Source organism: Microvirga sesbaniae, from assembly GCF_025460805.1.
In the GTDB taxonomy this organism is placed as follows: domain Bacteria; phylum Pseudomonadota; class Alphaproteobacteria; order Rhizobiales; family Beijerinckiaceae; genus Microvirga; species Microvirga sesbaniae.
In genome coordinates this window covers 55097-111617 of sequence record NZ_JAMXFJ010000013.1, presented here as the reverse complement: position 1 = coordinate 111617, position 56521 = coordinate 55097, and the positions used below count along the sequence as shown (strand labels likewise).

General features: G+C 67.0%; 52 protein-coding genes and 1 tRNA gene (2 of these 53 cut by a window edge). 28 read left to right on the top strand and 25 right to left on the bottom strand.

The window, feature by feature from the left end:
- Positions 1-239: the 5' portion of an LOG family protein gene (locus tag OCW50_RS18280; RefSeq protein ID WP_262298552.1), read on the bottom strand. 340 nt of this gene lie to the left of the window's left edge; only the first 239 of its 579 coding nucleotides appear in the window; its start codon is at positions 237-239; its stop codon lies beyond the left edge, outside the window.
- A gap of 170 nt (positions 240-409) precedes the next feature.
- Between OCW50_RS18280 and OCW50_RS18275 the strand changes: the two genes are divergently transcribed.
- The gene (locus tag OCW50_RS18275) at positions 410-1576 is read left to right on the top strand and encodes an acetyl-CoA acetyltransferase (RefSeq protein WP_262272506.1); all 1167 of its coding nucleotides are present in this window, start codon (positions 410-412) and stop codon (positions 1574-1576) included.
- Positions 1577-1744: 168 nt separating this feature from the next.
- On the opposite strand, the gene OCW50_RS18270 is transcribed toward OCW50_RS18275, so the two are convergent.
- Positions 1745-2011 (bottom strand): BolA family protein, encoded by a 267-nt coding sequence (locus OCW50_RS18270; protein ID WP_262272505.1) that lies wholly within the window; start codon positions 2009-2011, stop codon positions 1745-1747.
- Positions 2012-2100: 89 nt separating this feature from the next.
- On the opposite strand from OCW50_RS18270, the gene OCW50_RS18265 reads away from it, so the two are divergent.
- From OCW50_RS18265 to OCW50_RS18230, 8 genes are all read left to right on the top strand, one after another.
- Entirely contained in the window at positions 2101-2730 is a 630-nt protein-coding gene (locus OCW50_RS18265) for a J domain-containing protein (protein ID WP_262272504.1), read from the top strand.
- 116 nt (positions 2731-2846) lie between these two features.
- On the top strand, positions 2847-3836 hold the full coding sequence (gene cobS / locus OCW50_RS18260; RefSeq protein WP_262272503.1) for a cobaltochelatase subunit CobS: 990 nt from the start codon (positions 2847-2849) through the stop codon (positions 3834-3836).
- Positions 3837-3982: 146 nt separating this feature from the next.
- A complete protein-coding gene (cobT, locus tag OCW50_RS18255; RefSeq protein ID WP_262272502.1) occupies positions 3983-5905 on the top strand; it encodes a cobaltochelatase subunit CobT in 1923 nt (640 codons plus the stop codon).
- Entirely contained in the window at positions 5902-6906 is a 1005-nt protein-coding gene (locus OCW50_RS18250; protein WP_262298551.1) for an esterase-like activity of phytase family protein, read from the top strand. Before cobT ends, OCW50_RS18250 begins: the two co-directional genes overlap by 4 nt.
- Positions 6907-7110: 204 nt before the next feature.
- Positions 7111-8508, top strand: a complete 1398-nt coding sequence (locus OCW50_RS18245) for a circularly permuted type 2 ATP-grasp protein (protein WP_262298591.1) — start codon at positions 7111-7113, stop codon at positions 8506-8508.
- A 15-nt stretch (positions 8509-8523) separates the two neighbouring features.
- Positions 8524-9468 (top strand): alpha-E domain-containing protein, encoded by a 945-nt coding sequence (locus tag OCW50_RS18240; protein ID WP_262298550.1) that lies wholly within the window; start codon positions 8524-8526, stop codon positions 9466-9468.
- Positions 9469-9471: 3 nt separating this feature from the next.
- A complete protein-coding gene (locus OCW50_RS18235; RefSeq protein ID WP_262298549.1) occupies positions 9472-10290 on the top strand; it encodes a transglutaminase family protein in 819 nt (272 codons plus the stop codon).
- 53 nt (positions 10291-10343) lie between these two features.
- Positions 10344-11093 carry a proteasome-type protease gene (locus OCW50_RS18230; RefSeq protein WP_262272498.1) on the top strand — a complete coding sequence of 250 codons (750 nt, stop codon included), beginning with the start codon at positions 10344-10346 and terminating at the stop codon, positions 11091-11093.
- 96 nt (positions 11094-11189) lie between these two features.
- Here the strand turns inward: OCW50_RS18230 and OCW50_RS18225 are convergent, their stop codons facing one another.
- Together OCW50_RS18225 and rpmB are read right to left on the bottom strand one after the other, a co-directional pair.
- Positions 11190-11822: a queuosine precursor transporter gene (locus OCW50_RS18225; RefSeq protein WP_262272497.1), complete on the bottom strand. Its 633-nt coding sequence runs from the start codon at positions 11820-11822 to the stop codon at positions 11190-11192.
- 100 nt (positions 11823-11922) lie between these two features.
- The gene (gene rpmB, locus OCW50_RS18220) at positions 11923-12213 is read right to left on the bottom strand and encodes a 50S ribosomal protein L28 (RefSeq protein ID WP_036354407.1); all 291 of its coding nucleotides are present in this window, start codon (positions 12211-12213) and stop codon (positions 11923-11925) included.
- Positions 12214-12448: 235 nt separating this feature from the next.
- Here rpmB and OCW50_RS18215 point away from each other — a divergent pair, with 235 nt between their 5' ends.
- From OCW50_RS18215 to OCW50_RS18190, 6 genes are all read left to right on the top strand, one after another.
- Positions 12449-13324: a DUF3108 domain-containing protein gene (locus OCW50_RS18215; protein WP_262298548.1), complete on the top strand. Its 876-nt coding sequence runs from the start codon at positions 12449-12451 to the stop codon at positions 13322-13324.
- 252 nt (positions 13325-13576) lie between these two features.
- A complete protein-coding gene (locus tag OCW50_RS18210) occupies positions 13577-16789 on the top strand; it encodes a helicase-related protein (protein WP_262298547.1) in 3213 nt (1070 codons plus the stop codon).
- A 13-nt stretch (positions 16790-16802) separates the two neighbouring features.
- Positions 16803-17105 carry an RNA-binding S4 domain-containing protein gene (locus tag OCW50_RS18205; protein ID WP_262272514.1) on the top strand — a complete coding sequence of 101 codons (303 nt, stop codon included), beginning with the start codon at positions 16803-16805 and terminating at the stop codon, positions 17103-17105.
- Between the two features lie 50 nt (positions 17106-17155).
- Complete coding sequence (gene fdxA / locus OCW50_RS18200; protein ID WP_262298546.1) at positions 17156-17494, top strand: ferredoxin FdxA; 339 nt, start codon at positions 17156-17158, stop codon at positions 17492-17494.
- Between the two features lie 571 nt (positions 17495-18065).
- Positions 18066-18650 carry a CarD family transcriptional regulator gene (locus tag OCW50_RS18195; RefSeq protein ID WP_173948118.1) on the top strand — a complete coding sequence of 195 codons (585 nt, stop codon included), beginning with the start codon at positions 18066-18068 and terminating at the stop codon, positions 18648-18650.
- Between the two features lie 164 nt (positions 18651-18814).
- Entirely contained in the window at positions 18815-19687 is an 873-nt protein-coding gene (locus tag OCW50_RS18190) for an RNA polymerase factor sigma-32 (RefSeq protein ID WP_262272493.1), read from the top strand.
- 249 nt (positions 19688-19936) lie between these two features.
- Here the strand turns inward: OCW50_RS18190 and OCW50_RS18185 are convergent, their stop codons facing one another.
- The 5 genes from OCW50_RS18185 to OCW50_RS18165 form a co-directional block, all read right to left on the bottom strand.
- Positions 19937-21361: a M48 family metalloprotease gene (locus tag OCW50_RS18185; protein WP_262298545.1), complete on the bottom strand. Its 1425-nt coding sequence runs from the start codon at positions 21359-21361 to the stop codon at positions 19937-19939.
- 6 nt (positions 21362-21367) lie between these two features.
- Positions 21368-22186, bottom strand: a complete 819-nt coding sequence (locus OCW50_RS18180) for a thermonuclease family protein (protein WP_262298544.1) — start codon at positions 22184-22186, stop codon at positions 21368-21370.
- Between the two features lie 53 nt (positions 22187-22239).
- A complete protein-coding gene (locus OCW50_RS18175; protein WP_262298543.1) occupies positions 22240-22470 on the bottom strand; it encodes a hypothetical protein in 231 nt (76 codons plus the stop codon).
- Positions 22467-22613 carry a hypothetical protein gene (locus OCW50_RS18170; protein ID WP_262298542.1) on the bottom strand — a complete coding sequence of 49 codons (147 nt, stop codon included), beginning with the start codon at positions 22611-22613 and terminating at the stop codon, positions 22467-22469. The genes OCW50_RS18175 and OCW50_RS18170 overlap by 4 nt, the downstream gene beginning before the upstream one ends.
- A gap of 215 nt (positions 22614-22828) precedes the next feature.
- Positions 22829-23041: a sugar phosphorylase gene (locus tag OCW50_RS18165; RefSeq protein WP_262272227.1), complete on the bottom strand. Its 213-nt coding sequence runs from the start codon at positions 23039-23041 to the stop codon at positions 22829-22831.
- 180 nt (positions 23042-23221) lie between these two features.
- Between OCW50_RS18165 and OCW50_RS18160 the strand changes: the two genes are divergently transcribed.
- Entirely contained in the window at positions 23222-23818 is a 597-nt protein-coding gene (locus OCW50_RS18160; RefSeq protein WP_262298541.1) for a hypothetical protein, read from the top strand.
- Between the two features lie 181 nt (positions 23819-23999).
- Positions 24000-24076: transfer RNA gene (locus OCW50_RS18155), tRNA-Arg, on the top strand.
- Positions 24077-24098: 22 nt separating this feature from the next.
- Here the strand turns inward: OCW50_RS18155 and OCW50_RS18150 are convergent.
- The 4 genes from OCW50_RS18150 to OCW50_RS18135 form a co-directional block, all read right to left on the bottom strand.
- Positions 24099-24938: a DUF1206 domain-containing protein gene (locus OCW50_RS18150; RefSeq protein WP_262298540.1), complete on the bottom strand. Its 840-nt coding sequence runs from the start codon at positions 24936-24938 to the stop codon at positions 24099-24101.
- Positions 24939-24971: 33 nt separating this feature from the next.
- Positions 24972-26078 carry an AI-2E family transporter gene (locus OCW50_RS18145; RefSeq protein WP_262272208.1) on the bottom strand — a complete coding sequence of 369 codons (1107 nt, stop codon included), beginning with the start codon at positions 26076-26078 and terminating at the stop codon, positions 24972-24974.
- A gap of 124 nt (positions 26079-26202) precedes the next feature.
- Positions 26203-26943: a YoaK family protein gene (locus OCW50_RS18140; protein WP_373371470.1), complete on the bottom strand. Its 741-nt coding sequence runs from the start codon at positions 26941-26943 to the stop codon at positions 26203-26205.
- Positions 26944-27075: 132 nt separating this feature from the next.
- Positions 27076-29331 carry a glycoside hydrolase family 3 N-terminal domain-containing protein gene (locus OCW50_RS18135; RefSeq protein ID WP_262298539.1) on the bottom strand — a complete coding sequence of 752 codons (2256 nt, stop codon included), beginning with the start codon at positions 29329-29331 and terminating at the stop codon, positions 27076-27078.
- 134 nt (positions 29332-29465) lie between these two features.
- On the opposite strand from OCW50_RS18135, the gene OCW50_RS18130 reads away from it, so the two are divergent.
- Positions 29466-30980: a response regulator gene (locus OCW50_RS18130; RefSeq protein ID WP_262298538.1), complete on the top strand. Its 1515-nt coding sequence runs from the start codon at positions 29466-29468 to the stop codon at positions 30978-30980.
- A 39-nt stretch (positions 30981-31019) separates the two neighbouring features.
- Here OCW50_RS18130 and OCW50_RS18125 read toward each other — a convergent pair whose 3' ends face one another.
- Together OCW50_RS18125 and OCW50_RS18120 are read right to left on the bottom strand one after the other, a co-directional pair.
- Positions 31020-31721 carry a gamma-glutamyl-gamma-aminobutyrate hydrolase family protein gene (locus OCW50_RS18125; RefSeq protein ID WP_262298537.1) on the bottom strand — a complete coding sequence of 234 codons (702 nt, stop codon included), beginning with the start codon at positions 31719-31721 and terminating at the stop codon, positions 31020-31022.
- Complete coding sequence (locus tag OCW50_RS18120; RefSeq protein ID WP_262298536.1) at positions 31718-32695, bottom strand: amidoligase family protein; 978 nt, start codon at positions 32693-32695, stop codon at positions 31718-31720. The genes OCW50_RS18125 and OCW50_RS18120 overlap by 4 nt, the downstream gene beginning before the upstream one ends.
- 140 nt (positions 32696-32835) lie before the next feature.
- Between OCW50_RS18120 and OCW50_RS18115 the strand changes: the two genes are divergently transcribed.
- Positions 32836-34257, top strand: coding sequence for an MATE family efflux transporter (locus OCW50_RS18115; RefSeq protein ID WP_262298535.1), 1422 nt, complete (start codon positions 32836-32838; stop codon positions 34255-34257).
- Here OCW50_RS18115 and ispH read toward each other — a convergent pair.
- The 9 genes from ispH to crtI form a co-directional block, all read right to left on the bottom strand.
- Positions 34236-35204, bottom strand: coding sequence for a 4-hydroxy-3-methylbut-2-enyl diphosphate reductase (gene ispH, locus OCW50_RS18110; protein ID WP_262298534.1), 969 nt, complete (start codon positions 35202-35204; stop codon positions 34236-34238). The genes OCW50_RS18115 and ispH overlap by 22 nt on opposite strands.
- The gene (locus OCW50_RS18105) at positions 35201-36484 is read right to left on the bottom strand and encodes a hydroxysqualene dehydroxylase (RefSeq protein WP_262298533.1); all 1284 of its coding nucleotides are present in this window, start codon (positions 36482-36484) and stop codon (positions 35201-35203) included. Before OCW50_RS18105 ends, ispH begins: the two co-directional genes overlap by 4 nt.
- Before the next feature lie 13 nt (positions 36485-36497).
- Complete coding sequence (locus OCW50_RS18100) at positions 36498-38156, bottom strand: squalene/phytoene synthase family protein (RefSeq protein ID WP_262298532.1); 1659 nt, start codon at positions 38154-38156, stop codon at positions 36498-36500.
- Entirely contained in the window at positions 38153-39265 is a 1113-nt protein-coding gene (locus OCW50_RS18095; RefSeq protein ID WP_262298531.1) for a glycosyltransferase family 2 protein, read from the bottom strand. Before OCW50_RS18095 ends, OCW50_RS18100 begins: the two co-directional genes overlap by 4 nt.
- A complete protein-coding gene (locus OCW50_RS18090; RefSeq protein WP_262298590.1) occupies positions 39262-40002 on the bottom strand; it encodes a lysophospholipid acyltransferase family protein in 741 nt (246 codons plus the stop codon). The genes OCW50_RS18095 and OCW50_RS18090 overlap by 4 nt, the downstream gene beginning before the upstream one ends.
- A gap of 95 nt (positions 40003-40097) precedes the next feature.
- A complete protein-coding gene (locus OCW50_RS18085; protein WP_262298530.1) occupies positions 40098-41633 on the bottom strand; it encodes a phytoene desaturase family protein in 1536 nt (511 codons plus the stop codon).
- Between the two features lie 81 nt (positions 41634-41714).
- Positions 41715-42764, bottom strand: a complete 1050-nt coding sequence (locus OCW50_RS18080; RefSeq protein WP_262298529.1) for an SAM-dependent methyltransferase — start codon at positions 42762-42764, stop codon at positions 41715-41717.
- A 52-nt stretch (positions 42765-42816) separates the two neighbouring features.
- Entirely contained in the window at positions 42817-43221 is a 405-nt protein-coding gene (locus OCW50_RS18075; RefSeq protein ID WP_262298528.1) for a DUF2141 domain-containing protein, read from the bottom strand.
- 11 nt (positions 43222-43232) lie between these two features.
- The gene (crtI, locus tag OCW50_RS18070) at positions 43233-44783 is read right to left on the bottom strand and encodes a phytoene desaturase family protein (RefSeq protein ID WP_262298527.1); all 1551 of its coding nucleotides are present in this window, start codon (positions 44781-44783) and stop codon (positions 43233-43235) included.
- Positions 44784-45077: 294 nt separating this feature from the next.
- On the opposite strand from crtI, the gene OCW50_RS18065 reads away from it, so the two are divergent.
- The 7 genes from OCW50_RS18065 to OCW50_RS18035 all read left to right on the top strand — a co-directional run bounded on the left by OCW50_RS18065 (position 45078) and on the right by OCW50_RS18035 (position 51524).
- A complete protein-coding gene (locus OCW50_RS18065; protein ID WP_262298526.1) occupies positions 45078-45497 on the top strand; it encodes a septal ring lytic transglycosylase RlpA family protein in 420 nt (139 codons plus the stop codon).
- 58 nt (positions 45498-45555) lie between these two features.
- Positions 45556-45912: a hypothetical protein gene (locus OCW50_RS18060; protein WP_262298525.1), complete on the top strand. Its 357-nt coding sequence runs from the start codon at positions 45556-45558 to the stop codon at positions 45910-45912.
- A 77-nt stretch (positions 45913-45989) separates the two neighbouring features.
- Positions 45990-46295 carry a hypothetical protein gene (locus tag OCW50_RS18055; RefSeq protein ID WP_262298524.1) on the top strand — a complete coding sequence of 102 codons (306 nt, stop codon included), beginning with the start codon at positions 45990-45992 and terminating at the stop codon, positions 46293-46295.
- A gap of 99 nt (positions 46296-46394) precedes the next feature.
- The gene (locus OCW50_RS18050) at positions 46395-46706 is read left to right on the top strand and encodes a polyhydroxyalkanoic acid system family protein (protein ID WP_262298523.1); all 312 of its coding nucleotides are present in this window, start codon (positions 46395-46397) and stop codon (positions 46704-46706) included.
- 208 nt (positions 46707-46914) lie between these two features.
- A complete protein-coding gene (locus OCW50_RS18045; protein ID WP_262298522.1) occupies positions 46915-48117 on the top strand; it encodes a glycosyltransferase in 1203 nt (400 codons plus the stop codon).
- Positions 48118-48123: 6 nt separating this feature from the next.
- Positions 48124-49278: a UDP-galactopyranose mutase gene (glf, locus tag OCW50_RS18040; RefSeq protein ID WP_262298521.1), complete on the top strand. Its 1155-nt coding sequence runs from the start codon at positions 48124-48126 to the stop codon at positions 49276-49278.
- A gap of 74 nt (positions 49279-49352) precedes the next feature.
- Positions 49353-51524, top strand: a complete 2172-nt coding sequence (locus OCW50_RS18035; protein WP_262298520.1) for a family 1 glycosylhydrolase — start codon at positions 49353-49355, stop codon at positions 51522-51524.
- Between the two features lie 115 nt (positions 51525-51639).
- On the opposite strand, the gene OCW50_RS18030 is transcribed toward OCW50_RS18035, so the two are convergent.
- A complete protein-coding gene (locus tag OCW50_RS18030) occupies positions 51640-54390 on the bottom strand; it encodes a glycoside hydrolase family 2 protein (RefSeq protein ID WP_262273434.1) in 2751 nt (916 codons plus the stop codon).
- A gap of 326 nt (positions 54391-54716) precedes the next feature.
- Here OCW50_RS18030 and OCW50_RS18025 point away from each other — a divergent pair, with 326 nt between their 5' ends.
- Together OCW50_RS18025 and OCW50_RS18020 are read left to right on the top strand one after the other, a co-directional pair.
- Positions 54717-55007, top strand: a complete 291-nt coding sequence (locus OCW50_RS18025) for a hypothetical protein (RefSeq protein ID WP_262273435.1) — start codon at positions 54717-54719, stop codon at positions 55005-55007.
- Positions 55008-55234: 227 nt separating this feature from the next.
- Positions 55235-56521: the 5' portion of a DUF3772 domain-containing protein gene (locus tag OCW50_RS18020; protein ID WP_262298519.1), read on the top strand. 1248 nt of this gene lie beyond the right edge of the window; the window shows 1287 of its 2535 coding nt (coding positions 1-1287); its start codon is at positions 55235-55237; the stop codon falls past the right edge of the window.

Sequence of the window (56521 nt, the reverse complement as noted above, 5' to 3'; positions counted from 1 at the left end):
AGATCGCTCAATCCCCGATGGGCGATCTCCTTGTCCACCAGGGACTGCGGCATCACGCCGATCACGTGGCCGCCCCTCGCCAGGACGGCGTCCGCCACGGCCCCCATGAGGCCCACGGAGGCGCCGCCATAGACCAGTTCGATGCCGTTGGCCGCCAGGGTTTCGCCGAGGGACCGGGCGGCCTCGAGATAGACCGGATCCTGGCCGCTGCTCGAGCCGCAGAAGACACACACTCGCATGGGATTGTCCTTCCTGATTCGCGTCGGGATCGATGAACGACAGGTTCGCGCCGAGCTCAAGGCCCGGGGACCCGTTCCGGGCGCAGACCTGCCATCGCATGTCCGACTTGCTGAAAGCTCCGAAGAGGGCCACCTTGTCTCCCAACGAGACAATCCCCGAGGAGACATCCATGACCGCCTGCATCGTCGGCTGGGCCCATACCCCGTTCGGCAAGCTCGACAGCGAGACCGTCGAGAGCCTGATCGTCCGCGTCGCCAACGAGGCGCTCGAACACGCGGGGCTCGGGCCCGAGGACGTGGACGAGGTGGTGCTCGGGCATTTCAACGGCGGCTTCTCGGCCCAGGACTTCACCGCCTCCCTGGTGTTCCAGGCCAGCGACAAATTCCGCTTCAAGCCGGCGACCCGGGTCGAGAATGCCTGCGCGACGGGTTCGGCGGCCGTGCACCAGGCGATCAAGACCATCGAGGCGCGCCGCGCCCGGACCGTGCTGGTGGTCGGCGTGGAGCAGATGACGACGACGCCCGGCCCCGAGATCGGCAACATCCTCCTCAAGGCCTCCTATCTGCCCGAGGACGGCGGCACGCCGGGCGGGTTCGCGGGCGTGTTCGGCAAGATCGCCGGCACCTATTTCCAGCGCCACGGCGACCAGTCCGACGCCCTGGCCATGATCGCGGCCAAGAACCACCGGAACGGCGTCGACAATCCCTACGCGCAGATGCGCAAGGATCTGGGCTTCGACTTCTGCCGGGCCGAGAGCGAGAAGAACCCGTACGTGGCCGGTCCCCTCAAGCGCACCGACTGCTCGCTCGTGTCGGACGGCGCAGCCGCCCTGGTGCTCGCCGATACCGAGACGGCTCTGCGGATGAAGCGCGCGGTGGCTTTCCGGGCCACGGCCCACGCGCAGGATTTCCTGCCGATGTCGAAGCGCGACATCATCGCGTTCGAGGGCTGCGCGGAAGCCTGGCGGCGTGCCCTGTCGCAGGCCGGAATCCAGCTCACTGACCTGTCCTTCGTGGAGACCCACGACTGCTTCACCATCGCGGAGCTGATCGAATACGAGGCCATGGGCCTGACCCCGCGCGGGCAGGGCGCCACGGCCGTCAAGGAAGGCTGGACGAACCGCGACGGCAGGCTGCCGGTGAACCCCTCCGGCGGCCTCAAGGCCAAGGGCCATCCCATCGGGGCGACGGGCGTCTCCATGCATGCCCTCTCGGCCATGCAGCTCTGCGAGGAGGCCGGCGGCATCCAGGTGAAGAACCCGGTGCTCGGCGGCATCTTCAACATGGGCGGCGCCGCGGTGGCGAACTACGTGAGCGTGCTCGAACGGATCAAGTGACGAGGCACAAGGCGCTCGGCCATTCGGCTGGCGCTCCGGCCAGGAATGAAGCCGTTAGGCTGTCATGGCCGGGACAAGCCCGGCCATCCCGATGCGGTGTGGCGCGGCGCTTCACCGACGCGTCATCACCGGCCTTGTGCCGGTGATGACGTCGCAAGTGGCTTTGACTCATTCCCCCGGAGCCTTGGCCTGGATGGCCAGGGCGTGCAGGCCCCGGTCGAAGGCGCCTTTCAAGGTCTCGTTGACGAGCCTGTGACGCTCGACCCGGCTCTTGCCGGAGAAGGCGTCCGACACGATATAAACCTGGAAATGAGTTTCTCCGCCCTCCCGCCAGCCGGCATGGCCATGGTGCTTTTCTGATTCGTCCGTGACGGTCAGTTCGGTCGGCTGCAGGCTGTCCTGCAAAGTCCGTGTGATCCAGTGCTGAAGGGTCATGCTGATTCGTAAACCTTTTTGAACGGGTCTGCGGCGAAAAGCGTTCAGGCCTTGGCTCAAGGCCCCAAGCCACTCATAATCGCTGAATCATGGATCTCAACTCGCCTCTTTTCGACCGCATCCGGATCAAGCCCTCCTGCGAGGAGCCGCAGGAGACCAAGGGGCCCGTGTGCGAGCACCCCTCCTGCAAGGCGGCAGGGGAATACCGCGCCCCCAAGGGGCGCGACCGGGAGGGCCAGTACTGGCGCTTCTGCCTCCAGCACGTGCGCGAGTACAACGCGTCGTACAATTACTTCGCCGGCATGTCCGACTCGGCCGTGGCCGCCTTCCAGAAGGATTCCATCATCGGCCATCGCCCGACCTGGACCATGGGCATGAACGCCTCCGGCCAGGGCGACGAGCAGGGCGCCAAGGCTCAGCCGCGGGACTGGGGCTATTTCGACCCGCTCGGGATCCTCAAGGGCGAGGATTTCACCCAGGCTCGGACCAGCCGGGCCCGGCCCGAGCCGAAGCAGCCGCGCCATACCGGAGCGGTGCGCCGGGCCCTCGACATCCTGGGTCTCGACGAGACCGCCGACGGACCGGCCATCAAGGCCCAGTACAAGGCCCTGGTGAAGCGCTTCCACCCGGACGCCAACGGGGGCGACCGTTCCTTCGAGGAGCGCCTGCGCGACATCATCAAGGCGCACGACGCCCTCAAGACCGCCGGCCTGTGCTGAACCGACATCCGTTCAGGCAAGGCTGCTAGGCGTATTAGGAAATTGCGCCATTCCGTCATGGAGGTTAAGAAGCCCATGACGTTTTCGAGACACCCTTCAAAGACCGAGAGGCCCCTATGACGGCACAAACCGAGACAGCGACCCTTCTGCCTGACATGAAGGTGTCCGTGCGACAGGTCTTCGGCATCGACTCGGATCTGGAAGTTCCCGCATTCTCGCAGGCCGAGGGGCACGTGCCCGACCTCGATCCCGACTACCTGTTCGACCGGGACACGACCCTGGCGATCCTGGCGGGCTTCGCGCGCAACCGCCGCGTCATGATCACGGGCTATCACGGCACCGGCAAGTCGACCCATATCGAGCAGGTGGCCGCCCGCCTCAACTGGCCCTGCGTGCGCGTGAACCTGGACAGCCACGTGTCCCGCATCGATCTCGTCGGCAAGGACGCCATCGTGCTGCAGGAGGGCAAGCAGGTCACGGCCTTCCAGGACGGCATCCTGCCCTGGGCCCTGCAGAACAACGTGGCCCTCGTGTTCGACGAATACGACGCCGGCCGCCCGGACGTGATGTTCGTGATCCAGCGCGTGCTGGAGCAATCGGGCAAGCTCACGCTCCTCGACCAGAAGCGCGTGATCCGGCCTCACCCGGCCTTCCGCCTCTTCGCCACGGCCAACACCGTGGGCCTCGGCGACACCTCGGGCCTCTATCACGGCACCCAGCAGATCAACCAGGGCCAGATGGACCGCTGGTCCATCGTGACGACGCTCAACTACCTGCCGCACGACAAGGAGGTGGACATCGTCCTCTCCAAGGCGAAGCACTACCAGGAGGATGCGTCCGGCCGGGACATCGTCAACAAGATGGTTCGCGTGGCCGACCTCACCCGCTCGGCGTTCATGAACGGCGATCTCTCGACCGTCATGAGCCCGCGCACGGTGATCACCTGGGCGGAGAACGCCGAGATCTTCGGCGATACGGGCTTCGCCTTCCGGGTCACCTTCCTCAACAAGTGCGACGAGCTCGAGCGCGCCCTGGTGGCCGAGTTCTACCAGCGCTCCTTCGGCAAGGAGCTGCCGGAGAGCGCCGTGAACATGGTGCTGAGCTGATCGACGACCCGGCATCCTCACCCTGAGGAGCAGAGCGTCTCGAAGGACGCGGATGCCAGGTCTGGAGATTTCTGGAAGCGCCCTCGCTCTCCGAGGCGGCCTTCGGCCTCCCTGGAGCGAGGGCTTATCGGAAGCGACAGGCAACGATGTCCATTTCGAACCGCAAGCCGGGTGAGAAGAAGGAAGCGCCGGCGGAGCCGCTGAAGCGCTCCATCGCCGGCACCATGAAGGCGATCGCCCGCAAGCCCGATCTCGAGGTCGCCTTCGCGTCCGACCGTCCGGTGCTCATGGGTCAGGACAAGGCCCGACTGCCGGAGCCGCCCCGGCGGCTGACCGCGCAGGACGTGGCGGTTCTGCGCGGCAACGCGGACGCCATGGCGCTGCGTCTCGCCTGCCACGACACCGGCCTTCACCGGAAGCTCGCCCCCGAGGGACAGGCCGCCCGGGCCGTGTTCGACGCGGTCGAGCAGGCGCGCGTGGAATCCATCGGCTCGCGGCGCATGGCCGGCATCTCGTCCAACATCTCGGCCATGCTGGAGGACCGCTACCACCGCGGCGGAAAATACGAGGAGATCACCGATCGGGCCGACGCACCCCTGGAGGATGCCCTCGCTCTCCTGGTGCGCGAGCGCCTGACCGGCGCGAAGCCGCCGGCCTCCGCGGCCAAGATCGTCGATCTCTGGCGCGACTTCATCGAGGACCGCGCCGGGCGCGACCTCGACGGCCTGCTGAAGAACATCGAGAACCAGCGCAGCTTCGCCCGCTCGATCCGTGACCTGCTGTCCTCCCTCGACATGGCCGACGAGGCGGCGCTCGACTCCGAGGACGAGGAGAACGAGGACGAGAGCGAGTCCGACGAGCAGGAGCAGCAGGGCGAGGGCGAATCCGAGCAGGAATCCCAGGGTGACCGCGCCGAGGTGGAAATCAGCGAGGATTCGAGCGACGAGATGGAGGACGGCGCCACGGAGGAGGCCGACGGCCCGTCCGGCGAGCTGCCCGAGGAATCCGAGGAGGCGGACTCGGAGGATGCCGGCGAATCCTGGCGTCCGCCCTCCCGTTCCAACGAGGCGCGCGGGCCCGACTACAAGGCCTATACCCAGAAATTCGACGAGATCATCCACGCGGAAGACCTGTGCGACGCGGACGAGCTGACGCGGCTGCGCGCCTATCTCGACAAGCAGCTCGCCCATCTCCAGGGCGTGGTGGGGCGCCTCGCCAACCGCCTGCAGCGCCGCCTGATGGCGCAGCAGAACCGGGCCTGGGAGTTCGACCTCGAGGAGGGGGCTCTCGACCCGGCGCGCCTGCCGCGCATCGTCATGGACCCGTTCCAGCCCCTGAGCTTCAAGCAGGAGCAGGACACCAACTTCCGCGACACGGTGGTGACGCTTCTCCTCGACAATTCGGGCTCCATGCGCGGGCGCCCGATCACCGTCGCGGCCACCTGCGCGGACATTCTCGCCCGCACCCTGGAGCGCTGCGGCGTGAAGGTCGAGATCCTGGGCTTCACCACCCGGGCCTGGAAGGGCGGGCAGGCGCGCGAGACCTGGCTGCAGAACGGCAAGCCGGCCAATCCCGGCCGCCTGAACGACCTGCGCCACATCATCTACAAGTCGGCGGACGCGCCCTGGCGGCGCGCGCGCAAGAATCTCGGCCTGATGATGCGCGAAGGCCTGTTGAAGGAGAACATCGACGGCGAGGCCCTCGACTGGGCGCACAAGCGCCTGCTCGGGCGGCCCGAGCAGCGGCGCATCCTGATGGTGATTTCGGACGGGGCGCCGGTGGACGACTCGACGCTCTCGGTCAATCCCGGCAACTACCTGGAGCGGCATCTGCGCTTCGTCATCGAGGAGATCGAGACCCGCTCGCCCGTGGAACTCATCGCCATCGGCATCGGCCACGACGTGACGCGCTACTACCGCCGCGCCGTGACCATCGTGGACGCGGAGGAGCTCGGCGGCGTCATGACCGAGAAGCTCGCGGAGCTGTTCGAGGAGAATGCCGGCCCGCCGGCCAGAGGCGCTTCGAGGGGCGCTTCGAGGGGCGCCCCCCGCCGCAGGGCCGTCGCTTGAGGCTCACCCGTCGCGGCTTTCTGACCGGTGCCGCCGCCGCCGCGGCGACGCTCGCCTGCACGGGCGTGGCCGTGGCGCAGCGCCCGCAGGCCTTCCGGGGCGCGACGGCCATCGACGTGGAGGCGCGGCCGATCAGCCGGCTCTCCACCACCGATCCGGACCGCAGCCGCTTCGGCGCTCTGATGTTTCGCTCCGGAATCGATCTGCGCTCCCCGGTTTCGGCCTTCGGGGGCTTCTCCGGCCTGTGGCGCTCGGCGAACGGCCGGGAGATCGTCGCACTGGCCGACAACGCGCAGGTGCTCAAGGCCCGGATCGAGACGTCCGACGGACGATTGTCGGGCCTGTCCGGCCCGGTGCTCTCGCCTCTGATCCTGAGCAACGGCGTTCCCCTCAGACGCTCGCGCTACTACGACACGGAGAGCCTCGCGCTTGCCGGCAACGCCGCCTATGTGGGCGTCGAGCGCAACCATGCGGTGATCCGATTCGACCGGACGGCGACGGGAAGCATCGTCCGCGGCGTGCCCATTCCGGTGCCGAAGGAGCTGCGGGACCTGCCGAGCAACGCCGGCCTCGAAGCCGTCGGCGTCGCACCCCCGGGCTCGCCCCTGAGCGGTGCCCTGGTGGGGATCGCGGAGGGCGGCAGCGGCTTCATCCTCACGGGGCCGCGGCAGGGCGCCTTTCAGATCGCCCTGTCGGACGGCTACAGCGTCACCGATCTCGCGTTCCTGCCCGACGGCGATGCCGTGGTCCTGGAACGCAGTTTCTCGCTCTTCGGCGGTTTCGGCTGCCGCCTTCGCCGCATCGAGGCCGGCGCGGTCAAGCCCGGCGCCCGCCTGGACGGCGAGATCCTCTACGAGAGCGAAGCCTCGCACCAGATCGACAACATGGAGGGGCTCGCGGTTCACCGGGAGGGCGGCGACATCGTCCTCTCGCTGATCTCTGACGACAACTTCAGCGCCCTGCAGAAGACCGTCCTGCTCGAATTCGCGCTTGCGGGTTGAGCCGCCGGGGGGCTGCCTTCCGTAGCGGCAATTGCCCCTTTTCTCATCATTCATTGCCTGCCTCTATCCCTTCGTCTCGCTTGAAGCCCTCCGTTTTCGGCCACTAAGCTTCGTTCATGCGGGCCCGCTGCCAATGGTTGCGCCGGGTGTCCGTCCGAACGGGCTGAAGGAGATCGGGTGGCGGCACGGGTGATCTTCGACGAGATGAGCGGCCATGACGGCCGAAGCCGGGATGCCTACCGCATCCTCCAGGACTGGCTGAAATCGGCGCCGCCGCAACTGCTGGAACACCGCCGCGAGGAGGCGGAGCTCTTCTTCCGCCGGGTCGGCATCACCTTCGCGGTCTACGGCAATGCGGAAGCCGAGGAGCGGCTGATCCCCTTCGACATCATCCCGCGCATCCTATCGGGCCAGGAATGGGCCCGCCTCGCCCGCGGCCTCGAGCAGCGGGTCAAGGCGCTCAACATGTTCCTCAAGGACATTTATGGCGCGCGCGAGATCCTGCGCGCCGGGATCGTCCCGCCGGAACTCGTCTACCTCAACCCCTACTACCGCCCGCAGATGCATGGGTTGACCCTGAACAGCGACATCTACGTGCAGGTGGCGGGAATCGACATCGTCCGGGTCGACGACCAGGACTTCTACGTGCTCGAAGACAACCTGCGCACGCCCTCCGGGGTCTCCTACATGCTGGAGAACCGGGAGGTGATGATGCGCCTCTTCCCTGAACTCGTGGGCATGCAGCGCATCCGGCCGATCGAGAACTACGTCGACGAGCTCCTGGGCACCCTCAAATCCGTCGCGCCGGCGAGCTCCCCCTGGGACCCGACCGTCGTTATCCTCACGCCGGGATCCCTCAACTCCGCCTATTACGAGCACAGCTTCCTGGCCGACCGCATGGGCGTGGAGCTGGTCGAGGGGCGCGACCTCTTCGTGCGCGACGAGATGGTCTACATGCGCACGACCGAGGGGCCCAAGCGGGTCGACGTGATCTACAGCCGCATCGACGACGACTTCCTCGACCCGCTGGTCTTCCGGCCCGATTCCGCCCTCGGGGTGCCGGGCCTGATCGCCGCCTACCGGGCCGGCAACGTGGCCATCGCCAATGCGCCCGGAACGGGCGTGGCCGACGACAAGGCCATGTACTCCTACGTGCCCGACATCGTGCGCTTCTACATGGGCGAGGAGCCGATCCTGAAGAACGTGCCGACCTGGCGCTGCCGCGAGCAGGATTCGCTCTCCTACGTGCTCGACAACCTGCACGAGCTCGTCGTGAAGGAGGTCAACGGATCGGGCGGCTACGGCATGCTGGTGGGCCCGCACGCGACCGCGGAGGCGCGCGAGCATTTCAAGGGCCGGATCCTGTCCAGCCCCGACAACTACATCGCCCAGCCGACCCTCGCCCTGTCGACGAGCCCGATCTTCACCGAAAAGGGGCTGGCGCCCCGGCACGTGGACCTGCGCCCCTTCGTCCTGACCGGGCGCGACGGCGTCAGGCTGGTGCCGGGCGGTCTGACCCGGGTGGCCCTCACGGAGGGCTCGCTCGTGGTCAATTCGAGCCAGGGCGGCGGGACCAAGGATACCTGGGTGTTGAGTGAATGAGCCGGAGCGTTTCTCGTGCTGAGTCGTGATGCCGACAGCCTCTATTGGCTCTCCCGCTACGTGGAGCGGGCCGAGAACACGGCCCGTATCCTCGATGTCGCCTATCGCATGGCGTCGATGCCGATCTCCTATAACGGGGTCGAGACCAACGAGTGGGAATCCGCCCTGATCACCGCCGGCGGCATCGACCAGTTCCGCGCCGTCCACGGGGAGGCGACGCCGGAGAACGTGATCGAGTTCCTGGCCTTCTCCGAGGCCAATCCGTCGAGCATCCAGTGCTGCTTCGACACGGCCCGGCAGAATGCCCGTTCCGTGCGCTCGGCGCTCACCTCCGAGATGTGGGAGGCGATCAATTCCGCCTGGCTCGATCTGCGCCGCTACAAGGCGCGGTCGATCAAGGTGGAGGACCTCCCCCGCTTCCTGAACCTGGTGAAGGAGGCCTCGCTCCGCTACGACGGCTCGGCCATGCGCACCATGCTGCGCAACGACGCCTACTGGTTCTCGCGCCTCGGCCTCTACATCGAGCGGGCCGACAACACCGCGCGGGTGCTCGACGTGAAGTATCACGTGCTCCTGCCGCAGGATGCGGCCGTGGGCGGCGGCATCGACTATTATCAATGGGCCGCCATCCTGCGCTCGGTCTCGGCGCTGGTGAGCTATCAATGGGTCTATCACCAGAACCTGAGGCCCTGGCTCGTGGCCGATCTCCTGATCCTGCGCGAGGAGATGCCGCGGTCGCTCGCCGCCTGCTATGCCGCCCTCTCACGCCATCTGGACGACATCTCCCATCGCTACGGCACGTCCGGGTTGGCGCAGCGCCAGGCGAGGGCCACCCATGCCCGGCTGGCGAACCAGAATATCGAGGATATCTTCCAGCACGGGCTGCACGAGTTCCTGCAGGAGTTTCTCGCCGAGAACAACCGCCTCGGCCACGCCATCACGAACCAGTATCTGTGCTGACCCATGCGCATCCGCATCACCCACGAGACGGTCTATCACTACAGCGAGCCCGCCAAGTCGGCGATCCAGCTCCTGCGACTGACCCCGCGTGGATCGGACAACCAGACGGTCCTGTCCTGGACCATCGACCTGGACGGCGACGGACGGCTGATGCGCCGGGAGGACTGGTACGGCAACATCGTCCACAGCCTGTCGGTCTCGGGCCCCGTGAGCCAGATCACCCTGCATGTGGCCGGCGAGGTCGAGACCACGGACACGGCCGGCCTCGTCCGGGGAGGGGTCGAGCGCTTCCCGGAGCTCTTCTACCTGCGGGAGACGCCGCTGACCCGGCCGGACGCGGCCTTGCGCGACTTCGCCGAACTCACGGCGGGCCGCTTCACCAATCCCCTCGACCAAGCCCACGCGCTCATGAACGCCATCCCCGAGCGCCTGCGCTTCGACACGCAGGCGACGAGCGCCGCGACCGCGGGCGCGGATGCCTTTGCGGCCGGCCACGGGGTCTGCCAGGACTTCACCCATGTCTTCCTGGGCGCCGCCCGCTTCCTGAACATTCCGGCCCGCTACGTATCGGGCTATCTGCACAAGCCCGGGGAGGCCGAGCAGGAGGCGGGGCATGCCTGGGCCGAGGCCTATGTCCCGGATCTCGGCTGGGTGAGTTTCGACCCGGCCAATGCCGTTTCCGCAACGGAACACTACGTCAGATTGGCCATCGGGCTCGATTATCTTGATGCGGCCCCGGTTCGAGGAAGCTATTACGGAATCACCCGTGAAGCGCTCGACGTTCGTCTGAGGATCGAAAGCGCCCGTCAAGCACAGGCGTGAGAATGGCCTCGACAGCTGAGCAACTCGACCAGAAGGCCCCTGGAGGAACCCCCATGACGTATTGTGTCGGCATCCTGGTGCGGGATGGTCTCGTCATGATCGCCGATACGCGCACCAATGCGGGCGTCGACAACATCGCGACCTTCCGCAAGCTGCACCTGTTCGAGACGCCCGGCGAGCGCATCGTCACCCTGGCGACGGCCGGCAACCTCTCGGCGAGCCAGTCGGTCCTGTCCCTGCTGACCGAGGGGCTCGAGAATCCCGAGACCGGCGCGGTCGAGACGCTCCTGACGGTGCCCAGCATGTTCAAGGCCGCCCAGCTCGTCGGCCGTGCCATCCGCCAGGTCTACGAGGTCGACGGGGTCGAGATCGAGAAGCGGCAGATGACCTTCGACGTCACCATGCTGCTCGGCGGGCAGATCGGCTCCGCGCCCATGCGGCTCTATCAGGTCTATTCCGCCGGCAACGCCATCGAGGCGACGATCGACACGCCCTTCCTGCAGATCGGCGAGCCCAAATACGGCAAGCCGATCCTCGACCGCGCGATCTCCCACGGCACCAGCCTGGTGGAGGCGCTCAAGCTCGGACTCATCTCCATGGACTCGACCCTGAAGTCGAATCTCGGCGTTGGGCTGCCGATCGACATCGTGGTGGCCAAGCGCGACGCCCTGAAGACCCAGATCACCTACCGGATCCAGGAGGACGAGCCCTATTTCCGGGACCTGCGCGAGCGCTGGTCGGCCGCCTTGCGCGCGGCCCACCAGGCCATCCCGCATCCGCCCTATGCGGAAGAGGTTCTCTGACGGTGACACGGGGAGCGGGGCCGTCGATCGCTCCGATCGAGCCGAGCCGAACGGAGCGCGAGCCTACGAGGACCCGGATGGCAGGTCCGGCGTCCTTCAGGCCGCCTGATGGTGGTGCTTCGCCTCGGAGCGCATGAGCCGCAGAACCGCTCCATAGGGGGCGATCGCGATCGCCGCGAGCGAGAGCTTCACCAGGTAGTCGGCCACCGCCAGATTGGCCCAGGGCAGGGCGATGCACTGATCCGCGATGCCGACCTGGCCGAGCGCCTCGCTGATGGTGAGGCCGAGGCCGGGCACCACGCCGCAATAGAAGGCGAATGAGAAGAAGATCGCCGTGTCGAGACCCGAGGAGATCACCGAGGACACGAAGGGCGGCATCCACCATGCATGGCCGCGCAGGCGGAAGAAGATCTGGATGTCGAGAAGCTGGGCCACCAGGAAGGCCGCGCCCGACGCGATGGCGATGCGCGGCGAGGCGAGCACGACAGAGAGCAGGACGGCCAGGACGAAGCCGGCATAGACCACCCGGCGGGCGCCCCTGGGGCCGAAGCGCCGGTTCGACAGGTCGGTGACCAGGAACGAGAACGGATAGCTGAAGGCGCCCCAGGTCAGGTAATCGCCCAGGCCCAGATGCTGGAAGGGATACTGGACCAGGATGTTCGACGAGAGGACGACCAGGGTCATCGCCGTCAGGGCGATGAGGAAGTCGCGGCGGTCGAGCTTGGTCATGGCAGGTTCTTCCCGGGACGGCAGCTAAGCCATTGAAGCAACGCAAAACGGGCGGCCTCGAGGCCGCCCGCAGCGCAGATGTGATCGGCGGATCGGGAAATCAGCTCGCGGCGGCGAGCTTCTTCTCGATCTCGCGCTTCACCGCAAGGGCAGTGGTGGAGAGCTCCTCGGCCTTGGCCTTGGCCAGGAAGGCGTCGAGGCCGCCGCGGTGCTCGACCGAGCGGAGCGCATTGGCGGAGACGCGCAGGCGCACGGAGCGCTGCAGGGTGTCAGACTGGAGCGTGACGTTGCAGAGGTTCGGCAGGAACTTCCGCTTCGTCTTGCGGTTCGAGTGGCTCACCAGGTGGCCACTCAGCACGGCCTTGCCGGTCAGTTCGCAACGGCGCGACATGGGTTCAATCCTATTCGTCTATGACGGGTCGCGACCTCGAATTCGCGGGTTTGCCTGATCGCAGATCCCGCGCGGCCGGACACCAGAAGTCCTTGGAAGGTGCGAGCCTATAGGCCAAAAAAGGGGCGGGCGTCAAGAATAGTGCGACGCCGCATCTCGTTTTTTTGAAGCACCAGGGTCATTATCTGTTCCGAATCTCGTGCGATGCAACGGAATAGACTGTCGGAAACGCCTTATGCGCCTCATCGCCTCAGCTCTCGTGACCCTGACCTTGGCCGGATCGGCCTCGCTCGCGCAAGCCCAGAGCCCGCAGGGTCAGACCCTGAAGGTGAGCTATGACATCACCCTGGCCGGCCTTCCCTTGGGCAAGGCCGACCTGTCCTCGTCCTTCAACGGGGCGAGATACGAGATGGAAGGGCGGGCGAAGCTGACGGGGCTCGCCATGATCCTGACCGGCGGCAAGGGCGAGGCCAACGCGTCCGGCACCCTGGCCGGAGACGCGCCGCCCCGCTCGACCAGTTTCGCGGTGATTTCCAAGACCTCCGACAATCAGCGTACCGTACGCATGGGCCTGAAGAGCGGCCGGGTGGCCAAGATCGAGATCGAGCCGCCCCTCGAGCCCAAGCCCGATCGGGTCCCGGTCAAGGCGGCCGACAAGCGGGACGTGGTCGACCCCATGAGCGCGCTGCTGATGCCGGCCATAGCCTCCAAGGGTCTCACCGACCCGGCCAATTGCGACCGGACCCTGCCGGTCTTCGACGGGGCGTCCCGGATGAACGTGGTCCTGTCGTACGCGGAAACGAAGACAGTCGAGATGGCGGGCTATTCCGGCCCCGTCCTCGTCTGCAATGCCCGCTACGTGCCGATTTCCGGCCACCGGAGCGAGCGGCCGGCCACGAAGTTCATGCAGGACAACAAGGACATGTCCGTGTGGCTGGCGCCCGTCGAGGGGCCGCGCCTGCTCTTTCCGCTCAAGATCTCGGTCCGCACCATGATCGGCATGGGCGAGCTGCAGGCCTCCCTGTGGTCGCTGGAGGGCGGCAAAACGTCCGCGCCCGCCCGGAAGGCCGAGACGGGGGACGAGACCGTCAAGGCCGAGGCCGTGCCGTAAGCCGGGACGGATCCAAATCTTCCCCGAGTCTTCCCCGAGTCCTCCCCAAATTCCCCCAAGTCCTGAAAGTCCCATGGACATTCGCGCCGATCCGGGTAGCGAAAGCAGCCATTCGCACCATATAAGGGGTTAACCGCAGCCCGCCGCTTGGGACTGAGGCTGCTTTGTAGAGAAGGCTCCCGGCGCCGGTCTCCGGTCCTAAAGCCTCTCGGCTCTCACTCCGGGACCTTTCCGATTACCCGTCACCAAGGCATGGCCCGTCGTTCCCTTCCCCCGCAGGCGCGCTCGCGCGGCGTGACCGCCGTGCTCGGCCCCACCAATACCGGCAAGACCCACCTGGCCATCGAGCGCATGCTCGGTCACGACAGCGGCATGATCGGCCTGCCCCTGCGTCTGCTCGCGCGCGAGGTCTACAATCGCGTGGTGGAGAAGGCGGGCCACCACAACGTGGCGCTGATCACCGGCGAGGAGAAGATCAAGCCGGACCGGCCGCGCTACTGGATCTCGACCGTCGAGGCCATGCCGCGGGACCTGGATCCGGCTTTCGTGGCCGTGGACGAGATCCAGCTCGCCAGCGATCTCGACCGGGGGCACGTCTTCACCGACCGGCTTCTCAACCAGCGTGGCCGCGAGGAGACGCTTCTCATCGGCTCGGCCACCATGCGGCCGCTCATCGAAGCCCTGATCCCGGGCGTCCACGTGGTCACGCGGCCGCGCCTGTCGAAGCTGTCCTTCGCGGGCGAGAAGAAGGTCTCGCGCCTGCCCCGCCGCTCGGCCATCGTGGCGTTCTCGGCCGAGGAGGTCTACGGCATCGCCGAGCTGATCCGCCGCCAGAGCGGCGGCGCCGCCGTGGTGCTGGGGGCGCTGTCGCCCCGGACGCGCAACGCCCAGGTCGAGCTCTACCAGAACGGGGACGTGGACTACCTGATCGCCACCGACGCCATCGGCATGGGCCTCAACCTCGACGTGGATCATGTGGCGTTCGCGTCCGACAAGAAGTTCGACGGGTTCCAGTTCCGCAAGCTCAACAATCCGGAACTCGCCCAGATCGCCGGCCGCGCCGGCCGCTACATGCGCGACGGCACCTTCGGGTCCACGGGCCGCTGCCCCCCCTTCGACGCGGAAACCGTCGAGGCGCTCGAAAACCATACCTTCGATCCGGTGCGCATCCTGCAATGGCGCAACCCGGACCTGGATTTCTCGTCCCTGGCCCGCCTGCGCGATTCGCTCGGGGTGCAGCCGCGGGAGCACGGCCTCGTGCGGGCGCCCACGGGCGAGGACGCGACAGCCCTCGAGGTCCTGTCGCGGGAGGACGACATCAAGGGCATGACGCGCTCCCAATATGCCGTGGAGCGTCTCTGGCAGATCTGCCAGGTGCCGGATTACCGGAAGGTTTCTCCGCAGACCCATGCGGATCTCGTCGGCCAGCTCTATCGTTTCCTCATGAAGGATGGAGCCATCCCGGCCGACTGGTTTGCCCGCCATCTGTCCGCCATGGACCGGACCGATGGGGATATCGACACCCTCTCCAACCGCATCGCCCAGGTCAGGACCTGGTCCTTCGTCGCTAACCGTCCCGACTGGTTGAAGGATCCAGAGCATTGGCAGGATGTTGCGCGTCAGGTAGAGGACAAGCTATCGGATGCGCTCCATGAACGCCTCGCCCAACGATTCATCGACCGGCGGACGAGCGTTCTCATGCGGCGCTTGAGAGAGAAAACGATGCTCGAAGCGGAAATCACGACCACCGGCGACGTCAATGTCGAGGGTCAGCACATCGGTCACCTGCACGGCTTCCATTTCGTGCCCGATCCCCAGGCTGACACGACGGAGGCCAAGACCCTGCGCAACGCCGCCAGCAAGGCGCTGGCCGGCGAGATCGAGGCGCGGGCGGACCGGTTCGCCGAGACGCCGGACGCCATGCTCGTGCTGTCGAACGACGGCACCATCCGGTGGATGGGCGACCCGGTGGCCAAGCTGGAGGCCGGCGACAAGCTGTTCGAGCCCAGGGTGCGCATCCTCTCGGACGAGCACCTCACGGGGCCGGCCCGGGACAAGGTCGACATTCGCCTGCGCGCCTGGCTGAAGGCCTATGTGGTGCGCCTGCTCGGACCCCTGCTGCAGCTCGAGGACAGCACCGAGCTCACGGGCCTGGCCCGCGGCATCGGGTTCCAGATCGGCGAGGCTCTGGGCGTGCTCGAGCGCGCGAAGGTTCTCAACGACGTGCGCAGCCTCGACCAGGACGCCCGCGGGGCCCTGCGCAAGGCGGGCGTCCGGTTCGGCGCCTATCATCTCTACCTGCCGGCCCTTCTGAAGCCTGCGCCCCGGGTCCTGGCGACCCAGCTCTGGGCCCTGCAGAACGGAGGCCTCGAGCAGAAGGGCATCGACGAGATCGCCCATCTCGCTCAGTCCGGCCGCACCTCGATCCCGGTCGATCCCGAGATCGCCCACGGCCTCTACCGGGCCGCCGGCTTCCGCGTCCTGGGCGGCCGCGCCGTCCGCGTCGACATCCTGGAGCGTCTGGCCGACCTGATCCGTCCGGCCATCGCCTACCGGCCCGGAATCACCCCGGGCGAGCCGCCGGCCGGCGCCGCCGATGGGGAAAGCTTCGTTCCGACCGTGTCCATGACGTCCCTCGTGGGCTGCGCGGGCGAGGATTTCGCCACGATCCTCAAGTCCCTCGGCTACGTGATGGAGCGCCGTCCCGGCCCGGCCATCACGGTGCCGCTGGTCGAGGCCCCGAAGGCCGTCGAGCCGCCGGCGGCCGCCGCGAGCGAGACGGCCGCTCCGGCCGAAGAGGCGCCCGAAGCAGCCGTCGGCACGGAGGAGATCGGCGCCGTCGCCGTGGCGGAGCCCGACGCGAGCGTCTCGGCGCAGGACGCCTCGGCGCAGGACTTGGCGACGAGCGCCGCCGAGGCCGTGGCCTCGCCCGAGGGCCAGGCTCTGGCGCCCGCCGAGGCCGTGTCCGCCGAGAGCCCTGCCGAAGCCCCTTCGGACCTCCCGTCGGCTGTCCCCTCGGAAGTCCCCTCGGAGGTCCCCTCGGACCTCCCGGCTGAAACCCCCGCCGAACCCGAGACGATCGAGGTCTGGCGTCAGGGCCGGCGCCACCACGAGGGCGGCCACGCCCGTCACGGCCGAGAGGCCCGCGGTGGACGGCACGAACGCGGCGACCGTCAGGATCGCGGCGACCGGCGTCCGCGCCATGGCGACGCCCCGGGCGACCAGGCCGGCGAGCGCCGTCCCCGTCCCGACCGCCGCGAGGCGCAGGGGGAGGGCGGCCGGCCGCAGAACCGTCCGCCGCGCGGCCCGGGCCGCGGGGAGGAGCGCCGGGGGCCCCGTCCCGACAAGCGACCCGAGAACCGCCGCGACGGCGGTCACGAGCGGCGCGAGAAGCAGCCGGACCCGAACTCGCCCTTCGCCAAGCTGATGGCCCTCAAGGCCCAGCTCGAGGACAGCAAGAAGTGAGGGCGTGACGCGCATGCGTGAGGACCGGCAGCGGCTCGACAAGTGGCTGTGGTTCGCGCGCTTCGCGAAAACCCGGACGCTCGCCGCCAAGCTGGTGACGAGCGGCTTCGTCCGGCTCAACGGCCAGCGCACCGATAACGCCGCCAAGGCGGTGGCCGTCGGCGACGTGGTGACCGTCGCGCTGCCCCGGACCGCCGTGGTGGTCCGGGTCGAGAGCCTGGGCGAGCGCCGGGGTCCTGCAACGGAAGCAAGGCAGCTCTACATAGAACTCAACCAGGCCAACGCGGCGCTTGTCAGCGACCCCGACAACCGCTAGAGCGGCGGCGCGTTGTTCTCATCTGCCGAAAGACCTTCGAAGGACCCTTCATGACCTACGTCGTCACTGAAAATTGCATCAAGTGCAAATACATGGACTGCGTCGAGGTCTGCCCGGTCGATTGCTTCTACGAGGGCGAGAACATGCTCGTCATCCATCCCGACGAGTGCATCGACTGCGGCGTCTGCGAGCCGGAATGCCCGGCCGAGGCCATCAAGCCCGATGCGGAGCCCGGCCTCGAGCATTGGCTGAAGCTCAATGCAGACATGGCCAAGAGCTGGCCCAACATCACCATCAAGAAGGATCCGCCCGCCGACGCGAAGGAATTCGACGGGGTAGCGGGCAAGTTCGAGACGTATTTCTCGGCCAATCCGGGCGACGGCGACTAAAGCACCGGACGTGAAGAGTGGACCCACTCTCGGGTCCGATGCTCATTTCTTGAATCGGCACATCGTTCGGGTCGCGGACGCCCCCGGGGCGGCAGGATGGGCTCGAGACCCGACCCTGCTGCGGGACACCGGGAGGGCGCCTGACCGCTCTTTCCCGAGAACGATTCGTTCGGAGTGGAAAACCGGAACCGCTTTGCCGGACGTTGCGTCAGCCCTCCGGCGCGGCCCGAAACGGGCGCTCTTTACGCTATCCGTTGGAATATTTTTGCTTTTTCGGCCGGACTGTGATAGGGTCCGCAAATGCCGTCGCTTGCGCTCAAGCCGTGCACCGTCCCCGCAGACCGGCGGTTCACACAATGAAGCAAAGATTCGCGTCCTTTGACTTAAGGGAGCGTTGCTGCCTTGGTCAAGGGTATGAGCGTTTGTAGCCGCTGGCTTACATCAGGGAGACGAGCGGAATAGTCAAGTTCCGCGACACTCGAATCCTATCCTCGTTCCCCTGGGTCCCTGCCCGGTGGAACCACAGCTTCCTCGCTGCCAAGCGAGGACCATGCAAGGAGGCCTCTCTCGCATGACAACCGCCAAGAAGTCCGCCCCGCGCCTTGGGTTCAAGTCCGGTGAAGCGATCGTCTATCCCGCTCACGGTGTCGGCCGCATCACGGCCATCGAAGAGCAGGAGATCGCTGGTTTCAAACTGGAGCTGTACGTGGTCTCCTTCGACAAGGACAAGATGGTCCTTCGGGTTCCGACCGGTAAAGCCTCCAGTGTCGGCATGCGCAAGCTTGCCGAGCCGGCCCTGGTCCAAAAGGCCCTGGACGTTCTGACGGGTCGTGCCCGCGTGAAGCGCACCATGTGGTCGCGTCGCGCTCAGGAATATGAGGCCAAGATCAATTCCGGCGATCTGATCGCCGTGACCGAGGTCGTGCGCGATCTCTACCGCTCCGAGGCCCAGCCCGAGCAGTCCTACAGCGAGCGCCAGCTCTACGAATCCGCTCTCGACCGCGTCGTGCGCGAAATCGCCGCCGTGAACAAGATCACCGACACGGAAGCCCTCAAGCTGATCGAGCAGAGCCTTGCCAAGTCGCCGCGCCGCGCCAAGGGCGCCGAGGCCGACGGCGAGGGCGAGGGTGACGATCTCCAGGAAGAGGCCGCCTGATCGCGGGTGCTCCCGCCTTTCGAAAAAGCCCGGCCTTTGCCGGGCTTTTTTGTGGCCGGATGCCTTGTTTTTCACCAGCAGGAATCTATTTCGCAAAACTTGGCTGTTGGAAGTGAACTTTTCCTGGCCTCGCTCGTTGTGTCTCTGCCAAGGGAGAGCACACAATGGGAGAAATCTCAGGGGTTCGCCGCCGGTTCGTCCGCGCAGCCATGAATGCACCTTTTCTCGAAAGAGACGAGGAGCATCAACTTGCCGTGCGCTGGAAAGAGGCCGGCGACGAAGCGGCACTTCATCAACTGACGGCTGCCCATATGCGCCTCGTCATCGCGCTGGCAGCCCGTTTCCGCCACTACGGCCTGCCCATGGCCGACCTGGTTCAGGAAGGTCACGTGGGTCTTCTCGAAGCCGCCGCCCGGTTCGAGCCCGAACGCGAGGTCCGCTTCTCGACTTATGCGACCTGGTGGATCCGTGCCTCCGTGCAAGATTACATCCTTCGCAATTGGTCAATCGTTCGCGGCGGAACGAGTTCCGCTCAGAAGGCGCTTTTCTTCAATCTGCGTCGCCTGCGCGCCCGCCTGACCCGCGGCGGCGAAGAGCGCATCTCCTCCGACGTGCACGAAAAGATCGCCGAGGCGATCGGGGTTTCGAAGGCGGACGTCGCCCTCATGGACGCCCGGCTGTCCGCGCCGGACACCTCCCTCAACGCCCCGGTCCTGGACGCGGATCCGGGCAATTCCGCCGAGCGCGTCGAGTTCCTGGTCGACAACAGCCCGCTGCCGGACGAGAGCGTCAGCGACGTCATCGATACCGAGCGCCGGGTACGCTGGCTGCAGCAGGCGCTCGAGGTCCTCAACGAGCGTGAATTGCGGATCCTGCGCGCGCGCCGCCTCGACGACGAGCAGGTGACCCTAGAATTCCTCGGCGACCGGCTCGGAATCTCCAAGGAGCGGGTGCGCCAGATCGAGAACCGCGCTCTGGAGAAGCTCAAGCGCGCCCTGGTGGAGAAGTACCCCCAGGCCTCCGGCGCCTTCGTCTGACGGGTCCGGGTTCGCAGGACATGCACGCGGTGAGCTGGTGACCGGCTCGCCGCTTTCATTTTTACCCAATCGGACGTGGACTCGACCTCACGCCCGATGCTTCAGGCTTTTGGCGTGGAGCATCTTTTCACGCAAAACCGGTTCCCAGTTTTCCGTTCTGACCGATGCTCTCATCCAAGAAGAACGCATCGGATGGATCCCAAAAGTGCAAGTCCACTTTTGGGTCCGATGCTTTAGGACCCGGCAGGCCTATTCCACGACGATCTTGTAGCGCTCGCCGACCTTGAGGGCGTCGTTCCCGGCGAGCCCGTTGAGGAGCAGGAACTTCTCGAGCGCCCGGTCGACCGGCATCCGGGCCGCCAGGGACTGCGCCGTGTCGCCGCGCTGGGCCGTGACGATCTGGATCTTGAGCGGCCTGATCCGGCGGGCCTCGTCCGGCTGCACCTGCCGGACGCTGTTGAGGGTCTGCTGGAAGATCGCCTCCAGGTCTCCCCTGTTGCCCCGGGTCGCCATGATGAGCCGGTAGGTGGTGCTGCCGATCCGGATGGCCGAGAGGCGGAAGGTCCATTCCTTGCCGTTGGACAGGGCGGTGACCACCGGCAGGCCGTTCACCGTTCCGGTGGTCAGGGTGCCGGGTTCGAGGGTGTCGGTCCAGGTGGAGCGCAGCACATCCTCGAGGCTCTGCCCCTCCGGCGTGTCGGCCGCATCGAACAGAAGACGACGCTCGCCGTCGCTCGAGGCGCCGAGCACGGCCTGGGAGGTGTTCTCCAGGGTGAAGCCCTCCGGCGCCTCGAAGGCGACGCCGAGCCTCGAATGGATGAAGCGGCGGCCCTTCACGACCCCGTCGGCCGGGTCGTCCCCATAGGAGAGCCCGTCCAGGGCCGTGAGATAGGCGAGGCGTCCGGTCTCGCCGGTGCCCTGCATCCCCGTGCGCCGGGCCGCCTGGAGCGACCGGGCCACCCGGTCGTCCGTGCGCGGGTGCGAGGCGTTCCGCTCCGCGGTCGAACTGTCGGAACTCGTGCCCGAGCGTCCCAGGGCGGTCAGGAAGCGCGAGGCCCCGTAGGGATCGAACCCGGCCCGGGCCAGCACCTTGACGCCGGTCCGGTCCGCCTCGAGCTCCTGGGCCCGCGAGAAGCTCGCCAGCGTCGAACGGGCCTGGCTCTGCGCCACGGCGGCTTCCTCGGCGTCGTTCAGCACGTTCTCGGCCACGCGCTCGATCAGCTCCGAGCGGGCCTGCAGCTCGCTGCGCTGGGACGCGTGGCGAAGGGTGACATGGGCGATCTCGTGGGACAGAACGGCCGCCACCTCGGACGTGTCGTTGGCGAGCGCAAGAAGCCCGCGGGTCACGTAGAGGCGCCCATTCGGCAGGGCGAAAGCGTTGACCACGGGCGAGTTCAGGATCGTCACCTGGAAGGCCTCGTCGGGCCGGTCGGTGGCCATGACGAGCCGGTTGGTCACATCGGTGAGCATCTGCTGGAGCTGGGGCGCCCGGCCTTCGCCCCCGAAGGCCCTCACGAGCCTGATATGGTCCCGGTCTCTGTCCGGGCCGATCACCCGGGGCGCGTTGGCGGGCAGCGAAACGTCCCCGCCGAAGCCGGTGCACCCTGCAAGCATGGCGCCGAGCATGACGGTGGCGAGACCTCTGAAGCTACCTGTCGGACGTGTGATGCTCATGCTCGTTCATCGTGGCAGGCGACCGCCTTCGAGGCGCTCGATCATATCCGGTATGACAATGGAGAGGGCCGCCCCTTGCCAAGGCTGCAAAATGCCTCGGGCCCGGATTCGCCGACCCTTGAGCGCCTCGGCGCCCATGCCGCGGTCCGACATCTGCCTCCAGGTCTTCCTCGGGATGATGATCGTGAAGTCTTCTGCCCAGTGCCCCCCGAAATTCAAATAGGTGCGTTGCGCGCGCTCCCCGATGCTCCTGACGCGACCCTCGACCAGCACGAAGCTCCCGATTCGGTCCCGCAGGCGCTCGGATTCATTGACGTCCACGGGCTTATAGCGGTCATCGGCCCAAAGACCAAGGCGTCCTTCGCGGGCGGCGGCCTCGAAAGCGAGCAGTTCGGGCTGGCAGAAGGGATCGTCGAGCCCCGCATCCACCATGGCGATGCCGGCCTCGACGAGGGCATGACTCCATTCGGCCGGAGGGGTCTGGCCGGAGGACCGGACGCGGGCGGGAACGCGGCTCCAGCGGTCCGGACCGGCGGCGGCCTGGATGAGGATGGGCTGGTCCGCCCAGGCCCGCAGCCGGGCCAAGGCCGCCACGCGGTGCGGTCCCTCGTCGGGAAGCCGGATGCCGGCGAGCCGGGCCAGGAGACCCGAGGCGAGAACGAGATCACCCTCCGGGGACAGGGTCTGGAGCCGGTCGGGCCGGGCCTCGGCCAGGCAGCCCGGCAACCGTCGTGCCGGCGAAAGGGGCTGCGCCCAGCCGGCCGGGATCGTCAGGACGATCCCGAGGCCTGCGCCCCAGAAAGCTTTCAGGGTCGATCCCGTCATCGGACGGGATCATACCCGTTTGACGCAGAACGGCTACGCTTGAATCGGGCCGCTCAGTGCTTTTCCTGCGCCGGGCTGTGCTTCTGCGGCGCGTGACCGCTCTGCGCGGCATTGTTGTGCTTGTTGTGGTCGCGGCTCTCCTGATGGGTTGCGCCGCCCTGCTTGCCGATCTCGGGCTTGTCGAACTCGGGCTTGCCGCCCGCATCGCCGTGAGCCTTGTCGTCCTTCGGACGACCCGCGATGCGGGTCTCGTTCGGATGGCTGCGATTGCCGGTGCTGCTCATGATGTCTTCTCTTGCTGGCGCTTCTGGGCGCCGTTGCCGTCCTTGCCCTGCTGGTGCTGCGTTCCGCGTCCATTCGAGCCGCCATGGCCTTCCTGGGGGATGCCCTCAGGGTTCGTGCGCGAGCCTGGGATGTTTTTCGTCATGGTGAGATCCTGACTGGTTGTCGTGCCGGGACGGAACGACGGCCGGACCGGGGAGCTCCCACCTTCAGGAGAGAGCCGCAGGCCGGCAGGAACCGTTTTCCCGGGACATCAATGGCGGCGGGGGCGAATTGTTGCGGCCAAGATCAGGGTGTTTTTCCAGGGTCGGACGCGAAGCTCCAAGATCACCAGCGGATCACCAGCGGATCACCAGCGGGTCACCAGCGGATCACCACCACCCTCTGGTGACCGTTGCCGAGCTCGACCGCTTCGGTCCCCTCCGCCTTCCGGTTCTGCGACTTGGCATCCTCGACGATCTCGATCTCCTCGACGTGCGCGGCAAACGCCTCGTCCACCTCGGCCACGCAGAGCAGGGTATCGGGAGGAAGGTTCTCGACCCGTTTCAGGAAGTCTCGAAGCGTCTGCGCCATGATAGGCCTCCGGTTGCCCTCAACAAACCGGTCGGAGCGGAGCGGGTTCCGTCGCGGCTCAAATCGTCCGGGCAGAGGCGTGCATGCTCCCGGACGCGATGCCTCCCCATGGTGCCTCCCCAGGGCGGCGCGATGGGAGTAGAATGGGCAGGCCGGTCGCCCAGCCACAGGAGGTGAGCCATGAACAGGCATCACGCTCTCGCTTGGATCGCGTGCAGCCTCATCCCGACATTCGCCCTCGGCGGCGTCGCGTCCGCCCAGCACCAGGGCATGGCGGGCTCCACGAGCGACGAGGACATCATCAGGAGCGCCATGACGGCGGCGCCGCCGGCCGTCGCCAAGGACGCGACCATCATCGACGTCGCGCCGGACGGGAAGACCCGCGTCGTCCGCAAGGGGACGAACGGCTTCACCTGTCTGGCGGACAATCCGAACTCGCCCGGACCCGATCCTATGTGCGGCGACCAGAATGCCATGGAGTGGGCCCAGGCCTGGTTCGAGAAGAAGGAGCCGCCGAGAAACAAGGTCGGCTTCATGTACATGCTGTCCGGCGGCACCGATGCCAGCAACACCGATCCCTATGCCCAAAAGCCGGAACCCAACAACAACTGGGTCGAGACCGGCCCGCATGTCATGGTCGTCGGAGCCAAGGGCATGATGGAGGGCTATCCCAGATCCCCGAAGCCCGACACCGCGCAGCCCTATGTGATGTGGCCGGACACGCCCTACGAACACCTCATGCTGCCGGTTCAGACCGGAGAGCCCATGACACGGTAGCCGACCCGGCCGCATCTCCGCTCCGGCCGCCGTGCCCGTGACCGGCGACACGGCGGCCTCGAAGCCGGCAGAACGGGGGACCGGGGGGTACGGTGATCATGCCGATGCGTTCTGCGCTGACGAAGAACGGCAACCCTCTGGAATGACCCTGCCGACCGTGCTAAATCCCCTGTCCTCACGCGGTCCCGTAGCTCAGCAGGACAGAGCAGCGGTTTCCTAAACCGAAGGTCGGAAGTTCGAGTCTTCCCGGGATCGCCAGTTTTCCCCGCCTCGCGACGGCTCACCGTCCCACCCGCGCGACCACGGCTTTGGCGTCGTCGAGGTCGGGCGCGTCGATGTGGCGGTAGCGGGCCTGGACGAGGCCGAAGAGGCCGAAGGCGAAGAGGCCCAGCGCCGTGAGCGCCAGGAGCACCCAGCCATAGGGCTGCTGCTGCAGGGCCTGGAGCGCGCCCCCGAGCCCATGGACGTCCGAGGACGAGGCGTGAAGGGCGGCGAGGACGAGGAAGCCCCCGATCACGAGGAAGACCACGCCGCGGGCGGCAAAGCCCATGCGGCCGAGGAGGATGAACCAGTCCCGCTTGTCGGCCGGCAGCGCCAGGCGCTCCGTGACGTCGCCGCGCCAGGCCTTCGCCATGAAGGCCAGGCCCGTTCCGGCGATGGCCAGGCCGACGAGTCCGACGAGCCATTGGCCGAAGGGCTGGCTCATGAGCCAGGCCGTCCAGTCCTGAGCGGCCTGATCCTCGCCGCCGCCCGAGCCGCGGCCGAGGGCGAGTTTCAGGGCCGAGATCGACAGGCCGGCATAGATGACGCCGCTGATCAGATGCGCGCCCCTCACGCCCCAGCCTTTCAGGTCGGAGCCCCGGTGGTCCGCGTCGGTCAGGGCCTCCAGGACGCGCCACGCGCAGAAGCCGAACAGGCCGAGGGCGATCAAGGTCAGCCAGAGCTTGCCGAAAGGCTGCGAGAGCAGGGATTGCAGAGCGCTGCGGCTTCCCCCCGTCTGGCCGCCGGATCCGATGGCCGCCAGAAGGGCCAGGCCTCCGACGAGGCCATAGACCACGCCGCGCGCGCCATACCCGAGACGGGCCAGGGTCTCGACGGGATTGCGACTGATCGTGGGCATGGCGGGCGGCTCCGGTCTGGTACAGATGAACCGTCAAGCCTTCATGGATGTTCCTTGCGGCCGCTCGGAGACGGGCCTGCTCTGCTGGCGCCAGATCGTCAGAAGCGCGGCCATCAGGACCGGGCCGAGGAAAAGGCCGATCAGCCCGAAGGTTTCCAGGCCGCCGAGGATGCCGAGCAGAGTCCAGAGGAAGGGCAGTTCGACCGCTCCGCCGATCAGGGCCGGCTGAACGACATTGTCCCCGACCAGCATGATGAGCGCGCCCCAGCCGACGACGCCGGCGGCCGCAAGCATCGATCCGCCCGAGAGCACCAACGCGATGGCCGCGGCCCCGAAGGCGAACCACGCGCCCAGCGGCAGCATCGCGAAAGCCGCGGTGAGGAGGGCGAACAGGATGGCATTCGGCACGCCGGCCACCAGGAAGCCGATGCCGATCAGGATCCCTTCGCCCACGGCCACCAGGATCGTTCCGTTCACCGTGCCCCGCACGGCCGTCGCCATGGTCTCGGCCAGGCTCTCGCCCGGCCGCCCGAACCAGCGATCGATGGCGTTGAGGACGTGACGGGCGGCCTCGTCACCGTTGCGCAGCAAAATGAACAGGGTGAGAAACGTCAGGAAGGCATGGAGCACATGCGAGGCCAGCGCGCCACCGAGGCTCTTCGACCAGTCGGTCAGGGTCTGGCTGTCGATGCCGGTCAGGAGCTGCTCGGCGGCGTGCGGCTGGCTCAGATGCGCCTGCCACCAGGGTGCCAGGTGCCCGCCGATCACGGGCAGGCGGTTCACCCAATCGGGCACGGGAAGGCCGTTCTGCTGAACGTCCGTGACCCACTGCACGGCGAACTGCCCTTCGCGGCCGATCTCGGTGAGCACAAGGGCGACCGGAACCAGGAGAAGGGCCGCAAGCCCGATCGTCACGAGCAGCGGTGCGGCGATGCGGGAGCCCTCGAGGCGGGCGCGGATCCGCCGGTAGAGCGGCCAGACGCTGATGGCGATGATCACCGCCCAGCCGAGCGTGACGAGATAGGACTGGATCATCCAGAGCGTCAGCCCGAGGAGAAGCGCCGCGCCGACGAAGCGGGTCGTCCGGCGCGTGCGCGCGTCAGGCGGTTTCGGAAGGGTGACGGCGGCTCTCTCTTGCATAGAGGGAATCTAGCGCATCGTGCGGAAAAGGGGATCCGGTGTTCGCTCACGTGGCCCTTGGGGTCACCCCCGAACGACGCGCCGCTTCAAAGATGTGAGCCTCGTCCCGTCGGCCAAGGGCGGGTCAGCGCTTCGCCACGCGTCGGGTCAGGGCGGCCGCATCCTCGGCGAGGGGTGGTCCGGCGAGCAGCAGCAGGAGCAGGGCGAAGGGCAGCGCGAACAGGAACCCGATCCTGCTGAACCCGATGGCCCCGATGATTCCGCCGGCGAAGAAGGATGCGAACAGCAGGACGAGCAGGCGCAGCTTGCCCCGGTCGGCCAGGACCCGGTCCGGATTGTGCGCATTGCGGTTCCAGTAGAACAGCTTGCCGAGCTCGATGCCGATGTCGGTGACGATGCCGGTCACATGGGTGGTGCGCATGCGGGCGCCCGAGATCTTCGTCACCGTGGCGTTCTGGAGGCCCATCATGAAGCAGAGGAGAGACACCGCGACGGCCGCGAAGACCGGTGACGGATGGGTGAGCCAGCCCAGGAGGCCGAACGCCAGGAGAAGAAAAGCCTCCAGCATCAGCGGCACCGCATAGCGGCTGCCCAGGTGCTGGCGCCTGCCCCAGTTGATCAGCATGGCCGAACAGGCCGCCCCGAGGACGAAGGGCAGGAAGGCTCCGAGGCCCAATCCCACGAGGCCGAGCGAGCCCAGGGCGATATTGTCGGCCATCGCGGAGACGATGCCCGACATGTGCGAGGTGTATTGGCCGACTGCCAGAAGGCCTCCGGCGTTGACCGCGCCCGCCACGAAGGTGAGGGCCATGCCCAGGAGCGTATCGGCCCCGCCGGTCCGTTCGGACGCCGCGATGGTCCTCACCGATCGGATCGTGAAGTCGCGATGCTCCGGATGTGTCGATCGGACTTTCATCCGCTGAGCCTACCGCCGGTCCTGTGGCGAATTCAATGATCCAAATGATGGCCGGAGACCGGTCTCCGGCCATTCTCCTGCTTATTGCGCCACGCTCGTCGAAGCCGAGGCGCGACGCTCCATGGGCGGGATGCGAAAGGTCTTGAGGATCTCCGCCTCGCCCGCGGGCTCGGCCAGCGACGAGCCGCCGACGAAGATCTGGATGGCCCCCGCCTCGACCAGATAGGTGCCGTCGTCGAGGTGGAAGCCGAGGGACTCGACGGGCACGCGCAGCGTCACCTGCTTCGTCTCGCCGGCTTTCAGGGCGATCTTCTCGAAGGCCTTCAGCTCGCGCAGGGGCCGGCTGCGGCTCGCCACCGGGTCGCGGGTATAGAGCTGCACGACCTCCTGGCCGTCGCGCGCGCCTGTGTTCGTCACGCTGACGGACACTTCCAGGCTTTGGCCCTCGTCGAGCCGCCGGCTCGCCAGCTTCGCGTCGGAATAGGCGAACTGGGTGTAGCTCAGGCCCCAGCCGAAGGGATAGAGCGGCGTGATCGCCTCGTCGATGTAGTTCAGGGTGAAGCGGTTGTCGGGCAGGGTCGGACGGCTGCTGGGGAGCCGGTTGTAGTAGAAGGGCAGCTGTCCCGTGGCGCGCGGCCAGGTGACCGGCAGCTTGCCGCTCGGGCTCACGTCGCCGAACAGCACGTCGGCCACGGCGGGGCCGGCCTCCGTGCCCGGATACCAGACCATCAGGATCGACGGGATGCGCTCGGCCACCGGGCCCAGCACCTGAGGGCGCCCGCCCATGATCACCAGGGCGACGGGCTTGCCGGTCTTGGCGAGTTCCTCCAGCACCTCGATCTGCCGGCCGTTGAGCTCCAGATGGGCCCGGGAGGCGGCCTCGCCGGACAGTTCCTGCGGTTCGCCGAAGACGGCGATCACCAAGTCCGACTGCCGGGCCGCCTCGAGCGCGTCCGGCAGCCCGTCCGTGCTGCGGCAGAACAGGTCGCAGGCCGGCGCATGGCGCACCGTGATCCCCGTACCCTGGGCGCGGCGGCGGATCCCCTCGAGGATCGAGACGCTGTCCTCCTTGTGGCCGCGGGCGGCATGAGGCCCGAGCTGGTCGTGCGGCGCATCGGCGAGGGGCCCGACGACCGCGACGGAGCGCACGGTCGGCGGCACCGGCAGCACGTTGTCCCGGTTCTGCAGCAGCACGAAGGTTTCGCGCGCGACCTCCCGGGCCATCTGGCGCGATTCCGGCGTCGGAAAGGCCGAATCCACGCGGGTCGGATCGATGTCCGGGCGGTCGAACAGGCCCATGCGGAATTTCGTGCGCAGCACGCGCCGCACGGATTCGTCCACCACGCTCTCCGGCACGCGGCCGGCGCGCACCTCGTCGGGCAGGTGCTTGATGTAGAGCTGGCCCATCATGTCCATGTCGACCCCGGCGAGGATCGCCTTGCGGGCGGCCTCGGCCCCGTCGGCCGCGACGCCGTGGTTGATGAGCTCGCCGATGCCGACCCAATCCGAGGTGACGAATCCGTCGAAGCCCCATTGGGTGCGCAGCACATCCGTCAGCAGCCAGGGATTGGCCGTCGAAGGCTCGCCGTTCAGGGCGTTGAAGGCCACCATGAAGCTCGCCGTGCCGGCGTCCACGGCGGCCCGGAACGGCGGCAGGTAGGTGTCGTACATCTCGGCCCGGGGGATGTAGGTCGTGTCGTAGTCGCGCCCGCCCTGAGGCGCCCCGTAGCCGGCGAAGTGCTTGGCGGCCGCGGCGAGGCCGCCCTTGCGGAAGCCTTCCACGCGGGCCGCCGTCAGGGCGGCGCCCAGGGTGGGATCCTCGCCGAAGCCTTCGACGATCCTGCCCCAGCGGCTGTCGCGCGACAGGTCGGCCATGGGCGCGAAGGTCCAGTTCACGCCCACATAGGCGGCCTCCCTGGCGGCCCATTCGGACGCGAGGCGCGAGATGCGCGGGCTGAAGGCCGCAGCCTCGCCCAGGGGCAGGGGAAACTGGGTTCGGAAGCCGTGCAGGACGTCGAGACCGAAGAGAGGCGGGATCTTGAGACGGCTCTGGCGGGCCAGGGCCTGGGCCCGGGCCACGTCCCGGGCGCTGTTGAAGTTCAGGAGAGCCCCGGCCTTCCCTTCGGAAATGTCCTCCCAGCGCAGCGGCGGGCCGTGGGAAACGAGGTTCAGCTGCCCGATCTTCTCCTCCAGGGTCATCTGCCCGAGAAGCTCGTTCACGCGGCGCTCGATGGCCTGGTCTCCGGTTTCCTGAGCGGCTGCCGTGGCAAGAGACGAAGCCGTCAGGGCCAATGCCAGCGCCAGTTGCGCCAAGCCAGGGACATCAGAAAGCCGCACAATTATCTCCTTTATGGAACAATACCACTTTATCGCGAGGTCTCCCTCGCTTGCCGCCCTGTCGTGCCGCACAAGATTGGTTTTGCAAGTGGCGTCTGGGGGCCGTCAGGTCAAATTTTATTTTAGAAAGCCTCATGCATCTGCTGCCCGTCTCGTTGAAGCTGTCCCTGCTGAGCCTGTCCGGCGCCCTGATCATGTCAGGAGGAGCCTTGGCGGCGGCCGCCTATCTCCGGAACTCGGCTCTCGTTGCCGCGTCGGCGGGATTGTTTCTGCTGCTCGCCGCCGGATCTCCCCTGGTGATCGGCCGGCAGATCAGTCAGGCTCTGCGGGACAGGCAGGATGACGAGTCCGACGAGTTCTCCGTGTTCGAGGACGTCACGGCGGCGGCCTTCGAGCCGCCCGAGGACCCAGCCCTCGCCTTTGCCGAATTCACGGTCTTCGAGGAGCCGCCGGCCTCCGACGAGGACGATGCCCTGCGCCGCATGCAGAAGGCGCAAGCCGTCGATCGGCTGAGGGACGGGATCGCGCACGACCTCAACAACCGGCTCATGGTGATCAGTGCGAACATCGATTCGGCAGCCCGCCAGCTGAAGGACCAGCCGATCCTCCAGCGCAAGCTGCTCTCGGCCCTGGTGGCCTCGGATCAGGCCGCCAAGCTCATCGCCCAATCGACGGCCTTCGCCAAGCCGGGCGAGGGGAAGCGGCAATATGTGAACATTGCCGAACAGGTGAGCGCGGTCGCCGATCTGATGAGCCGTTCCCTGCTGCGCGATACGGTCGAACTGAACGTGTCCCTGGCGGAGGACCTCTGGACCATCGAGGCGGATCCCGACGACATCCAGACGGCCATCGTGTCCCTGAGCGGCCATGTTCGGGATGCCCTGCCTCAAGGGGGCGTCATCACGATCGAGGCCCGGAACGTGCAGGTCGACAGAGGCGCGCTGCCCGATCTGACCCGCGAGGGCGACTTCGTGCAGCTCATCATCCACAGCGCCGGCCCCGATGAGGGACGCCATGCCCCGGAGGCGGATGCGGAACAGGCCTTCGCCCTGCGGGATCTCGATCTCTCATCCTGGCTGTCCCTGCGTCAGAGCCTCCACTTCCTGCAGGAGCTCGGCGGAACCTCGGAAGTGCGCCGGGATGGTCCCGGGACCTCCATCATCCTCTACATTCCGCGGTCCGACGCGACCCTGCTCCCCGTCGGGGCAACGCGCGAGGAGGACGTGCCGGATGAGAGCGTGCAGGGCCACACGGAAGTTCTGGTGGTGGACGACGAACTCGAAGTCGCGCTGGCGCTGCAATCGACCCTGGAGGAATTCGGCTACGTCACCAGCATCGCGACCGATGCGGCCCAGGCCGTGAAGGCCCTGAACACGCGCAGGCCCGCGCTCGTGCTCGCCGATGTGGCCATGCACGGGACGATGAACGGAGTCGGGCTGGCGCGGGAAGTGCGGCAGGTCTTTCCGGACCTGCCCGTGCTGCTGATCACCGGCAGCCCCGGTATCGCGGGCGAGGACAGCGAGTTCCCGCTGCTGCAGAAGCCCGTCGTCAGCCGCGACCTGCATGTGGCGATCCAGCGGCACCTCAATGCGCGCAGCGACAACAAGGTGATTTCCCTGTTCCCGCGCACGTCGCGGCGCGCGCGCTGAACAAGCGCATGGTGCGGCCCTCCGGGTCCGCACGATGCGCTAGCCGGCGAGCGCCGTCGCGGACAGGGGCGCCTCCGCCTCGCGCGCCGCTTCGGTCAGAGCCGCGAACAATCGCTGGTGCGGCTTCTTCCACACCAGAAGCTCCGGATGCCACTGAACGCCGAGCAGGAACGGACCGTTCTCGCTCTCGATGGCCTGCACGATGCCGCTCTCGTCCTGGGCGGCGATGGTCAGCCCCTGTCCGAGCCGGTCGACGGATTGGTGGTGGAGGGCATTCACCTGGCAGGGATTGCAGCTCAGGATCCGGTCCAGCCGGGAACCGCGCGCGATGGTGACCGTCTTGCGCGGCAGGACCGTGCGCATCTTCGGCGCCTGAACATAGACCTCGTAGATGTCCGTATGCAGCGTGCCGCCGAGCGCCACGTTGATCATCTGCGATCCGCGGCAGATGCCGAGGATCGGCAGCCCCGCCGGCAGGGCCGCCTTCAGGAGACCGAGCTCCAGCTTGTCGCGCTCGGGATCGATGCGTACGTCGGGCAGGACCTTGCCGCCATAGATCTCGGCCCCGATATCGTCGCCGCCGCCGATCACGAGGCCCTGCAGCGGCTCCGTCGGCAGCGGATGTCCGGGCACGAGGCGGACGGAGCGCGCGCCGGCGCGGTAGAGCGCCAGCCGGTGCATCAGGTAGCTGCGCCATCCCCCGCGCCGGGACGTGGTGACGCCGATCAGGGGAGTCGTCATGGCCGTACGATCTGCTCCACCACGTTGGCCCAGCTCTTGTCCTCCCCGTCGAACGACAGATACGTGGAGGCGACGGCGTCCAGCATGTCCCGGTCGCCCGCCAGGCGCTCGACGCAGACCCAGCGGTTCCAGTCCGGCGCGATGCTCCAGCCCGGGTCGCTGACCCGTGCATCCGGCAGGCGGTAATGGAAGGTGGGGCGGCCGTTGATCTTCTCGTTCGGCAGGATGGCCCGGACGCGCTGCGCGTCGAAATGATGCAGGAGCGGCAGCAGATCGAGGTCCCGGTTCCGGGTCGCGTTGAAGGCGAGATAGTCGTCGATGAAGGCCGGGATGTCCGGCCAGTAATCCGGCTCGGCGATCCTGCGGACATACTGGGCCGGGAACGGATCGGCAAAGCCGAGGAGATTGCGCGTGGCGTCCGGCGATGCCTCGCGCCGGAGCCAGGGGTTGAGCAGAGCGAAGCTCTTCATGAAGGCCGTGACGGTGGCCGCATCCTGGCGCGGGATCTCCGGGTTGAAATGCAGGCCGAAGGCATAGAAGGGCGCATCCTGCGTGCCCTTGGCGCCAAGCCCGCGCAGGACCGTCAGGATACGGTTGAGCTCCTGAAGCTGGTCGATCGGAAACGGGGCCGTGACCAATTCGCACGGAACGAGGTAGCGGGCCGCGAACCCGAACAGGGCCGCGATCTTGGGCAGGACGCCCTTCTGCGTTCCAGTCTGCTTGCCCGGGTGCAGGATGCGGCTGTCGAGCTCGACCGTGAGGTCGCCGATGGCCGATTCCTTCAGCGCGAAGGCATGGGGATCCTCCTCGATCAGTCGCCCGCCGAGGGCCTCCTGCAGGGCCTGCACGGTCTGCTCCGCGGACGGCCCCACGAACTCGATCTCGACCCCGACCGTGCGCCGTTCGCCCCGCTCGTTGTCCAGGCAGGGCGGGAGGGCGAAATCGATATCGGTTGAGAGCGCCGTCTGCGCCATCGAGAACTCCGGACAACACCAAAGCGTGAGCAAGGGAATGAACGGATGCGCTTCCGCTCGGGTTCCTTGTCCGGCGAGACTTCGCCTTCCGGCGGTGAGGTGTGGCCTTCCGGCCGTGGGCCGGGTACAAGCCCGCTACCATGATTCACCGCACCTCCGTGACCGAGCGCGCCGCCTGGATGGCGGAGCTGCGCGCCACCCTGTCCCTCGGCTGGCCTCTGGTCCTCGCCACCGTGGCGCAGAATGCCCTAATCACGTCCGACGTCATCCTGATGGGCTGGATGGGGTCCGGGGCTCTGGCCGCCGGCGCCCTGGGGACGAACCTCTATTTCGCCTTCCTGATCTTCGGCATCGGCCTCGTCAACGCGACCTCGCCGATGATCGCCGAGGAACTCGGCCGCAAGCGCCATTCCGTGCGCGAGGTACGGCGCACGGTCCGCCAGGGCCTGTGGGCCTGCGTCACCGTCGCGGTCCCGATCTGGATCGTGGCCTGGAACGGAGAGGCGATCCTTGTCGCCATCGGGCAGGAGGCGGGGCTCGCTCGTGATGCAGGTCAGTACATCCGTGCCCTGCAATGGAGCCTTCTGCCGTTTCTGTTCTTCCTGGTGCTTCGCTCCTTCCTGGCAGCGCTGGAGCGCCCCGGCTGGGCTCTGTTCATCGGCCTCCTGGCCATTCCGGTGAATTTCGGCGCCGCCTATGTGCTGATGGTCGGCTCCTTCGGCCTGCCGGCTCTGGGGCTGATCGGCGTCGGCATCGGCACGATCATCTCGAGCACCTTCATGTTCCTCGGGCTCGCCCTCGTGATCGTGCTCCATCCGAAGTTCAGGCGCTATCATGTGTTCGGGCGCTTCTGGCGGGCCGACTGGCCGCGCTACCGCACCCTCTGGCGGATCGGCGTTCCCATCGGCCTGACGCTCATGTTCGAGGTGACGATCTTCAATGCCGCCGCCATGCTCATGGGCCGCATCGGCGCGAGCGAACTGGCCGCTCATGCGGTGGCGCTGCAGATCGCGTCCTTCTGCTTCTCCGTGCCCCTCGGAATCGGTCAGGCCGTGACGGTGCGCGTCGGAAGGGCCTATGGGGCGCGGGACGCGCAGGGCGTCACCCGCGCCGGCTGGACGTCCTTTGCGCTCGGAACCGGCTTCATGGTCCTCACGGCCTCCCTCATGCTGTTCGCGCCCCATCTCCTGCTCGGCGTCTTCCTCGACGTCGGCGATCCGACGAACGCGCTCGTCATCGATCTGGCGCGCACCTTCCTGGTGGTGGCCGCCATCTTCCAGCTGGTGGACGGCGCGCAGGCGGTCGGCGCCGGGATGCTGCGCGGCCTGCAGGATACTCGGGTGCCCATGCTCTATGCGGCGTTCGGCTATTGGGGCGTGGGCCTGCCGCTCGGCACCCTCCTGGCCTTCGGCACTTCGCTGCGCGGCGTCGGCATCTGGATCGGCCTTGCGAGCGGCCTGGCCGTGGTGGCCTGCCTGATGCTGTGGCGCTGGCTGCGCCGCGACCGGTTGGGCTTGGTCGCGGCCACGCCGCGGGACGTTCAGGAAGCGTTCGCGAGCTGATCGACGAGGCGCGAGAGATCGACGGGGGCGAAATGCGCGTCCTCATGGGTCACGCGCACCTCTTCGACGGTCAGCCTGCGCCACTGGGCGAGGCGCGCCAGAGCCTCCTGCACCAGATCCTCGGGCGCGGACGCGCCCGCCGTCAGGCCGATCACGGCCGCGCCGTCGATGAAGGAGAGCGTGAGGTCCTTCGGATCCTGCATGAGGAGCGCCTGACGGCCCTCGCTGACGGCCACCTCGCACAGGCGGTTCGTGTTCGAGGAATTGCGCGCCCCGCAAACGATGATCCGCTCGGCCCGCGTGGCGATCACGCGCACCGCCATCTGGCGGTTCTGGGTGGCGTAGCAGATCGTCTTGACGTCGGGGCCCTGGATCGCCGGGAAGCGCTTCTTCAAGGCCGCGATGATCTCGCGCGTATCGTCCACGGAGAGGGTCGTCTGGGTGATGTAGGCGATGCGCTCCGGGTTCGCGACGGGAATCGTCAGGGCTTCGGCGACGCTCTCGATCACGTGCACCGTGCCGTCGATCTGCCCCGTCGTTCCCTCGATCTCCACATGGCCGCGGTGACCGATGACGATGACCTCGCGTCCGGCCCTGGCATGACGCTGCCCCTCGAGATGGACGCGGCGCACGAGCGGGCAGGTGGCGTCGAGCACCGAGAGCTGGCGTCCCGCCGCCTCTCGCTCCACCGCACGGGACACGCCATGGGCGCTGAAGATCGCCACGGCTCCCTCCGGGATCTCGGCGATGTCTTCGACGAAGATGGCGCCCTTGCGCCTGAGATCCTCCACCACGCGGCCGTTATGCACGATCTCGTGGCGTACGTAGACGGGCCCGCCTGTCCGCTCGAGGGCATCCTCGACGGCCCGGATGGCCCGTTCGACGCCGGCGCAGAAACTGCGGGGCGCCGCGAGCAGCACGGTGAGCGGGGGATGGTCCTGAATCATGCCGCATCCTCCGTCTTCAAGGGGCGGTCGCGCAGAATGGAGGCGCGGGTGCAGCGTGCATTGCGCAGGAGGGCAGCGGCATGCTCTCCGGCCATGACGGCGCTCTCGATGGTGGCGGGAAGGGACCCGAGCCAGTCCCCGGCCAAGGCGAGATTGGCAAGCGGCAGCAGGGGGGGCTGCGGGAGAACCTCGGCGGCCTGGCGGATCGTCGCGCGCTTCTCCTTCACCACCCGGGTGTCGGGCTGGCGGTCGCCTGCCGCGTCGAGTCCGAGACGGCGCAGGGCCGGCACGATCTCGCGCCAGATCCTGGCCGCCACATCGGCGGCATTCCGATCGATCACCGCATCCGCCGCCGAGACGGTGACGCTCACATGGGTCGGGCGGATCAGCGCCCATTGCGCCAGCGTGCCGGTGAAGCCGACGAAGCGCGGAGCGGCCGGACCATTCATACGGTAGTGAACGTTGAGGATCGGCTCGAAGGAGGCGGGCACCGGCAGCCCCGGGAGCAGCCGCGCCACCTCGTAGGGCGGAAGCGCCAGAATGACCTGGTCGTCCGGACCGAGCATCACGGTGCGGTCGGACAGGGCGAGGCCGATGGCGCGCCCGTTGCCGATCAGGAGCCTGTGCAGGCGCTGTCCGGTCAGGACGGATGCGCCTCTCGTCGCGAGCGTGGCGAGAGCGGGCTCGATCAGGTCCGCGCTCAGACCGTTCCGCGCCACCAGCAGGCGTCCTGAGCCGGGCCGGAGGAGCTGTCGCAGGGCGCAGGCGAGCCGTTGCGAGGACGCCTGCGCGGCCGGGGTGTTGAGCACCGCCACCGTCAAGGGCTCGATCAGGCTGTCCATGATCGGCCGGTCGCCGATGATGGAGGCGACCGGGCAATCCTTCGCGGGGAAGAGGAGGCGCAGGATCCGCGCCAGATCCGGCACGGTCAGCCCGGGCGGGCGGCGCGAGGGAAGGAGCCAGGACCAGGGGGAGAGGCCGACACGTTGAAAGGCATCCGTGCGTCCGTCGTAGAGCGGAAGCCCCTTGGGCTCGGGCTCGAGCCACCGGTTGCGGGCGCCGACGGTCTCGAGGAGATCGAGCGTGCGTCCGTTCGCCGTGAAGAGCACATGGGTGCCGTTGTCGTGGATGAAGCCGTCGGCGGGCTGGAGCGTCCTGCATCTCCCGCCGGGTTGCGGGGCAGCCTCGTAGACGATGGCCTCGCCGTCGCGTCCCGTGACGGCAAGCGCCGCGCTCAGGCCCGCGATGCCGGCTCCGACGATGTGGGTGCGCCTTGTCATGCGGGCCTCGTCGTCATGCGGGCCTCATGGCGCGGGTGATGAGATGCAGCCGGTCGGCGGCGCTCAGGCGCAGCCTGCCCTGACGGGTGCCCCAGCCCCGCGCCTGCAGGCGATCGAGGACGCGGCGGTAGTTCTCCATCATCAGGATCGCCGGTTTCAGAGCCCGGCGGTCGAGACGGGCCAGGGCCGCATCCGCATCGGCGAAACCGGCCCGCGCCTCCTCGGCGAGGTTCTCGCAGACGCGGGCGAAACGCGGATCGGCCACGAGCGTGGCCGCCGGGGCGTCCTGCAACCCGAGCTGTGCGAGCCGGGACAGGGGGATGTACACCCGTTCGCAGGCCGCGTCCTCGTCCACGTCGCGCAGGATGTTCACGAGCTGCAGGGTGCGTCCGAGATTGAGCGCGAAGTCGTGCGCCGAGGGCACGCCGAAGATGCGGATCGACAGGGCGCCGACCGAGCCGGCGACGCGCCGGCCGTAGAGGCCCAGTTCATCATCGCCCGTCAGGCGCACCCGGTCGGCGCTGTCCGTCTCCATGCCGTCGAGCAGCGCGTGGCACTCCTCGACGGGCAGCTTGAAAAGGGTCGACGCGCGGGCGAGCTCCCGCCCGATGGGCGTTTCCGGCGCCCGGTGCAGCCGGTCGAGCTCGCGCCGCCATTCGCGCAGGAAGGCGCGCTTCTCGGACGCGGGCGCTGCGCCGTCGGCGATGTCGTCCACGGCGCGGCAGAACGCATAGACCGCGTGGATGGCGCGGCGGCGCTCCGCACCGAGACTCCTCATGCCGAGGCGGAAGGACGAGCCCGAGCGCCGCACCACGGCTGCCGTCACATGACGATCGCTCGATGAGGGAGCCCGAACCGTGCCGCGAAGGCCCTGCAGGAAGGCCATGCCGATGTCGGCTCGGCTCACCTGCACGCGCTCCAGAACCGGATCGGCCTGTCGCAGGCGCCCGCTCAGGCGTCGGGCGAGGGCGATGGTCGCAATGCTCTGCGCCCGCAGGCGCTTGCTCCGCAGGTGCTCCGGCAGCGATTGCGCCTGATCGATCAGCATGTCGACCCGGTCGAGCATGGCGTCGAAGACATCCCGGCGCATTCTCGTGTGCGACGGATCGAAGAAGGCCGTTTCCGAGCCCGCGCCCAGCATCCATCGGATCGGGATGTAGATCCGGCCCAGGTGCTCGCGATCCTTGCGGCAGTCCTGAAGATGATTGAGGATCTGAAGCGCCGTGCACAGGGCGTCGGCCGGCCCGTGGGCAGAACCGCGCTCGCCGTGAACGGCCAGCAGGAAGCGGCCGACCGGATTGGCCGACAGGCGGCAGTAATCGATCAGCTCCGCCCAATCGTGATAGCGCGCCTTGACCACGTCCTGGCGAAAGGCGCGCAGCAGGTCGCGGGCTTGGCTCAGGCCGGCCTTGTGCCGCCTCTCGACGGCATGAAGGCGCGCGGCCTCGGGAACGTCCGCATCGCCGGATACGAGGGCCTGCTCGAGCGCATCGAGACGCGCCAGCTTCTCGGCGGCGCCGAGATCGGGGGCGTCGGCGATGTCGTCGGCCGTTCGCGCGAATTCGTAAAAGGCGAGAACCGCGTCCCGGTGCTCGCGCGAGAGCGCCAGGGAGGCGACCGGAAAGTTCTCGTCGCGCGGCCGCTTCGAGGGTTGGCCCGAGTCCATGCTCATGGCTTCTCCTCCAGGGGATAAAGCCTGCCCTTCCACCCAGCACGGCGAGCCTCTCCGATCCGCAGGAGCACGCTCCACTGGATGGAGAGGCCTGCAAGGGTCGTGACGGGATGCAGGGGAATGGACCAGGGGCTTTCCCGGGTGGCGAAGGTCACGAATGTGCGGGTGAGAAGCGACAGGAGAGCCGCGCCGGCCAGCGGAAGGCTTGGCCAGAAGGGGAGAAGCGCGAAGGGCAGGACATGGCCGCCGAGCAGCAGCACGGTCCAGATCGGCAAGGCGACCGGCGTCGCCATGCCTTCGTGGGCGTTCTTGGCAAACCCGTTCCAGGCCTCGCCGAAGCCGGCATACATGCGGCAGGTGGCGAGGCGCTCGCCGGGCATCAGATCCGTCATGATGCCCTTGCGGCGAAAGAGGCGCGCCAGCTGGATGCCGTCATGGATGCGCGACCGGATCGCTGCGTGACCGCCGCTGGCCCGGTAGGCCACACGCTCCATCAGCATGAGCTGGCCGCAGGCCGCTCCCAGGCCGGGATCCCGCGAGAGGCGCATGAAGCCCATGGGCAGGTAGCCGAGAAGCAGCAGATTGATCGTCGGCACCGTCAGCAGCTCGCCGAGGGTGACCATGATCTGGCGCGGCACGGCGCTGACGAGACCGGCGTCGGTCGCCTGCACGTGGCCCGCCAGCAGAGCCGCCGCATGGGGGCTCAAGCGCACATCCGCGTCGACGAACAGGAGATGCGTGCCGTGTGCCGCCTCGGAGAGATGATGGCAGGCATGAATCTTGCCCGTCCAGCCCTCCTCCAGCGGCGGCGCGGTGAGGAGGCGGACCCGGGAATCACGGGCCATGACGGCGCGCACGATATCGCCCGTCCCGTCTGTCGACCCGTCGTCCATCACCAGGATCTCGACGGGCACCCCCATGCTGCCGAGCGCCGCCTCGAGAGCCGGTCCGATATTCTTCGCCTCGTTGCGGGCCGGAATGAGGATCGACACGAGGACATCGCCCCGCGGCGCGTGGCGGGGCGTCGCCCGGAAGGTGCTCAGGTTCATGAGCGCGAGCACGAACGGGATGGCGGCCAGCGCGAGCAGGAGGAAGCCGAGCACCATCATGAGGCGCGTCCCTCGTGGGACGGGTCGAAGGCGCGTCCGCGCAGGGCCGCCGCCATGCGCCGCCACCCGTCATAGAGCCCGCCGACGCCGGCGCGTCCTTCGAGCACGGCCCGGAAGCGGGCCGGTTCGCGGCTTTGCACATCGGCGCTCAGGCGGTCGAGGGTCGCGGCGAGTTCGCTCTCGAGCCGTGCCAGGCGGGCAGGGCGCGCGAGGTTCACGAGATCCTGCCCGCGCATCGCCGGGCCGAACGCCATGAAGGCCTCCGCGCCGCGTTCCAGCCAGAAGCCGTATTCGATGGCGAGGGGCAGGACCGTGCAGTCGGGCGCACGCTCGACGAGGCGCGCCACGCCGGGCTTGAGGCCGAGCGGGCGCTCGCGCACGTCGCCGAAGCGTCCCTGCGCGGTGATCCAGAGTGCCCGGTCGGACGCCGCAAGAATCTCTCCGCCGGCCTTCAGGAAGTCGGCTGCGCCGCGCGGGCTGTCGAGATCGACCCCGAAGGCGCCGATCCGGCCGAAGATGCCGTATTGCGCGAGCATCGCGGAATCGATGGGCGCGTAGCTCTCGTAGGCGGGAAAGAAGCGGTCGGCCGCCAGGATGTAGACCGCCGCGTCCCACCAGGCCGGGTGATTGGAATAGACGACGACCGGGCCCCGCTGCGGCACATCCGGCAGTCCCCATGAGGCGATCCGCAGGGCATTCATGTGGCGGATGAAGTAGCGCCGGAAGGTCGAGACCATGAAGCGATGAAGCAGGGCGGAGCGGCGCGCGACGGGAGAGGCTCCCGGGCCGTGGGGAAAGGCGCGCGCGGTCTCTGCCTTGCTCGGGTTCTGGCTCAAGACACGTTCCGTAGATTCTCGACCTTGCTGTCTGCGTCGAGGGCGTCGGCGGCGATCCAGCCCGACATCATGACCATCGGCATGCCGGGACCCGGATGAGCGGCGCCGCCCGCGAGGTAGAGGCCCCGCACCTGCCGGCTGCGGTTGCCCGGCTTGAAGGCGCCCATGAACTTGCCGTGGCTCGCCAATCCGTAGATGGCGCCGTTCAGCACCTTGTAGCGGTCGTGGATGTCCTGCGGCGTGAGATGGCGCTCGACGACGATGCGCTCTTCGATGTCGCCCATGCCGGCCGTCCGTTTCAGCTTGTCGAGGATCGTCTGACGGTAGGCGGGGAACATCTGCGACCAATCGTGGTGCGGGCGCAGGTAAGGCGTATGGACGAGCACGTAGAGGGCTTCGCCGCCATCCGGCGCGACGCTCGGATCGGTGGCGGCCGGCGCCGCGAGATAGCAGGTGGGATCAGGTGCCGGCTCGCCGCGCCGGTAGATGAAGTCGAACTCCTCCTCCGGGTCCCGGGAGAACACGAAGTCATGATGGAGGACATGATCGTAGCGCTTGTTCAGACCCAGATAGAGCACCACGCCGGAACAGGCCGGCTCGAAATCCTTGCGCGCGTAGTGCTCGCCGACCTCGCCGCCGACCAGCTCCCGGTAGGTGCGGATGGAATCCATGTTGGAGACGACGGTGTCGTAGGCGACCGTCTCGCCGCTCGCGAGGACGACGCCTTCGACCGCGCCGTTCACGATCCTGAGCGAGGCCACGTCGCAGTCGGTCCTGATCGTGGCGCCCAGTTCCGTGGCGAGTTTCGCCAGGGCCTCCGCCACGGCCCGGGTTCCGCCCATGGGATACCATACGCCGTCGGCCGCCTGCATGTGGGCGATCGCGCAGAGCACCGCGGGCGAGCCGTACGGGGATGAGCCGACATATTGCGTGAAGTGATCGAGCATCTGCGCCAGGCGCTCGTCCTTCACCTTTGACCGGATGGTGCCGGCCACGGAGGAGCCCATGCGCAGGGACAGAACATCCCGCAGGGTCGCGGGGTTCATGTTGGCCCGGATGTTGATGGTGTCGAAGAGATCCTCGACGGGCTTCCAGAAGAAGAACCGGTTCGAGATGTCGTGAAGGTGGGCGGAGATCTCCTGGAAGCGCTTGTACCCGTCGCCGGCGTTCTTGCCGGGCGCGAAGCGGTCCATGGCCTCGGCCATGGCGGCGATGTTCTCCTGGAGGTCGATCTGCGTCCCGTCGTCGAAGAAGCACCGCCATTGCGGGTCGAGACGGACGAGGTCGAGATAGTCGGAAAGGTGACGGCCGGCTTCCGCGAAGATGCGTTCGAGAACGCGCGGCACGGTGAGGATCGTGGGTCCCATGTCGAAGCGGAAGCCGGCCTCGTGCAGAACCGCCGCCTTGCCGCCGATCCAGGCATTCTTGTCGTAGAGGGTGACCCTGTGCCCGCGCGCCGCCGCGACACAGGCTGCCGCCAGCCCGCCCAATCCTCCGCCGATCACGGCAACCGAAGTCCCTTGAGCGCTCACGCATTCCTCCCGCCGGGCACGAGCCCACGCGTCGTGGGTCTGCGTCCAATCGTCATGGTTCTAGGAAGGCCAGGGGCCAGTTCAAGACGGATCACGAAGGTTTGGTCGGCGGGCGCAGATCATGCGAAGTGAGGCCCCGCCCGGTGCGCGGATCACCGGGTCGAACCCGGCCGCGGCCAAGCGTGGCCTCAGGTGGTTCACGGTGCGGATGCCCCCGCCCCAGAGCAGGTTCTTCAGGCGGTTGATCGCGGGGGCCCGGCCATGACCCTCCGATGCCAGAACGGCGACGAGAAGCCACCCGCCGGGCCTCAGGGCGCGAAAGACCCGCTCGATCGCCTGGTGGATGATGGCCTCGGGCAGGAACATCTGAGGCAGAAAGGCGAGGTCGAAGGCCTCTTCGTCCCTCAGATCTTCCACCCGCTCCTGCCGAACGTCGATGCGAGCCGCGAGGCCCGCCTCCTGCACATGGCGCGCCCCGACGGCCGCCGGGTGCGGGGCGGGCTCGAGCGCCGCCGCGGTCAGGTGTGGGAAGTGCCTGCAGAGCGTGATCGAAAGGCCCGCGGCTCCTGCGCCCACGTCGAGTAGGCCCGCGCCGGGTCGCTCGAGACGCGGCACCAGGCCCGGCAGGAACTTCAGTTTGGGCAGAGCCCGCGTGGTCCAGAGCTGGGTCAGGGTCCCCTGAGCTTCGATGATCGCCTCATCGGTGTGGGTCCAGCCGTCCAGCGTCAGGGTGCCCTCGGTCGATCTGCGCCGGAAGCTCTCGGCCTGCAGAAGAGGAGCCCGAAGGGAGGCCTGAAAGGTCGCCACTCCCTCGGGCGTGGTGAACGGCATGAGGGACGGCGCTGCGCGGATGCGGTCGCGCTCCCACACGAGGAAGCCATAGCTGGCGAGAACGTCGATCAGGACTTGCACGAGCCGGGGCGGCAGCGATGCAGCTCGCGCCAACTCGTCGATCGCCATGGGCTTGCCGAGTTGGGCGAGAAGACCGCTTTCGGCACAGGCCGAGAGCGCGCTGGCCGACCAGATCGCATGATCGGCCTCTTCGAGGACCTTCAGTACGTCGCCCGATCGCCGGAACGGCGGAGCGCCCGCGCGATGCCATGTGGGAAGACCGATGGATCCGAAGCCCACGCGATCTCCTCCGTGGGACAGGAGAGCATAGGCGCGCCACAGCATGGCAGCCCTATCGGATCGGGATCACGACCGTCGTCGCGGGTTCCCTGACGACGATCCGGGCCGCCTCGAAGTTCGGAGGGCCGCGGCGGCCCACGTCGTTCGAGAAGCCGTAGGGCTCATTGGGCAGGCCGATGAAGCTGCGGTCGAGCTTGCCGTTGCCGTTCACGTCATGGAAGACCGCGATGGCATAGGTGCCGGGCTTCACGTTCCTGACCCGCAGTTCCACCGTGCCCGACGTGGCCTGGCCGCGATCTTTGTAGGGGCAGGTGGCTTCCTCGAAGCTCGTGTCGCAGATTCCGGCATAGACCATGTTCTGATCCGGCTGAACGCCCTGCGCGCGGATCGTCAGCGTCGCCGCCTGGGCGCAAGAGGCGGAAAGCAGAAGAGCGATCGTCAGTCCAATGCGTCCCATCCGGCGTTCCTCTAGAGAGCCGCTTCCCCAAGCGGCGTGACGGCAGGTTCCGATTCCCGGCGGCCTGCCCGGCGGCGCTCCCGGTCCTCCAGCAGCAGGCGCGTGGTGATACGTGCGCCCTCGTAGATCACCGGCAGGCCGCTGCCGGGATGCGTGCCGCCGCCGACCAGATAGACGTTGCGCCCGAAGCGGTTGTGAGGCCGGAAGTACAGCATCTGCGTGAGATTGTGCGCGAGGTTGAAGGTGGCGCCATCGAACACGGCGAAATCGTCCTGCCAGCCGCGGGGCGTCACCACGCGTTCGAACCGGATGCGGTCCTCGATGTCGTGAAGCCCGAGCAGCTTCAGCCGCTCGAGGGCGAGCCTGCGATAGCGGGGCGCCTCGCGGGTCCAGTCGATCCCGCAGCGCAGGTTCGGCACGGGGACCAGCACGTAGAGGCTCGTGTGGCCCTTGGGCGCCAGGGACGGGTCCGTCGCGCCCGCATGGTGCACGTAGATCGACGGCTCTTCAGGCAGGATGCCGCCGGTGATCTCGCGGATGTTGCGCTCGTATTCCCGGGACAGCAGGATCGTGTGGTGGGCGAGTTCGCCGACATCGCCCTCGATGCCGAGATAGAGCATGAAGGTCGAGCAGGAGATCTTTGCGCGCTTGAGCTTCTTGTTCGTCCAGCGCGGGCGCATGGATTCGGGCACGAGACGCTGCATGGCATGGCCGAAATCCCCGTTCACGACGATCGATCCGGCGGCGAATTTCTCACCGCCGGCCTCGAGGCCGACAGCCTCGCCTCCTTCGTAGAGAATGCGGTCCACCGGCGTGTTCAGGCGGATGTCGACGCCCATCTTGCGCGCCACGCGGGCCATCGCGTCCGAGACAGCGCCGCAGCCGCCCATGGGATGGAACACGCCGTGCTCGTATTCGAGAAAGGAGAGAATCGTGAACAGGCTCGGGCACTGGAATGGCGACATGCCGAGGTATTTCGTCTGGAACGAGAAGGCCAGACGCACGCGCGGGTCGGCGAAGTAGCGCTTGAGGTCACTGTCGACGCTGGAGAACGGCCGCAGCTTCGGCAGGGCCGCCAGCATCGCCGGCGAGAAGAGATCGGCCGGACTTGAGAAGGCCTGTTCCAGCACCGGCCGGAAGGCTTCGAGCTTGTCCCGGTTGTCGTCGAGAAAGCGGCGCACGTTGCGCGCATCGGCGGGGGCCAGACGCGCGATCTCCCGTTCGAGCCGGTCGAGATCGTAGGTGGCGCGGATGGACCCGCCGCCTTCGAAGACAAGATGGTATTGCGGGTCGAGGCGCTTGAGCTCGACGTGATCCTCCAGCCGCTCGCCGCAGGCCTCGAAAATGTCCTTCAGGACGCGCGGATACAGGAAGAAGGTCGGGCCGATGTCGAACTTGTAGCCGCCGGGAGCATGGATCGTCCGGGTGCGGCCACCCACGGCAGGCTCGCGCTCGAACACGGTGACGGGAATGCCCTCCCGGGCCAGCAGCATGGCGGAAGCAAGACCTCCCGGACCGGCCCCGACGACCGCAACAGGCTGCGACGGGGAGGATGTGACCATGAGCGGCTGCCTCGGCTGTGGCTGTGGTGGAGCGACGGAAGTCTGAACTAGACCAGTGCGGCGTCTTGACCAGTAGCCGCCCTCCACGATCACGGAAAGGTGAAGCTTAATCCACTCAGAAAAGTAACGTTATTCAGGCTATAGCATTTTTTCTCATAGCTCTTCAAGGCTAGTTCCGCGAATAGATCTGTAATCCTGAAGGATGAGTGAACGTAGAAAAATTTCTCAGCGCCTTATTCTTGCCTCTTTAAGGCTCAGTTTCACTTCCAACCACAACGGAAGGGGAGACTGTCTTTGAAGAACATCCTCACCCGGGCATCTGCGATGATGCCTCTTCTTCTTGTAGCAGCCTGCAATACGACCGCCTCCAATGACCCGAGCATCACGGGGTCCATCTCACAGGCCAATATCGGGACCGGCAATGCCTTTCAGCGCGGCACCGCCTCCTGGTACGGACCGGGGTTTCACGGCCGCAAAACGGCCAGCGGCGAGCGCTTCAATTCCAACGACATGACGGCCGCCCACCGCTCCCTGCCATTCGGCACGCGACTCAAGGTCGTGAACGAAACCAACGGCCGCTCCGTGGTCGTCCGCGTGAACGATCGCGGTCCGTTTACCCATCGCCGCATCATCGACCTCGCCAAGGGGCCCGCCCTGGCCCTGGGGCTGACCTCCACCGGCACGGGCTACGTCTCCCTGCACAGGCTCGATTAGGCGCTTCTTAATCCCTTGCGGCGATCCTTGGCACGATTCGGGACCAAGGGTTGCTTACATGGAATCGAAATCGTCTCAGGCGACGAACGTCATCCGCTTTCCGGGCGCGCGCTCGACGTCCAATCCACGGCGCGATCAACGCAGTCTCATGGATGCGGTTTATGCCGCGGGCTCCCTGTCGATCGACGCGGGTGATCGCACCACCAAAGCCATGGCGACGCGGCTCACCATCTTCGGCTTCGTCGTGATCGACGAAGTGCAGGCGGATGGGAGTGCGCGCCGCCTGCGTGCCTCCGAGGCGATCCACGCATCCACGGCCCGCCCCTGGCGCGTCTCGAAACCGTCGGGCCGCTACCAGGTGGATGAAGAGTGGCCGGACACGGATCGCGCCTTGTTCGCCGCCCTGCAGGCGTGACCTTCGAGAGGGATCTCGCCTTTTCCGTCTCCTGAACTATTTTCCTGCGCCAGTCTATGGCGCCTCAGGGGATGTCCATGCACCTGGTCCAGATTCTTCTGCCGCTTGCCGACAATGCCGGCCGCCGCTTCGACGGCGGCGCCTATGGGCGGGTTCGCACGGAACTGTCCGAGCGGTTCGGCGGCATCACGAGCTTCACGCGCGCGCCGGCCCACGGCGTCTGGAAGGAGGGCGGCCATACCGCCCACGACGATATCGTGGTGTTCGAAGTCATGGCCCGGGAGCTCGACCATTCCTGGTGGGAGCGGTATCGGGCTGAGCTGGAGCGACGGTTCGAGCAGGAAACCATCGTGATCCGCGCCATCAAGGTCGAGATGCTGTAGCCGGCTCCGCCAGACGGTGGCATCAGGGTTGGGCCGCGCCTCGCGCAGGGAACCCGACCCGCACTGCTTCGCTTGTCGTTGAAAAGCGGAGCACTCCCCATGGCCAAGCCACTGATCGTTTCCATTCCCCACAGCCTCGGCCAGGCCGAAGCCATGCGCCGGCTTCATGGCGGCATGACGGGCCTGAAGTCCCAGTTCGGGGACAAGGTCGCGTCCATCAACGAGACCTGGAACGGCAACCGCATGGATTTTCATGTCGGAGCGATGGGCCAGAACGTCAGCGGCCACCTCGAAGTCATGCAGGATCAGGTGCGCGTCGAAGTGCAGTTGCCGTGGATCCTCGCGATGGTGGCAGAGAAGGCGAAGACCTTCATCCAAAAGCAGGGAACACTGATGCTCGAGAAGAAGTGACGGTGGCTATAGCGATGAATAGCCGTTCAGGAATATGAACGGAGATGGAACTAAACAAGCCTGTCTGCGTTGTGTCATCGATTGCGACCACGACCCTTCGTTGGTGCGCTTCACTTAAGACATCGCTTTATTCACCCCGGGCCGTGTTCTTCCGTCCGATCGCGACAACACACCTGTATTTGAGGATGGCGCTATGCATGAGCGTTTGATGACGCAGTCCTATGCCCTTCGTTCGCCTGTCAAAGTCGGTTCAGAAAAACCTCTCCTCGTCTGTTTCTCTCATCTGCGCTGGGATTTCGTCTGGCAGCGGCCTCAGCATCTCCTCAGCCGGGCGGTCAAGCACTACGATGTCCTGATCATCGAGGAGCCCATGTTCAAGGCCGGCGCGAAGCCTCACATGGATGTGAGCGACCGGCCTCAGGGCGTCACCATCGCGGTGCCGGTTCTTCCCGAGGGTCTGTCGCATGAGGACGTCATCGCCGAGCAGCACGACCTGATCGAAGAACTGATCGGCCGCGAGGCCAAGAGCCCGCGCATGTTCTGGTACTACACGCCGATGGCCATGGCCTTCACCAGCGATCTCGAGTGCGATCTGTGCGTCTACGACAACATGGACGAGCTCTCGCTCTTCCGCGGCGCCTCGCAGGAGCTGCTCGATCTGGAGAACGCCCTCTTTTCCCGCTGCGATCTGGTCTTCACGGGCGGCATGAGCCTCTACGAGGCCAAGCGCCATCGCCATCGCAGCGTTCACGGCTTCCCGTCCTCCATCGACTTCCAGCACTTCTCGCAGGCCCGCTCGATCGACAAGGATCCCGACGACCAGGCGCCGATTCCGCATGTGCGTCTCGGCTTCTTCGGCGTCGTCGACGAGCGCATGGACATCGACCTTCTGGCCGAGGTCGCCGATCTGCGTCCCGATTGGCAGTTCGTGATGATCGGACCCGTGGTGAAGATCGATCCTGCGACCCTCCCGCAGCGGCCGAACATCCATTGGCTCGGTGGAAAGTCCTACAACGAGCTGCCGCATTACCTGTCCGGCTGGGATGTGGGCTTCATGAATTTCGCCCTCAACGAGGCCACGAAGTTCATCAGCCCGACGAAGACGCCGGAATTCCTGGCGGCCGGCGTGCCGGTCGTCTCGACGCCGATCACCGATGTGGTGCGCCCCTACGGCGAGAAAGGGCTCGTCGAGATCGCCAAGGATGCCCAGGAGGTGGTCGCCAAGGTCGAGACCATCCTGGCCCGCCCGAAGGAGGCGTGGCTTGCCAAGGTCGACCGCCATCTGGCGGCCGGATCCTGGGACAAGACGTGGGCGTCCATGCACAAGCTCATGCTGGATGCGACCGGTGACGCGACGGCCGATCGTCCCGCTTCTTCCCTTCCCGTTTATGCCACCACGCCTGCGGAGTGATCTGGAATGTATGATTGGTTGATTGTAGGCGCCGGCTTTGCAGGCAGCGTTCTGGCGGAGCGTCTCGCCACCGAACGCAACGAGCGCGTTCTTCTCATCGATCGCCGTAATCACATCGGCGGCAATGCCTACGACCGGTACGACGACGACGGCCTGCTGATCCATCAGTATGGCCCGCATATCTTCCATACCAATTCCAAGCAGATCTTCGATCATCTCTCCCGCTTCACCGAATGGCGCTTCTATGAGCACCGGGTTCTGGCGGAAGTGGACGGCATGCTCGTTCCGATTCCGATCAATCTCGACACGGTCAACAAGCTCTACGGCCTGAACCTCACCTCCGAGCAGCTGCAGGACTGGTTCGCCGAACGCGCCGAGAAGATCGGCGAGATCAAGACGTCCGAGGACGTGGTGGTGTCCGTCGTGGGACGCGAGCTCTACGAGAAGTTCTTCCGCGGCTATACGCGCAAGCAATGGGGACTCGATCCCTCGGAGCTCGACAAATCGGTGACCTCGCGCGTGCCGACGCGCACGAACCGGGACGACCGTTATTTCACGGACGAATTCCAGTTCATGCCCAAGCACGGTTACACGCGGATGTTCGAAAAGATGGTCAGCCATCCGAACATCCACGTCATGACGCAGACGGATTACGAGGACGTCAAGAACGTCGTCCCCCACCGCCGCGTCATCTATACCGGGCCGATCGACGAATACTTCGACTTCCAGTTCGGCAAGCTGCCCTACCGGTCGCTCCGGTTCGAGCATGTGACCCTCGACCAGACCTGGCATCAGCCCGTCGGCGTCGTGAACTACCCGCAGACCAACGACTACACCCGCGTCACGGAATACAAGTATCTGACCGGCCAGGAGCATGCCAAGACGGCGCTCACCTACGAGTATCCGTCTGCCGAAGGCGATCCCTACTACCCGATCCCGAAGGCCGAAAACCAGGAACTGTTCAAGAAGTACGAGAAGCTTGCCCTGGCCACCCCCGACGTGTGGTTCGTCGGTCGTCTGGCCACCTATCGCTACTACAACATGGACCAGATCGTCGGTCAGGCGCTTGCTACCTTCCGGCGCATCAACGAGTCTCTGCCCGTCGGAGCGGACACGTCCGCTGTCAAAGTCGTACCGGCTTCGGCCGCGATGGTTTCGTAATCGACAAAGAGCATTGAACATTCCGCAATAAGAATAGTTGTGGAAGCACTGTTGTAATAGCTCGGAGTTGCATGATGAACCGATCAATAGAGCTTTGGGGCGGACTGGAATGTACCGTCGCAAGAGTTGGCGACGATTATCGCGACCAAAGCCTGGAGACCGGTCATCATGAGCGAATCGAGGATCTCGACCGCATCGCCGAGCTCGGGATCCGCACCCTGCGTCATCCGGTGCTCTGGGAGAGGATCTCTCCCGAGAGCCCGGACCGCACGGACTTCTCCTGGCACGATGCGCGCCTGGAGCGCCTCCGCACCCTCGGCATCCGCGCCATTGCGGGCCTGTGCCATCACGGCAGCGGCCCCCGCTACACCCACATGCTCGATCCTGCCTGGCCCGAGCTCCTGGCCCGCCATGCGGCCCATGTGGCGGAGCGCTATCCGCATCTGGATCTCTATACCCCCGTCAACGAGCCGCTCACGACGGCCCGGTTCTCGGGTCTCTACGGTCATTGGTATCCGCACGGAACGAGCTATGAGGCTTTCCTCAAGATCCTGGTGAACGAGTGCAAGGCGACCGTCCTGTCCATGCGCGCCATCCGCAAGGTCCGGCCGGACGCGCAGCTCGTCCAGACCGACGACATGGGCAAGACCTTCGCGACGTCCACGCTCGCCTACCAGGCCGAGCATGAGAACCAGCGGCGCTTTCTCGGCTTCGATCTCCTGTGCGGCATGGTCGATCGGGATCATCCCTGGTGGACGATTCTGCTCGATAACGGCGTCCCGCAGGCCGATCTCGAGCTCCTGCTCGAGGCCGATGCGGGGCCCGACATCATCGGCATCAACCATTACCTCACCAGCGAGCGCTATCTCGACGAGCGCATGAACCGCTATCCGGAGCATCATTGGGGCGGCAACGGCCGGCACCGCTACGCGGATGCGGAGGCCGTCCGCATGCCTCTGCCGTCCACCGACCTCGGTCCCGCCGCGCGGCTTCGAGAGGTCTGGGAGCGCTACCGGCGCCCCATGGCGGTCACGGAGGCGCATCACGGCAGCACCCGCGACGACCAGCTGCGCTGGCTCATGGAGGTCTGGAACGGCGCCAACGCGCTGCGCGACGAAGGAGTCGACATCCGGGCCGTCACGGTCTGGTCCCTCTACGGGGCCGTCGACTGGAACAGCCTGCTGACGCGCCGCAACGGCTTCTACGAGCCGGGGCCCTTCGACGTGCGGGCTCCGGAGCCGCGACGCACGGCGCTCGCCCACGCGGCGGAGTCGCTCGCCAAGACCGGCGCCTTCGACCATCCGGTGCTCGACCGCGCCGGCTGGTGGAAGCGCGACATCCGCTTCTACAGGCCGCCGGCGAGACAATCGAGGTCCTGCTGGCTTTCCGACGAACCGCGCCAGCTCCTGATCACCGGCGCCACGGGAACCCTCGGCCGCGCCTATTCGCGCCTGTGCGAGTTCCGGGGGCTCAACCACGTGCTGCTGTCCCGGCGGGACATGGACATCGCCGATGCCCGGAGCGTCGCCAAGGCCCTCGCGTGCCATCGGCCCTGGGCGGTGATCAACACCGCCGGGTACGTGCGGGTCGTGGAAGCCGAGAACGACCGACAGGCATGCTTCCGGGAGAACACGTCGGGCCCGGAGACGCTGGCGAGGGTTTGCGCGGATCTGGGCATCCCCCTGGTCACCTTCTCGTCCGATCTCGTCTTCGACGGAACGCTCGACCGGCCTTACGTCGAAAGCGACGCGGTCAACCCGACGACGGTCTATGGCGAGAGCAAGGCCGAGGCCGAACGCCGGGTCCTGGAGGCGTACGACAAGGCTCTCGTCCTGCGCACGAGCGCATTCTTCGGCCCCTGGGATCGCTACAATTTCATCTGGTCCATCCTGAACACCCTCAGCAAGGGCGGGGACGTGGAAGCCAGCCTGGACGTGGTGTCGCCGACCTATGTGCCCGATCTGGTCAACACGTCCCTCGACCTCCTGATCGATGGCGGCACCGGCATCTGGCATATGGCCAATACCGGCGAGACCTCATGGCGCGATCTCGCCGCCATGGCGGCGGAGCGAGCGGGCTTCGATCCTGAGCGCGTGATCGGGGCCGGCGACGATCCGGCTCTCAACACGGCCCTCTCCACCGAGCGCGGTCTCCTCATGCCGCGGCTGGAGAGCGCCCTCGACCGGTTCTTCGCGGACAGCGAGGTGGAGTGGTCGGACGAAGCCATGAAGGTGGCGGCCGAATAGAGAACGTCTCGGCGCCAGACGCTTTCAGCGCAAGGCAAAAGAAAAGGCGGCCAGGGACACCTGCAGGGACACCCGCAGGCACACCTGGCCGCCTTTCGATTGTGCGGGGCGAGGCTTACGCGGCCGCCTCCGCGGCCCGAACGGCCTCCTCGAGCCGCGCCGCTCTGGACTCCACGGCCAGCTCCACGAGGGCATCCGTCAACATCGTGGCGGTCGGATCCGCCAGCGGTTCATCGCGGAACAGGCGCAGGGTCGAGGCCACCAGACGTCCGCGGCCATAGGAGCGCTCGACGCCGAGCGCCACGGGCTTGTGGATCCAGCCGACCACGAGGCCGGAGAACACGCGCGCCTGGAAGTCGAGCAGGTTGCAGTTCGCGATCACGTAATCGGGCAGCACCCGGTCCATGGTTTCGTCGAGGAGGGGGCCGGAGGGGAACCGGGCGAAATGTCCCGAGCGCCGCAGCCAGCCGAAGGACGAGGCCCAGTCTCCGGACCAGAGGGTGCCGGCGCGCGCCTGCACCCGGACGGCCTGCCAGTGCGGGAAGAACGGATAGAGGGTCATGTCCTCTTCCGGCAGGAGCAGGAGCTTGGCGCCCGCCCGCACATGATCCGCGATCGCCTTGTTGTGCGTGCGGGACACGATCAGGGTCGATTCCTCGAACGCGCGGGCGATGCTGTAGCCCAGCGCCCGGAACCGCTCCCGGATGTCCTCGTCCGGCGACCAGACCAGCTCGCGCGCATGAACGGGCCTCGTGCGCTTGGGATGGATCGCGATGTCGTGGTGGTTATGCGCGACCACGCGACCATCGGCGGTGCGCAGATCGAGGCTGATGCGCCGCAGGGAGGGTTCGTCCATTCCCGGCACGGGGATCTCGATGCGGCCGAGATCGAGCACGGCCGGCGCCTCGAGGCGGGGCAGGGACAGGATCTGGCTCTCGCCGCAGAGGGAGATCTCCAGCGTGCAATCCTCGAGAACCGGTCCGGCCCCGTGGGCGATCGCCAGACCGAGGACGGCCGTCTCGTCGGACCAGTAAGAGGCCCGCTCCCATTTCGGCACGATCACCGTATCCGAGTTGACGATGTGGAAGAGCTCATGGAACACGCGCGGGTTGCGACGCATGTCGAGGAGGCCGTTCGATTCCCAATGGCAGTCGTGCAGTTCGGTGATCACGTAGCCGGCGAGGTTCGGCTTCCGACGCATGGCCTCGATCTCGTATTTGAGCGCGCGGAACTGCTGCCATTGTGCCGCGATGACGAAGCGGCGCAGATCGCCGAAGACCCGGTCCAGGCTCCAGTCCGAGAAGCGGTTCTCGACGCCGTGGGCATACATCACGCCCTCGCCCCAGTCGTGCCCGGTCTCGAACCACCAGGGCTCCTCGCCCTTGGCGTCGCGCAGATCCTTCGGATAAGGCAGGCCCCAGTTGCCGAATTCGGAGCACATCAGCGGCTCGCGGCCGGTGATCACTGCATCGCCGTGGGGCGAGTAGAGCCACGAGGCCCTGTTGGACAGCTCGTCGACGAACTGGTCCCACTGCGCCCGATGGTCGGGATAGGCGGCGTAGAAATGGTAATCCGCAATGTCGGATTCCACGTGGAAGCTCGGTGCGAGCGGCGAGTTGTCGACCACGAGGCGCGTCGGATCGTAGGCCTTCAGCCAAGCGAAGGTGCGCTTGAGCCAGTCGCGGTGATCCGCATCGTTGACGAGATCGACGCCCCAGTTCTCATTGATGATCGTCCAGATCACGATGGACGGATGGTTGCCGTCCCGGTCGACGATGCCCTTCAGGAGCTTTTCCTTGCGTCCCCGCGAGCGGTCCGTGGCCATGCCGCCGTTCGGCAGCTCGGTCCAGATCAGCATCCCCATCCGGTCCGCGACCTCGTAATAGCGCGGGTCGGCCGCCTTGATGTGGCAGCGCAGGCAGTTGAGGCCGAGCTCCTTGGCCTTGCGGAACTGGTCCTCCAGGAATTCCACCGACGGCACGGTGCAGATCGTGTCCGGATAGTAATCCTGGTCGAGCGCGGAACGCAGGTAGAGCGGCTCGCCGTTGAGATAGAACTTGCCGTTGCGCGTCTCGATGGAGCGGAAGCCGAAATGGTCCGCGATCTCGTCCTTCACCGCGCCGTTGCGGATGAGTTCGAGGCGGACGCGGTAGAGATTGGGATGGTCAGGCGACCACGCGCGGACGTCGTCGAGCGTGAACTCGAACGGCATCGAGGTGACGCCCACCTGCGTCTCGTGCATCTCGTCGAGGACCACATCGCCCGACGGGTCCGTGACCGCGATGCGGATCTGGGTGGCGTCCGTGAGCGGGCGCGCGAAGAACACCCCGGAGGTCACCCGTCCGGTGGTCAGATTGGGCACGAGCCGCACCCGGTTCATGTGGTCGGAGATGCGGCGCTCGAGGTAGACGGGCTGCCAGATCCCGGACAGGGGGCCGTACCAGCTCTGCTTGCCGAACGGGATTTCGGCGAAGGGCGAATCCGGGAACTCGGCCGGGTTGTCGGTCGGGCTATCGACCCGGACCTTGATCTCGTTCGCCCCGGGCTTGAGGTGGGAGGTCACGTCGAACGAGAACGGCAGGAACCCGCCCTCGTTATGACCCACGGCCTCGCCGTTGACGAACACCTTGGTATTGTGGAACACAGCGCCGAAGCGGATCCAGACGCTGTCGTGCAGCCACGCTTCGTCGATCTCGACGGTCCGGCGATAGATGCCGATGCCGGCGCGCATGCGCAGGTCCGCAAATTGGGCCTGCCAGGGACTTGGCACCGTGATCTGGCGAACCTCCGCCGGGCCGGACAGACGGTCGTCGGCCACATGCAAAAATTCCCAAGTCCCGTCCAGACTGATGCGATTGTCCTGCATGACATCTCCTTGAATCAGAGATTACCCAATGGTTTCGAAAGCGGCGAGAACATGGCCGAAGGCCGGCGATGCGGGAAGGTGCCCAGCCTGCGACATAGGGTGTCGCCGAAGCCTGTTCGAACCATTGGCCCCTCGTCTCTGACCATTGTTGGTGGCCCGTCTCGAACAACGGAGAAACGCTCCATTGGATCCCGAGTCGGATCGATCCCGAGGCCGGTCCGAATGGACGGGCACAGGCAGGAACCGGCTCTTCCATCTCGCGTTGCCCTGATAATGCCGAGCCTTGCTGCTCGCCCGACAAACCGCATTTCTCAAAGAGGCTCCAGATGGCTCAACAGATTCCCGATGATCGTGCCCGACAGGGGGCGTCCGGCCGCCCGGTCCTGGGCGTTCTGATCGGCTCGCTCCTGCTCCTCGCGGTGGCGGTGTCCGGATACATGATCTGGGCAAGCTCGACGTCTCCGGACGACCCGGGCACCGATGCCGCCCGCGCCAACGTGACGGGCTCCACGACCGGCTCCTCGAACGCCAATCCCACCAACCGGATCACGCCCGCCAACCCGGCCTATCCGGCCCCGGGCGCGCAGCCGTCGGCCAACGAAACCCCCAAGCAGTAAGAATTTTCCCTTAGGGAAGCCGGGAGAGGCTGCGGCCTCTCCCGGCTTTTTTGTTGCGCTTCGCCGACCGGGCGGCGACTTTTCGCCGTAATGATTCGCAAAGAACCACCCCGCCGTGGCAGCGCCAGGCACAAGCGGGCCGGTTCTCGGCGCAAGCAGGGCGCTCTTTGAAAGAGACAGGCACCGGACCGATCCGGTGCTGCCGGGAATGCGATAGGGACGACTGAATGATCAGCATGGGGATGAAGCGGCTCTTCCGGGCTGCCGTGATCGTGGCGGGCGTTGCAGCGGGCGGCGCATCCTATGCGCAGCAGGCGCAGACCTCTCCGACCGCCCCGCCGGCTCAGAGCCCCGCCGCGACCCAGCCTCAGGCCGCCGTGCCGGCGCCTGCTCCCATTTCGGCCGAGACGAAGGCGGCCCGCGCCAGGCTCGACGGGTTCAAGGCCGATCTCGACCAGAAGGAAGCGGCCATCCAGGGCCGGACCATGCCGGATGCGGATCTGCAGAACATCCGCCTGCAGATCGAGCCGATCATCGCCGAGATCCGCACGGTCGTCGACGAACAGGCCCCGAAGCTCGAGGCCAGCAAGCAGCGCCTGAGCCAGCTCGGACCGAAGCCCGAGAAGGGCCAGCCCGAGGAGAGCGCCGACGTGGCCCGCGACCGGGCCGAGCGCGAGGCAGCGGTCGCGGAACTGGACGAGACCCAGCGGCTCGGGCGTGCCCTGCTGGTCCAGGCCGAGCAGCTCAACACCCAGATCGGCGACCTGCGCCGGGCGGGGTTCACCCGGGCCCTGTTCGAGCAGAGCGATGGCCTCCTCAGCCCCAGCCTCTGGATGAACGTGGTGCAGGCCGTTCCGCGGGAGCTTCGGGCACTGGGGATCGTCCTGGGCGATGCCCTCGAGCAGGTGCAGCGCAGCACCTCGATCGGCGTGCTGCTTCTTCTCGGCCTGGCCATCGGCGTGGCGATCGCCCTCTATGCCGGGCGCCGCTCCCTCGCGCCGCGCCTCGTGAGGCGGGATCCCGCCGTTACAGACCCGGCCCGCCGCAGCCGCCTTCTGGCCGCCCTCGGCGTGCTGATCCTGGGGGCGGGTCCGGCGATCGCCGGCAGCTGGATCGTCTGGGTGGCGTTCGATTCGGTCGACATCGTCCCGCCGCGGCTCGAGCAGGTCGGCAGGGCCTTTCTGAGCGGCCTGGCCTTCATCGCCTTCGTGCGCGCCCTGATCGACGCGATCCTGGCGCCGGATCATACCTCCTGGCGGCTGATCCCGGTCCGGGATGCCTCCGCGGCCCGGATCATGAGCTTTGCCGTGACCCTGGCGACCGTCATGGTGGCCGGCAAGGTGATCGAGTCGTTCAACGCGGCCATCGCGGCCGCCCTGCCGGTCACGGTCATGACCCGCGCCGTCTTCGCCCTGGCCGCCGGCCTGGTCTTCGCCGAGCTCCTGCGGCGCTTCGCGGCCCGCGAATCCCAGGACGAGGCATGCCTCGGGCCGTACGTCGCCCAGGAGGTCGAT

Bases quoted from the DNA above. Each gene is read 5' to 3' on its own strand.
- OCW50_RS18245 (WP_262298591.1), top strand. From the start codon at position 7,111: ATGAGCGGCCATGACGGCCGAAGCCGGGATGCCTACCGCATCCTCCAG.
- cobT (WP_262272502.1), top strand. From the start codon at position 3,983: ATGTCCATTTCGAACCGCAAGCCGGGTGAGAAGAAGGAAGCGCCGGCG.
- OCW50_RS18030 (WP_262273434.1), bottom strand. From the start codon at position 54,390: ATGCAGGACAATCGCATCAGTCTGGACGGGACTTGGGAATTTTTGCAT.
- OCW50_RS18120 (WP_262298536.1), bottom strand. From the start codon at position 32,695: ATGGCGCAGACGGCGCTCTCAACCGATATCGATTTCGCCCTCCCGCCC.
- OCW50_RS18235 (WP_262298549.1), top strand. From the start codon at position 9,472: ATGCGCATCCGCATCACCCACGAGACGGTCTATCACTACAGCGAGCCC.
- OCW50_RS18215 (WP_262298548.1), top strand. From the start codon at position 12,449: ATGCGCCTCATCGCCTCAGCTCTCGTGACCCTGACCTTGGCCGGATCG.
- OCW50_RS18185 (WP_262298545.1), bottom strand. From the start codon at position 21,361: ATGAGCATCACACGTCCGACAGGTAGCTTCAGAGGTCTCGCCACCGTC.
- OCW50_RS18095 (WP_262298531.1), bottom strand. From the start codon at position 39,265: ATGATGGTGCTCGGCTTCCTCCTGCTCGCGCTGGCCGCCATCCCGTTC.
- OCW50_RS18115 (WP_262298535.1), top strand. From the start codon at position 32,836: ATGATTCACCGCACCTCCGTGACCGAGCGCGCCGCCTGGATGGCGGAG.
- OCW50_RS18090 (WP_262298590.1), bottom strand. From the start codon at position 40,002: ATGGTCTCGACCTTCCGGCGCTACTTCATCCGCCACATGAATGCCCTG.
- OCW50_RS18045 (WP_262298522.1), top strand. From the start codon at position 46,915: ATGACGCAGTCCTATGCCCTTCGTTCGCCTGTCAAAGTCGGTTCAGAA.
- OCW50_RS18205 (WP_262272514.1), top strand. From the start codon at position 16,803: ATGCGTGAGGACCGGCAGCGGCTCGACAAGTGGCTGTGGTTCGCGCGC.
- OCW50_RS18265 (WP_262272504.1), top strand. From the start codon at position 2,101: ATGGATCTCAACTCGCCTCTTTTCGACCGCATCCGGATCAAGCCCTCC.
- OCW50_RS18180 (WP_262298544.1), bottom strand. From the start codon at position 22,186: ATGACGGGATCGACCCTGAAAGCTTTCTGGGGCGCAGGCCTCGGGATC.
- cobS (WP_262272503.1), top strand. From the start codon at position 2,847: ATGACGGCACAAACCGAGACAGCGACCCTTCTGCCTGACATGAAGGTG.
- OCW50_RS18170 (WP_262298542.1), bottom strand. From the start codon at position 22,613: ATGACGAAAAACATCCCAGGCTCGCGCACGAACCCTGAGGGCATCCCC.
- OCW50_RS18100 (WP_262298532.1), bottom strand. From the start codon at position 38,156: ATGAGCATGGACTCGGGCCAACCCTCGAAGCGGCCGCGCGACGAGAAC.
- OCW50_RS18060 (WP_262298525.1), top strand. From the start codon at position 45,556: ATGGAATCGAAATCGTCTCAGGCGACGAACGTCATCCGCTTTCCGGGC.
- OCW50_RS18050 (WP_262298523.1), top strand. From the start codon at position 46,395: ATGGCCAAGCCACTGATCGTTTCCATTCCCCACAGCCTCGGCCAGGCC.
- OCW50_RS18195 (WP_173948118.1), top strand. From the start codon at position 18,066: ATGACAACCGCCAAGAAGTCCGCCCCGCGCCTTGGGTTCAAGTCCGGT.
- fdxA (WP_262298546.1), top strand. From the start codon at position 17,156: ATGACCTACGTCGTCACTGAAAATTGCATCAAGTGCAAATACATGGAC.
- OCW50_RS18150 (WP_262298540.1), bottom strand. From the start codon at position 24,938: ATGCCCACGATCAGTCGCAATCCCGTCGAGACCCTGGCCCGTCTCGGG.
- OCW50_RS18190 (WP_262272493.1), top strand. From the start codon at position 18,815: ATGGGAGAAATCTCAGGGGTTCGCCGCCGGTTCGTCCGCGCAGCCATG.
- OCW50_RS18025 (WP_262273435.1), top strand. From the start codon at position 54,717: ATGGCTCAACAGATTCCCGATGATCGTGCCCGACAGGGGGCGTCCGGC.
- OCW50_RS18075 (WP_262298528.1), bottom strand. From the start codon at position 43,221: ATGGGACGCATTGGACTGACGATCGCTCTTCTGCTTTCCGCCTCTTGC.
- OCW50_RS18125 (WP_262298537.1), bottom strand. From the start codon at position 31,721: ATGACGACTCCCCTGATCGGCGTCACCACGTCCCGGCGCGGGGGATGG.
- OCW50_RS18275 (WP_262272506.1), top strand. From the start codon at position 410: ATGACCGCCTGCATCGTCGGCTGGGCCCATACCCCGTTCGGCAAGCTC.
- OCW50_RS18055 (WP_262298524.1), top strand. From the start codon at position 45,990: ATGCACCTGGTCCAGATTCTTCTGCCGCTTGCCGACAATGCCGGCCGC.
- OCW50_RS18160 (WP_262298541.1), top strand. From the start codon at position 23,222: ATGAACAGGCATCACGCTCTCGCTTGGATCGCGTGCAGCCTCATCCCG.
- OCW50_RS18165 (WP_262272227.1), bottom strand. From the start codon at position 23,041: ATGGCGCAGACGCTTCGAGACTTCCTGAAACGGGTCGAGAACCTTCCT.
- OCW50_RS18225 (WP_262272497.1), bottom strand. From the start codon at position 11,822: ATGACCAAGCTCGACCGCCGCGACTTCCTCATCGCCCTGACGGCGATG.
- OCW50_RS18210 (WP_262298547.1), top strand. From the start codon at position 13,577: ATGGCCCGTCGTTCCCTTCCCCCGCAGGCGCGCTCGCGCGGCGTGACC.
- OCW50_RS18230 (WP_262272498.1), top strand. From the start codon at position 10,344: ATGACGTATTGTGTCGGCATCCTGGTGCGGGATGGTCTCGTCATGATC.
- OCW50_RS18270 (WP_262272505.1), bottom strand. From the start codon at position 2,011: ATGACCCTTCAGCACTGGATCACACGGACTTTGCAGGACAGCCTGCAG.
- OCW50_RS18145 (WP_262272208.1), bottom strand. From the start codon at position 26,078: ATGCAAGAGAGAGCCGCCGTCACCCTTCCGAAACCGCCTGACGCGCGC.
- OCW50_RS18175 (WP_262298543.1), bottom strand. From the start codon at position 22,470: ATGAGCAGCACCGGCAATCGCAGCCATCCGAACGAGACCCGCATCGCG.
- glf (WP_262298521.1), top strand. From the start codon at position 48,124: ATGTATGATTGGTTGATTGTAGGCGCCGGCTTTGCAGGCAGCGTTCTG.
- OCW50_RS18105 (WP_262298533.1), bottom strand. From the start codon at position 36,484: ATGACAAGGCGCACCCACATCGTCGGAGCCGGCATCGCGGGCCTGAGC.
- OCW50_RS18035 (WP_262298520.1), top strand. From the start codon at position 49,353: ATGAACCGATCAATAGAGCTTTGGGGCGGACTGGAATGTACCGTCGCA.
- rpmB (WP_036354407.1), bottom strand. From the start codon at position 12,213: ATGTCGCGCCGTTGCGAACTGACCGGCAAGGCCGTGCTGAGTGGCCAC.
- OCW50_RS18130 (WP_262298538.1), top strand. From the start codon at position 29,466: ATGCATCTGCTGCCCGTCTCGTTGAAGCTGTCCCTGCTGAGCCTGTCC.
- ispH (WP_262298534.1), bottom strand. From the start codon at position 35,204: ATGATTCAGGACCATCCCCCGCTCACCGTGCTGCTCGCGGCGCCCCGC.
- crtI (WP_262298527.1), bottom strand. From the start codon at position 44,783: ATGGTCACATCCTCCCCGTCGCAGCCTGTTGCGGTCGTCGGGGCCGGT.